The 57,250-nt window shown below is 59.1% G+C and carries 50 protein-coding genes (2 of these 50 cut by a window edge); 21 read left to right on the forward strand and 29 right to left on the reverse strand.

Annotation, left to right across the window (positions count from 1 at the left end; translation table 11 throughout):
* Positions 1–79, forward strand: partial view of a protoglobin domain-containing protein gene (locus ACYQ6M_RS05650; RefSeq protein WP_460072617.1) — the 3' portion only. Its footprint begins 1,256 nt before the window's first position; the window shows 79 of its 1,335 coding nt (coding positions 1,257–1,335); its start codon lies off the left edge, out of view; the stop codon is at positions 77–79.
* A 384-nt stretch (positions 80–463) separates the two neighbouring features.
* Here the strand turns inward: ACYQ6M_RS05650 and ACYQ6M_RS05655 are convergent, their stop codons facing one another.
* On the reverse strand, positions 464–1,603 hold the full coding sequence (locus ACYQ6M_RS05655; protein ID WP_077292417.1) for a protein phosphatase CheZ: 1,140 nt from the start codon (positions 1,601–1,603) through the stop codon (positions 464–466).
* A 120-nt stretch (positions 1,604–1,723) separates the two neighbouring features.
* On the opposite strand from ACYQ6M_RS05655, the gene ACYQ6M_RS05660 reads away from it, so the two are divergent.
* Complete coding sequence (locus tag ACYQ6M_RS05660; RefSeq protein ID WP_460072619.1) at positions 1,724–2,902, forward strand: MFS transporter; 1,179 nt, start codon at positions 1,724–1,726, stop codon at positions 2,900–2,902.
* Positions 2,903–3,038: 136 nt separating this feature from the next.
* Here ACYQ6M_RS05660 and dgcA read toward each other — a convergent pair whose 3' ends face one another.
* Positions 3,039–4,022 carry an N-acetyl-D-Glu racemase DgcA gene (dgcA, locus tag ACYQ6M_RS05665; protein ID WP_055655302.1) on the reverse strand — a complete coding sequence of 328 codons (984 nt, stop codon included), beginning with the start codon at positions 4,020–4,022 and terminating at the stop codon, positions 3,039–3,041.
* Positions 4,019–5,032 (reverse strand): N-acetyltransferase DgcN, encoded by a 1,014-nt coding sequence (dgcN, locus tag ACYQ6M_RS05670; RefSeq protein WP_055655300.1) that lies wholly within the window; start codon positions 5,030–5,032, stop codon positions 4,019–4,021. Before dgcN ends, dgcA begins: the two co-directional genes overlap by 4 nt.
* Positions 5,033–5,157: 125 nt before the next feature.
* Here dgcN and ACYQ6M_RS05675 point away from each other — a divergent pair, with 125 nt between their 5' ends.
* The 5 genes from ACYQ6M_RS05675 (at position 5,158) to ACYQ6M_RS05695 (ending at position 11,521) form a co-directional block, all read left to right on the forward strand.
* Positions 5,158–6,306 carry an ABC transporter permease gene (locus ACYQ6M_RS05675; protein ID WP_023000656.1) on the forward strand — a complete coding sequence of 383 codons (1,149 nt, stop codon included), beginning with the start codon at positions 5,158–5,160 and terminating at the stop codon, positions 6,304–6,306.
* 7 nt (positions 6,307–6,313) lie between these two features.
* Positions 6,314–7,123, forward strand: coding sequence for an ABC transporter ATP-binding protein (locus tag ACYQ6M_RS05680; protein ID WP_023000657.1), 810 nt, complete (start codon positions 6,314–6,316; stop codon positions 7,121–7,123).
* A 10-nt stretch (positions 7,124–7,133) separates the two neighbouring features.
* Positions 7,134–9,140 (forward strand): MlaD family protein, encoded by a 2,007-nt coding sequence (locus ACYQ6M_RS05685; RefSeq protein ID WP_077292419.1) that lies wholly within the window; start codon positions 7,134–7,136, stop codon positions 9,138–9,140.
* A gap of 26 nt (positions 9,141–9,166) precedes the next feature.
* On the forward strand, positions 9,167–9,772 hold the full coding sequence (locus ACYQ6M_RS05690) for an ABC-type transport auxiliary lipoprotein family protein (protein WP_460072623.1): 606 nt from the start codon (positions 9,167–9,169) through the stop codon (positions 9,770–9,772).
* Between the two features lie 225 nt (positions 9,773–9,997).
* Positions 9,998–11,521: an SH3 domain-containing protein gene (locus tag ACYQ6M_RS05695; RefSeq protein WP_460072625.1), complete on the forward strand. Its 1,524-nt coding sequence runs from the start codon at positions 9,998–10,000 to the stop codon at positions 11,519–11,521.
* Positions 11,522–11,526: 5 nt separating this feature from the next.
* On the opposite strand, the gene ACYQ6M_RS05700 is transcribed toward ACYQ6M_RS05695, so the two are convergent.
* A complete protein-coding gene (locus ACYQ6M_RS05700; protein ID WP_367020760.1) occupies positions 11,527–12,441 on the reverse strand; it encodes an AraC family transcriptional regulator in 915 nt (304 codons plus the stop codon).
* 95 nt (positions 12,442–12,536) lie between these two features.
* Between ACYQ6M_RS05700 and ACYQ6M_RS05705 the strand changes: the two genes are divergently transcribed.
* Positions 12,537–13,286: an SDR family oxidoreductase gene (locus tag ACYQ6M_RS05705; protein ID WP_460072627.1), complete on the forward strand. Its 750-nt coding sequence runs from the start codon at positions 12,537–12,539 to the stop codon at positions 13,284–13,286.
* Between the two features lie 84 nt (positions 13,287–13,370).
* Here ACYQ6M_RS05705 and ACYQ6M_RS05710 read toward each other — a convergent pair whose 3' ends face one another.
* From ACYQ6M_RS05710 to ACYQ6M_RS05720, 3 genes are read right to left on the reverse strand one after another with little or no spacing between them, the layout of a single operon-like run.
* Positions 13,371–14,678, reverse strand: a complete 1,308-nt coding sequence (locus tag ACYQ6M_RS05710; RefSeq protein WP_055655294.1) for a TRAP transporter large permease — start codon at positions 14,676–14,678, stop codon at positions 13,371–13,373.
* Between the two features lie 18 nt (positions 14,679–14,696).
* Positions 14,697–15,206 carry a TRAP transporter small permease gene (locus tag ACYQ6M_RS05715; protein WP_055655292.1) on the reverse strand — a complete coding sequence of 170 codons (510 nt, stop codon included), beginning with the start codon at positions 15,204–15,206 and terminating at the stop codon, positions 14,697–14,699.
* A 2-nt stretch (positions 15,207–15,208) separates the two neighbouring features.
* Positions 15,209–16,237, reverse strand: coding sequence for a TRAP transporter substrate-binding protein (locus ACYQ6M_RS05720; protein WP_228148033.1), 1,029 nt, complete (start codon positions 16,235–16,237; stop codon positions 15,209–15,211).
* Between the two features lie 164 nt (positions 16,238–16,401).
* On the opposite strand from ACYQ6M_RS05720, the gene ACYQ6M_RS05725 reads away from it, so the two are divergent.
* Positions 16,402–16,935, forward strand: a complete 534-nt coding sequence (locus tag ACYQ6M_RS05725; RefSeq protein ID WP_460072631.1) for a MarR family winged helix-turn-helix transcriptional regulator — start codon at positions 16,402–16,404, stop codon at positions 16,933–16,935.
* Between the two features lie 167 nt (positions 16,936–17,102).
* On the opposite strand, the gene ACYQ6M_RS05730 is transcribed toward ACYQ6M_RS05725, so the two are convergent.
* Both ACYQ6M_RS05730 and ACYQ6M_RS05735 read right to left on the reverse strand, forming a co-directional pair.
* Positions 17,103–17,381, reverse strand: coding sequence for a GIY-YIG nuclease family protein (locus ACYQ6M_RS05730; protein ID WP_267480467.1), 279 nt, complete (start codon positions 17,379–17,381; stop codon positions 17,103–17,105).
* Positions 17,382–17,774: 393 nt separating this feature from the next.
* The gene (locus ACYQ6M_RS05735; RefSeq protein WP_023000669.1) at positions 17,775–23,549 is read right to left on the reverse strand and encodes an apolipoprotein A-IV repeat region-like domain-containing protein; all 5,775 of its coding nucleotides are present in this window, start codon (positions 23,547–23,549) and stop codon (positions 17,775–17,777) included.
* A 282-nt stretch (positions 23,550–23,831) separates the two neighbouring features.
* On the opposite strand from ACYQ6M_RS05735, the gene ACYQ6M_RS05740 reads away from it, so the two are divergent.
* From ACYQ6M_RS05740 to ACYQ6M_RS05750, 3 genes are all read left to right on the forward strand, one after another.
* Entirely contained in the window at positions 23,832–24,146 is a 315-nt protein-coding gene (locus ACYQ6M_RS05740) for a hypothetical protein (protein WP_023000670.1), read from the forward strand.
* A 250-nt stretch (positions 24,147–24,396) separates the two neighbouring features.
* Positions 24,397–24,759: an Hpt domain-containing protein gene (locus ACYQ6M_RS05745; protein ID WP_208984210.1), complete on the forward strand. Its 363-nt coding sequence runs from the start codon at positions 24,397–24,399 to the stop codon at positions 24,757–24,759.
* Between the two features lie 127 nt (positions 24,760–24,886).
* The gene (locus ACYQ6M_RS05750; protein WP_023000672.1) at positions 24,887–25,207 is read left to right on the forward strand and encodes a 2Fe-2S iron-sulfur cluster-binding protein; all 321 of its coding nucleotides are present in this window, start codon (positions 24,887–24,889) and stop codon (positions 25,205–25,207) included.
* A gap of 82 nt (positions 25,208–25,289) precedes the next feature.
* Here the strand turns inward: ACYQ6M_RS05750 and ACYQ6M_RS05755 are convergent, their stop codons facing one another.
* The gene (locus ACYQ6M_RS05755) at positions 25,290–26,516 is read right to left on the reverse strand and encodes an MFS transporter (protein WP_023000673.1); all 1,227 of its coding nucleotides are present in this window, start codon (positions 26,514–26,516) and stop codon (positions 25,290–25,292) included.
* 306 nt (positions 26,517–26,822) lie between these two features.
* Here ACYQ6M_RS05755 and ACYQ6M_RS05760 point away from each other — a divergent pair, with 306 nt between their 5' ends.
* Positions 26,823–27,611: an AraC family transcriptional regulator gene (locus ACYQ6M_RS05760; RefSeq protein ID WP_460072636.1), complete on the forward strand. Its 789-nt coding sequence runs from the start codon at positions 26,823–26,825 to the stop codon at positions 27,609–27,611.
* A 69-nt stretch (positions 27,612–27,680) separates the two neighbouring features.
* Entirely contained in the window at positions 27,681–28,106 is a 426-nt protein-coding gene (locus ACYQ6M_RS05765) for a universal stress protein (RefSeq protein ID WP_023000675.1), read from the forward strand.
* A gap of 74 nt (positions 28,107–28,180) precedes the next feature.
* On the opposite strand, the gene ACYQ6M_RS05770 is transcribed toward ACYQ6M_RS05765, so the two are convergent.
* The 11 genes from ACYQ6M_RS05770 to ACYQ6M_RS05820 form a co-directional block, all read right to left on the reverse strand.
* Positions 28,181–29,308, reverse strand: coding sequence for a class I SAM-dependent methyltransferase (locus tag ACYQ6M_RS05770; protein WP_460072639.1), 1,128 nt, complete (start codon positions 29,306–29,308; stop codon positions 28,181–28,183).
* Between the two features lie 33 nt (positions 29,309–29,341).
* Positions 29,342–30,517 carry a vWA domain-containing protein gene (locus tag ACYQ6M_RS05775; protein ID WP_460072641.1) on the reverse strand — a complete coding sequence of 392 codons (1,176 nt, stop codon included), beginning with the start codon at positions 30,515–30,517 and terminating at the stop codon, positions 29,342–29,344.
* Between the two features lie 39 nt (positions 30,518–30,556).
* Positions 30,557–31,528, reverse strand: a complete 972-nt coding sequence (locus ACYQ6M_RS05780) for a glycosyltransferase family 2 protein (RefSeq protein ID WP_460072643.1) — start codon at positions 31,526–31,528, stop codon at positions 30,557–30,559.
* Positions 31,525–32,430 (reverse strand): Gfo/Idh/MocA family protein, encoded by a 906-nt coding sequence (locus ACYQ6M_RS05785; protein ID WP_460072645.1) that lies wholly within the window; start codon positions 32,428–32,430, stop codon positions 31,525–31,527. Before ACYQ6M_RS05785 ends, ACYQ6M_RS05780 begins: the two co-directional genes overlap by 4 nt.
* A gap of 47 nt (positions 32,431–32,477) precedes the next feature.
* Positions 32,478–33,014, reverse strand: coding sequence for a dTDP-4-dehydrorhamnose 3,5-epimerase family protein (locus ACYQ6M_RS05790; RefSeq protein ID WP_460072647.1), 537 nt, complete (start codon positions 33,012–33,014; stop codon positions 32,478–32,480).
* 141 nt (positions 33,015–33,155) lie between these two features.
* Positions 33,156–35,336, reverse strand: a complete 2,181-nt coding sequence (locus tag ACYQ6M_RS05795) for an autotransporter family protein (protein WP_460072649.1) — start codon at positions 35,334–35,336, stop codon at positions 33,156–33,158.
* Positions 35,337–35,519: 183 nt separating this feature from the next.
* Positions 35,520–36,566, reverse strand: coding sequence for a YcjF family protein (locus ACYQ6M_RS05800; protein WP_062488255.1), 1,047 nt, complete (start codon positions 36,564–36,566; stop codon positions 35,520–35,522).
* Positions 36,563–38,077, reverse strand: coding sequence for a YcjX family GTP-binding protein (locus ACYQ6M_RS05805; RefSeq protein WP_460072651.1), 1,515 nt, complete (start codon positions 38,075–38,077; stop codon positions 36,563–36,565). The genes ACYQ6M_RS05800 and ACYQ6M_RS05805 overlap by 4 nt, the downstream gene beginning before the upstream one ends.
* Positions 38,078–38,123: 46 nt before the next feature.
* Positions 38,124–38,648 carry a SixA phosphatase family protein gene (locus ACYQ6M_RS05810; protein ID WP_055655271.1) on the reverse strand — a complete coding sequence of 175 codons (525 nt, stop codon included), beginning with the start codon at positions 38,646–38,648 and terminating at the stop codon, positions 38,124–38,126.
* A gap of 61 nt (positions 38,649–38,709) precedes the next feature.
* The gene (locus tag ACYQ6M_RS05815) at positions 38,710–39,246 is read right to left on the reverse strand and encodes a hypothetical protein (RefSeq protein WP_460072653.1); all 537 of its coding nucleotides are present in this window, start codon (positions 39,244–39,246) and stop codon (positions 38,710–38,712) included.
* Between the two features lie 105 nt (positions 39,247–39,351).
* A complete protein-coding gene (locus ACYQ6M_RS05820; protein ID WP_055656676.1) occupies positions 39,352–40,197 on the reverse strand; it encodes an AAA family ATPase in 846 nt (281 codons plus the stop codon).
* Between the two features lie 310 nt (positions 40,198–40,507).
* On the opposite strand from ACYQ6M_RS05820, the gene ACYQ6M_RS05825 reads away from it, so the two are divergent.
* The 7 genes from ACYQ6M_RS05825 to ACYQ6M_RS05855 all read left to right on the forward strand — a co-directional run bounded on the left by ACYQ6M_RS05825 (position 40,508) and on the right by ACYQ6M_RS05855 (position 48,585).
* Entirely contained in the window at positions 40,508–41,899 is a 1,392-nt protein-coding gene (locus ACYQ6M_RS05825) for a flagellar hook protein FlgE (protein ID WP_075284272.1), read from the forward strand.
* Between the two features lie 73 nt (positions 41,900–41,972).
* Entirely contained in the window at positions 41,973–43,826 is a 1,854-nt protein-coding gene (flgK, locus tag ACYQ6M_RS05830; RefSeq protein WP_023000688.1) for a flagellar hook-associated protein FlgK, read from the forward strand.
* A gap of 13 nt (positions 43,827–43,839) precedes the next feature.
* Positions 43,840–45,375 carry a flagellar protein gene (locus tag ACYQ6M_RS05835; RefSeq protein ID WP_460072656.1) on the forward strand — a complete coding sequence of 512 codons (1,536 nt, stop codon included), beginning with the start codon at positions 43,840–43,842 and terminating at the stop codon, positions 45,373–45,375.
* Between the two features lie 270 nt (positions 45,376–45,645).
* A complete protein-coding gene (locus ACYQ6M_RS05840; protein WP_006932702.1) occupies positions 45,646–45,939 on the forward strand; it encodes a ribbon-helix-helix domain-containing protein in 294 nt (97 codons plus the stop codon).
* A 113-nt stretch (positions 45,940–46,052) separates the two neighbouring features.
* Positions 46,053–46,448 carry a VOC family protein gene (locus ACYQ6M_RS05845; RefSeq protein ID WP_031269183.1) on the forward strand — a complete coding sequence of 132 codons (396 nt, stop codon included), beginning with the start codon at positions 46,053–46,055 and terminating at the stop codon, positions 46,446–46,448.
* Between the two features lie 23 nt (positions 46,449–46,471).
* A complete protein-coding gene (locus ACYQ6M_RS05850; protein ID WP_460072659.1) occupies positions 46,472–46,996 on the forward strand; it encodes a Twin-arginine translocation pathway signal in 525 nt (174 codons plus the stop codon).
* A 17-nt stretch (positions 46,997–47,013) separates the two neighbouring features.
* Entirely contained in the window at positions 47,014–48,585 is a 1,572-nt protein-coding gene (locus ACYQ6M_RS05855) for a GMC family oxidoreductase (RefSeq protein ID WP_460072661.1), read from the forward strand.
* A gap of 289 nt (positions 48,586–48,874) precedes the next feature.
* Here the strand turns inward: ACYQ6M_RS05855 and flaF are convergent, their stop codons facing one another.
* The 8 genes from flaF to ACYQ6M_RS05895 form a co-directional block, all read right to left on the reverse strand.
* Complete coding sequence (flaF, locus tag ACYQ6M_RS05860) at positions 48,875–49,240, reverse strand: flagellar biosynthesis regulator FlaF (protein ID WP_460072663.1); 366 nt, start codon at positions 49,238–49,240, stop codon at positions 48,875–48,877.
* Positions 49,122–49,616 carry a flagellar biosynthesis repressor FlbT gene (flbT, locus tag ACYQ6M_RS05865; RefSeq protein ID WP_006932693.1) on the reverse strand — a complete coding sequence of 165 codons (495 nt, stop codon included), beginning with the start codon at positions 49,614–49,616 and terminating at the stop codon, positions 49,122–49,124. Before flbT ends, flaF begins: the two co-directional genes overlap by 119 nt.
* A 92-nt stretch (positions 49,617–49,708) precedes the next feature.
* Positions 49,709–51,202: a flagellin N-terminal helical domain-containing protein gene (locus tag ACYQ6M_RS05870; RefSeq protein WP_460072665.1), complete on the reverse strand. Its 1,494-nt coding sequence runs from the start codon at positions 51,200–51,202 to the stop codon at positions 49,709–49,711.
* A gap of 289 nt (positions 51,203–51,491) precedes the next feature.
* Entirely contained in the window at positions 51,492–52,988 is a 1,497-nt protein-coding gene (locus ACYQ6M_RS05875; protein WP_023000695.1) for a flagellin N-terminal helical domain-containing protein, read from the reverse strand.
* A gap of 678 nt (positions 52,989–53,666) precedes the next feature.
* Positions 53,667–55,163, reverse strand: a complete 1,497-nt coding sequence (locus tag ACYQ6M_RS05880; protein ID WP_228872366.1) for a flagellin N-terminal helical domain-containing protein — start codon at positions 55,161–55,163, stop codon at positions 53,667–53,669.
* 631 nt (positions 55,164–55,794) lie between these two features.
* Positions 55,795–56,190 carry a hypothetical protein gene (locus ACYQ6M_RS05885; protein WP_460072668.1) on the reverse strand — a complete coding sequence of 132 codons (396 nt, stop codon included), beginning with the start codon at positions 56,188–56,190 and terminating at the stop codon, positions 55,795–55,797.
* Positions 56,191–56,464: 274 nt separating this feature from the next.
* On the reverse strand, positions 56,465–56,959 hold the full coding sequence (locus tag ACYQ6M_RS05890; protein WP_023000699.1) for a hypothetical protein: 495 nt from the start codon (positions 56,957–56,959) through the stop codon (positions 56,465–56,467).
* On the reverse strand, positions 56,956–57,250 hold the 3' portion of the coding sequence (locus ACYQ6M_RS05895) for a rod-binding protein (protein ID WP_023000700.1). 17 nt of this gene lie beyond the right edge of the window; only the last 295 of its 312 coding nucleotides appear in the window; its start codon lies off the right edge, out of view — the gene reads right to left on this strand; its stop codon occupies positions 56,956–56,958. The genes ACYQ6M_RS05890 and ACYQ6M_RS05895 overlap by 4 nt, the downstream gene beginning before the upstream one ends.

Raw genomic sequence — 57,250 nt, forward strand, 5'->3', positions numbered from 1 at the left:
GACGGCGCTGAAAGACCAGGCCGGCCAGCTCGGCCAGCAGGCGGAACAGTTCTTCGCCAAGATCAATTCCGGCCGCTGACCGCCACCTTGCTGTCCCGGCCTTGCGCCGGGACCTCGGAGGCAAAGGGTTTTCCGCTCGCGTGGCCCGGCTCCCGGATCCCGGATCTCCGCTGCGCTACGTCCGGGATGACCGACTGAGAGGGGGGGAGTGCGAGAAGCGGAAAGAGCGCCAAACCTTAGCTTGCCCGGAAAACCAGCCTCCCCATCGTCATCCCGGCCAAGCATAGCGCGAGCCGGGACCGGAGAGCCGAGGCGCAACCTTTTTCGCGACCTTACTATTGCCGGCCTTCAGTTCACCGATCTCGGAAATCCATAGCGTTCCATCCGCAAGAATCGATAGGAGAGGCAACAAAAAAAGGCGCCGCAACGGGCGCCTTTTTCGAATTTCCTGCCGGATGCAGACCTAGTTGAAGAGGGCCTGGCGCTCGGCTTCCGACAGCTGCTTCAGCGGATCTTCACCGTCCTCTTCACTGACTTCCTCGGTAAGTTCCCATTCGGCGTCAGCCTCGGCTTCGTCTGCCGCTTCATGAGTGCCACCACCCACTTCGCTGTCGAACAGGCGTTCGATGGCAGCTTCATCCAGAGTGGCGTCCGGGTCGGCACCGGCGAATTCGTCGTCTTCTTCCTCTTCGTCGGCAGCAGGAGCGGAGGCGAACATGTCGTCGATAGCGGCTGCGTCCATCGGCTCGTCGCCGCCGGCCATGATGGCATCTACGTCGGCTTCGCTTGCCATAATGGCATCAACATCAGCTTCGCTGGCATGCTTCGGAGCTTCTGCCGGAGCTGCTTCCGCGCCGGTTTCCTTCAGTGCGGCGTCAAACACGTCGTCGCTGACGGACATCAGCTCATCAACGTTGTTCTGGGAAACGCCGCCCGCAAGCTGCGGGCCGTTCAGGAGATGTGCATCCGGACGAGTGTCGACCGGGCCAGCCGTTGCTTCGGCTTCCAGCTCCTGGATGCCCCAGATGTTGATCATCAGGTTGATGCGGCTTTCAAGATAGCGCAGTACCTGAACAACCTTGTTGGTCCGCTGGCCGGTCAGATCCTGGAAGGAACAGGCCATGAAGATTTCGGTCGCCTTGGCATCGATGTCGTCGCACACGGCATCGTCCGCACCATTCTCGCGCAGGACCCAGGCCTTCTCCTGAATCTGCTCTGCAGCTTCCAGAATGGATTGGGTCGCGCCTTCGGTCTGGGTGACGATGGCATCGAGTTCGTGAGAGGCGTCGACAAAGCGGTTGCTTTCCTCGCCTTCCGCCTTGATGTTGGCAATCTCGGCCTTGGTACGCTCGATAGCCTCGTGCATGTCGGCAATGTCGAGACGGATCTTGTCGAGATCCGGCACCTTGCGCTGCCGGGTCATCATTTTCTCTAGCCGGCCAATCGCGGTCAGGATCTCGGTGGTTTCCGGGGTCTTGTTGCGATTGAGAAACTCTTTCAGAAACCTGCGCCCGCGATCGGACTCCATCAGGGTCTGTTCGAGAGTCTGGTATTCGGCTTCGCCGATCAGCTCCGGCTGTTCCTGTGCTGCTTCCGCTTTCATGTGGACGCGAATCTCAACTTGCCTAAGGGTCGTTTATTGCCGTAACACGGACAACTTCGCCCCCAAGGTAAGGCGGAAAACGTTAACATCCTTTTAGGGCGCTACTTCGCCCGGTATCCCATGTCGCTCGACCGTTCCAGTATCAGCAGCCGTGTCTCGGCCCTGTTCGCCAGCCATTTCATTGGCGTTGGCTTGTTTCTGCCGTTTTTTCCGGTGGTGCTCGGGTTCCGCGGGCTGACTGCTGCCGAGATCGGACTTGTTCTGGGGATAGGTACGATTGCGCGTATCGGAGCAAGCCCGCTTCTGTCGAATCTCTCCGACCGCACCGGGCAGCGCAGGCTGTCGATCCTGATCTATGCCCTGGCCGCCGCGTTTTTCATCGGGCTCTACTTTCTGCCGTTAGGGCTGGTGTTCCTGTCCGTCGCGGTGATCGGCTACATGGTCATGAATGCGCCAGTGGTGCCGCTCAGCGATGCCTACGCGCTGGATGTCCAGCGCAATACGGGAGCGGATTACGCCCGCATGCGGCTATGGGGTTCAGCCGGTTTCGTGGTTGCCAGCATCTTCGGAGGTTCGTTGGCTGCGGAAGGTACGTCCTGGCTCATCGTGGTTGCCGTCGGCCTTGCGTCCCTGGCAACGGGTGCTGTTGCCATGTCGCTTCCCCGGCAAAAACGTGGTGAAACGCCTTCCGAAGCGGCTGACGGGACTTCGGACGACCACAAGGACACGCCGTTCAAAAGCGTCTGGTTCTGGCCGTTGTTGATGGTGCTTGGATTGTACCAGGCGAGCCATTCAGCCTTTTACGGCTTCGGGACGCTCTACTGGCAGGCGATGGATGTGCCTGACTTTGCGATCGGTCTCTTGTGGGCGACGGGTGTTGCGGCTGAAATCGCCCTGTTCACGGTTGCCGGAAAACTGGCGCAACGGTTTGATCCGCCGATCTTTCTGCTGGCCGCCGGGGTGGCGGCAACCTTGCGTTGGCTGCTGTTCCCCTTCGCCGACACGCTCCCCGCCATGGCTGCCTTGCAGACTTTGCACGGCCTATCTTTCGGCGCGGCCCATCTGGGGGCCGTCGCGATCCTTGCACGGGTCGTGCCGAGCCGTTGGGCGGGAACGGGGCAGGGGCTGCTTGCCACCTCCGTAGGCATCCAGATGGCGATCGGCCTCAGCATTTCCGGCGCCATTTACGAGATCAATCCGGACTGGCCCTTCTTCGTGATGTCCGTGGTTGCGGCAATCGGCACGCTCTTGACGCTGGTGATGACTCCAATGCTGCGAAATCGCATGGCGGCGGAGTGAGGTTGGGGAATTTCTCTATATATCCCGCTGAAGAGGGATTTCAGCGCCCTTCGATAGTGCAGATACGCATGCCCCCAAAAAACGCCGGCCCAATGAGAAGGAACCGGCGTTTTTCTGTTTTCCGAGGTCGAAGCGCTTACCCCCACAACTCCGGCTGAGGCGGATAGAGCGTGCTGCCTTCGAACTTCAGTCCCGGTGAGCGGTCTTCGGCCAGGAGCAGCGGTCCGTCGAGGTCGACAAAATCCGCCTTCTGGGCGATCAGGACCGCAGGCGCCATCGCGAGAGACGTGCCGAGCATGCATCCGACCATGACCTTGAGATCCTGGGCGCGTGCTTCATCGCAGAGCTTCAGCGCAGCCGTCAGACCACCTGCCTTGTCGAGCTTGATGTTGACCGCGTCATATTTTGCGCGCAGCCCATCGATGCTCTTGCCCGGATGAAGGCTTTCGTCCGCGCAGATCACTACACGCCGCTCGAGCCCTGCCAATAAACCGTCGTTCTTTGACGGCAATGGTTGTTCGATCAGGGCCACGCCCGCAGCTTCGCAGGCGGCCATGTTGATCTCAAAGCAGCTTTCGTCCCAGGCTTCGTTGGCATCGACGATCAGGGTGCTTTCAGGAGCGGCAAGGCGTACGGCGGCAATCCGCTCGTCATCACCGGGGCCGGCAAGCTTGATCTTCAAAAGCGGGCGGTGAGCTGCTGCGCGGGTCTTTTCAGCCATCTTTTCCGGCGTGTCGACGCTGATGGTGAAGGCTGTCGTGACCGGCTTCAGCGGACCGACACCGGCAATGTCCGTTGCCGGTGTTCCGGATCGTTTTGCTTCCAGGTCCCAAAGAGCGCAGTCGACGGCATTGCGGGCTGCTCCGGCGGGCATCGCCTCCAGAAGCTGTTCCCGGCTGAGGCCGTTTTTCAAGAGGGGCGCGATTTCCTCGATCTGCGTCTGAACGGTTTCGAGCGATTCGCCGTAACGCGGATAGGGAACGCTTTCGCCATGGCCGGTTGCCTTGCCGTCACTCAGGGTGACGACCACGACCTGGGCATGGGTTCGGGTCTCGCGGGAGATCCTGAAACCTCCCGCGATTTCGAAGCGTTGCGCTTCGATGCTGACCTCAAGGCTCATGGCGCACCGAATTCCGCCGAAACCTTGTCAACGATGGCTTCCATGCCGTAGCGCACCGGATCGGTTGCCGGCAGGCCGTGCTTTTCACCGACCTTTGCCAGGTAAGCGAGGGCCTCATCGTCATCGAGTGCGGTGGTGTTCACCGCAATACCGACGCAGCGGATGTCCGGATTGGTGAGTTTGCCGCAGGCAATGGTCATGTCGATGACCTGCTGGATCGTCGGCAGTGCCGCCTCGACGCCGCGCATCTTCGTGCGTGTCGGTTCATGGCAGACGATGAAACCGTCCGGCTGGGAGCCGTGCAGAAGACCAAGGGTGACGCCGGCGAAGGACGGATGGAACAGGGAACCCTGGCCTTCGATGATCTGCCAGTTATCGGGATCGGTCTCCGGAGAGATCCACTCGGCAGCTCCGGAAATGAAGTCGGCAATCACCGCGTCAAGTGCGACACCGCGGCCGGAAATGAACACGCCGGTCTGGCCGGTGGCGCAGAAGGTGCTGGAATAGCCCCGGTCGTTCATTGCCTTGTCCATGGCAAGGGCGGTGTATTTCTTGCCGACGGAACAATCGGTACCCACGGCCAGGATCCGTTTGCCGGCGCGTTTGGTGCCCTTGCCGGTGGCAAAACCCATGCTGCTGTGGCGCACGTCGTGGAGCTGGCGACCGTTCCGTTCTGCGGCTTCCTTGATCGCCGGCACGCTGGCAAGGCGCACATGGAGGCCGGAAGCGACGTCCATGCCGGCATCGAGTGCTTCGACGACAGATTCGACCCAGTGCTCCGGCAGGCGACCACCGGCATTCACAGCTCCGATGATGAACGTCTTGGCGCCAGCTTCCGCCCCCTCTGCAATCGACATGTCGGCAAGGCCTGTGTCGGCGGCGCATCCGGGCATGCGGACCTGGCCCAGGCACCAGTCCTTGCGCCAATCGACGATGCCGATCGCGGTCTTGGCGGCGAGGGCATCGGGAACATCACCGAGAAACAACAGGTAAGGACGTGCAATTTCCATGGATTAAGCTTTCAAGTGGCTGCTGGAGGGTTTACCAACTTCATGGTGAATGACGGTTGGTATTGAACTTCTCCATCAGGTATACGAGGGATGGTGAACCAGCGGCAAGAGGGCAGCCAGCCGGAATGGCATTCTTGGAAAAAAACATCGCACCGGAGATGGTTCTGGAAGCAGACGGGCCGGATCATCAATACCTTGCCCTTTCCGGCGACTGGACTGTCAGCACCATCGCCGACGCAGAAAAAGAGCTGAACAGCCTCACGATCGACAAAAAAAGCCTGACCTGCATCGATGTGTCCCAGATCGAGCATCTGGATACGAGCGGCGCCTGGCTGATCCACCGCACGCGCGGCCGACTGGAATTCGAGGGACGCAAGGTTGGCCTGACCGGTGTCTCTCCCGTTCGCCAGACCCTGTTCGAGGAAATCGAGAGCCACCATCCTCCGAGATACAAGCCTGACAGGAACGGATTTTCGATTGCCGGCTTCCTGGAAGCCACGGGTCGCCAGATGGTGGACGTCTATCACGACGCCTTGGCAATGCTGCATATTCTCGGCTCGCTCGGCCTGGTTCTGTCGACAGTTCTGCTGCAGCCCAAACGCCTGCGCAGCATATCGATCGCGGTTCAGTTCGACCGGAGCTGCATTGGAGCCGTGCCGATCGTCGCGCTGATGAGTTTTCTCATCGGTGCCATCATCTCGCAGCAGGGCGGCTTCTACCTCAGGCAATTCGGTGCCGACATCTTCGTGGTCGACCTTGCAGGCATCCTGGTCCTCAGGGAAATCGGCGTGATCCTGACCGCCATCATGGTGGCAGGGCGCTCGGGATCCGCCTTCACGGCGGAGCTTGGGGCGATGCGGATGCAGGAGGAAGTCGACGCACTGCATGTCATCGGCCTCAGTGTGACTGAAGTCCTTGTTTTGCCTAGGATTCTGGCGCTAATGATTGCTCTGCCGATCCTGACGTTCATTTCGGATCTCGCGGCGCTGCTGGGGTCTGGCATCGTGACATGGGCCTATCTGGACATTCCACCGGCCGCCTTCTTGACCCAGTTGCAGGCGGCAATCACGATCAATACGCTGGTCGTGGGGCTGGTGAAGGCGCCCTTCATGGCACTGATCGTCGGCCTGATCGCCTGTGTGGAAGGGCTGAAAGTCGAAGGCTCCTCCGAATCTCTTGGCCGTCACACCACCATGTCGGTGGTGAAAGCGATTTTTCTAGTCATCGTGGTGGATGGTTTCTTCGCCATATTCTTTGCCGCGATTGGAGTTTGACCGACCGATGACGCCAAGCCAAAGCGTGACGCCTGCAAAAGAGACCGCCGCGACGGGCGAGAAGTCGGACAATGTCCTGTCCGTGCGCGACATCACCGTTGGATTCGGTTCCAAGATCATTCTGCAGGATCTCGACCTGGATGTGCGCCGGGGCGAGGTGCTTGGTTTCGTCGGTGGATCGGGAACCGGCAAGTCGGTGCTTATGCGCACCATCCTGGGCCTGACTCCGAAGCGAACCGGGCAGATTTCGGTTTTCGGACACGACCTGTCGACCGCGAGCCCGAAGGAACGCACGGCAATCGAACGCCGCTGGGGGGTGCTTTTTCAGCAGGGCGCGCTGTTTTCCTCGCTTTCGGTCAAGCAGAACATTCAGGTGCCGATGCGGGAGCACCTGAAGCTTTCACCGCAATTGATGGACGAACTGGCGACCCTGAAACTGGAACTGGTCGGGCTGCCGCAAGATGCCGCCGACAAGCTGCCGTCGGAACTTTCGGGGGGCATGATCAAAAGGGCCAGCCTGGCTCGCGCCCTTGCACTCGACCCGGATTTGGTGTTTCTGGACGAACCGACGTCCGGACTCGATCCGATCGGGGCGGCGGCCTTTGATTCGCTTATTGCAAATCTCAGTTCGACCCTCGGACTGACCGTTTATATGGTCACCCATGATCTTGATAGTTTGCATTCTATCTGTGATCGGATTGCTGTTCTTGGGAAAAAGCGGGTTCTGGCCATCGGCACGATGGACGATATGATGAAAAATGATGATCCCTGGATTAAATCTTACTTCAGGGGTGAACGGGCCCTGCGCCGAGTATAGGTTGGACTGAATGGAAACCCGCGCGAACTATATTCTGATCGGCGCCTTCATGGTCGCAATCCTGATCGGTGCGTTCGGCTTTGTGTATTGGCTCGCCGTCACCGCGGAATCCAGGCAGAACGTTGAACTGAAAATCGTCTATCCGGGCCCTGTGACGGGGCTTCCGGTCGGGGGGCAGGTGCTTTTCAACGGCATCAAGGTCGGCGATGTGAAATCGCTGGACTTTGCACCGGGGGATCCGACCAAGGTTGTAGCCACCGTTGGCATCAAGCCCTCGACACCCTTGCGCGAAGATACCAAGGCAACGCTGAATTTTACCGGCCTGACAGGCGTCGCCTATGTCGACCTCAGTGGCGGATCATCTGAATCGCCGCTTCTGCTGAGCATGTCCGACGACCAGGACGAGGACAAAGTTCCGGTCATCTACGCCGAACGGTCCTTCTTCGATGACATCGTTGATGGCGCCCGCGATGTTCTCAAGCGTGCCGATTCGACCATGAAGACAGTCGATGACCTGCTGAAGGACAACGGCCCCGCAATCACCGAGATCGTCAACAACGCCGAGACCTTTTCCGCCGCGCTGGCCGCCAATTCCGATGGCGTGAAGGATTTCATGGCCAGCATCGGCAAGGCTTCCGATGCGTTTTCCAGCCTGTCCGGCCGGCTTGAGACGCTGGTGCAGGAAGGTGAACGCCTGCTGGCTGCCGTGCCTTCCGACAAGGTCACCGCCATTGTCGATGACCTTTCCAAGTTTTCCGCAAGTCTCGGCAAGGCCAGTAGCGACATCGATCTCCTGATGGCCGATGCCCAGAGCGCGGCCAAGGAACTGCAGACCTTCACGGTAAACCTGAATGAAGGGCTGGATCGCGTTCACAAGATTGTTGGCGCGGTTGATCCTGAAGATGTTCAGAAGGTGGTGCAAGGGGCCGCAGCCCTTGGCGAGGTGCTGCAGAAGCGCACCGGGGACATCGACAAGCTGATCAGTTCCACCAGCGAAACCATGCAGAACGTCAATGCAGTGGTGGAAAACATCCGGAACCAGGAAGGCGCGATCAAGGATATCGTGCAAGGCGGGCGTGATGTCGTGGTCAAGGTGGATGCCATCATGACGCGCGGCGTGGAAATTGCCGCTGCCATTGATCCGCTGAAGGTCGAGGAAGTGGTTGCCAATGTCAGCACCTTCACCGACAGCCTCAATGCATCGCTGGGTAAGGTCGACGAGCTTGTGGCGAGTGTCGATCCGGAGAAGGTGAGCAAGGCCGTCGACAATGTTTCCAGCATCATCGACAACTTCAACAATCAGCAGACGCAGATCAACGAGATCATCGCTTCGACCAAGTCCACCGTTCAGAACTTCGAGGCGGTTTCAGCGACGGTTCGTGGTCAGGATGACCGGATCGCGGCGCTGATAACGGATGTTCAGGCGGCTGCCGAACGTTTTGCGACGACGCTTCAGACCGCGAATGACCTGATGAAGGCCGTGGATCCGGAAAAGGTTGCGAATATCGTCGGTTCCGTCGAAACGGCGACAGCAGGTCTTGCAAATCCGGAAGACGGCATTCCGGCCATCCTGGAAAGTGCCCGCAAGGCTGCAGACAACGTTCAGCAGATGACGGACGATCTCTCCAAGCGGACACCGGACGTCGACCAGATCATCACCGATGCCAAGCAGATGACCGCGACGCTGAATTCCACCTCGGTGCGCGTCGAAAGCCTGGTCGAGAAGGTTTCCACCATGGTGGACGGCGATGGTGAAGGCTTGATCAAGGAAGCGACTTTGGCCGCGCAGGCAATCCGCAAGGTTGCGGTTGCGTTTGAAAGCCGGGCAGATTCGATCGCCGGCGGGCTTTCCAAGTTTGCGACCCAGGGCTCTGCGGATTTCGCCGCGGCGCTGGCGCAGGTTAACCGGACACTGATCTCGATCCAGCGGGCGGCGGAAAGCTTTGAACGCAGTCCGAACCGGGTGATCTTCGGCGGTGAAGATGTGCCGACATATTCCGGCGGGCGGCGCCGGTGAGACTGAATGTGCAGAGGCAGGGGCGTATGACGAAGGCAACCACTGACATGACCCGCCGGAGCGTCTTGACCGCTCTCGGGCTCGGCGTGCTTGTGTCCGGATGCGCCAGTTCCGCGCCGTCGGCCTACTACAGCATCGGTGCGGCCGACGTCGGTGGCCTTCAGGGCCGGTCCAGCCGCGTTCAGGTTCTCGTTTCCGCGCCCCGGGCGCTGAAAGCGCTCGACACCAGTTACATCGCGGTTGTCGACAAGGGGCCGGTCTACAGCTACTTCCCGGATTCTGCCTGGGCCGACACGCTGCCCAACGTGGTGCAGCTGAAACTGGTCGAAACCCTGCAAAACACCAACCGCCTGCGCGGGGTTGGCCTGCCGGGCGACGGCCTGCTGATCGATTATCAGCTCCAGACGGAAATCCGTGCCTTCGAACTGCAGGTGGCGGGTGCCAATCGAGGTGTCGTCGAAATTTCGGCCCGCATCGTCAACGACCGCAACGGTCGCACAGTTGCCAACAAGGTCTTCCGGGCGGAAACGTCTTCCGGCAGCACGACCGTCGACAAGGCGGTCGAGGCCATGAACGCTTCAGCCGACCGGGTGTTTGCAGAAATGGCTGCCTGGACGCTGCAGAACGTCTGAGGCGGGTACCCTTAACAGCCGCAATTGGAAACCTTATCCGCATGTTGCCTCCGGCTCTCATGCGGCAGAGATTGATCCTCGTTCTCCGGTGTGCGCTTGTCTGCTTGATGCAGTCTGAAATCCAGCGTCCTGAACAAATAATCGTTGCCGTCTTCCCTATCTGGGGGCAGTGAACAAGGCGGCTGCCTGCTAGTCAGGTGGCCAATGTTCAACGTGAGACGAGACATGATGAGAGTTGCGGGTGATCTCTGGTGCAAGGCTGGCGCCGTGCTTTTCATTATTCTGCTGGGGGCGTTTTCCATGCCCTTTGCAAATGCAGCCGACTTCAGGCTGCGGCCGGATCTCGAGCCGCACCTGAGAAGCCTCAAGCTTATCTATCCCCCTGAAGGACCGCACAGCGTTCTGGCGCAGCTTCCGAACTTGGAAGACGGGGAGGTTGGGCAGATCGATCAGTTTGCGCTTTATCCTGCGGAACCGGAAATGGCAACGCATGTGATCGAGCTTTCAGGCCCGATCGTAAAGGGCGATGCCGGCAAGTTGTCTGCCTTTCTGGACAGTATAAGTGGCCCGTCGATACGCTACCTCGTTTTCAACAGTCCTGGAGGCGATTTCCTCGAAGGGTTCAAGATCGCTGACAGCATCCGGTACAATCTTGAAAGTCAGGATCCGAACATCGGTGGCGTCTTCGTGCTGAAGAATACCAGCTGTGTGTCTGCCTGTGCTCTGGCATTCTCCCTGTCCGTGGACATGGTGCACCCCTTTGCCAGCGATGCCCGCTACGTTGAAAAAGGTGCGGAACTTGGCTTTCACATGGCATATCTGGCCGGAAATCAGGGCGCGCAGGTCGAGCGTATCGACAAGATCCTGGCCTTTGGCTACCAGGTGACCGAACAATACAGCAAGCTGATTGGCTTCAACATCAATCCGCCTGAGCTGATGATGGAAGCCCTGAAGCATTCCACGGCAGACAGCTTCTTCTATCTGCGCGGCGGAATTAACACCTGGAACCTCGGCTTTTCTCCCGTTTCCAACGAAGCTGAAGCAAACCTTGTCCATGTGGGAGATGGTGTCGACTACGATGCCAACGAAATCTGCAACACCGTCAACGTGGCGGGGCGATCCTTCAAGGCCTACTACGAGGTCGCCGACCTGTTTCAGTTCATGAACTCGGAGTTCTCGCTTTCGGACTTGAAAGCTTTGAAAGGCAGAACGGCAACCCTCTATACCGATACGTTCTCGTGCCAGCTGTCGATGACCCCAGAAGGGGCTCTGTCCGTTGCACTCTGGCGTGGCAAACCTCTTTGTCTGCAACAGGGCCCCGGAAACGAGGAGGTCGACGGTGGCTTGCAGGGCTGGTGTGCTTCCAGGAAAGTCGTTTCAGACCCTGTAACGCTGGGTCTGATGGGGAACGTCCTTGGGTGCTCGGACAACAGGCTTGTTTCCAAAAACAGCTGGGCAAGTGAAAACGGTGGCCCGTCCGGCAGGGTGAAAAGCAATGTGAATTTCCGCTCCAGCCCTGATGTGGGTGGGCAGGTACTGGGTATGTTGCCTGCCGGCGCCACGCTCTCCTTGACCGGTTGCATGATCCGCGCAGACAAGGTCGGCATCTGGTACCAGGGACAGTTCGAAGGGCAGACAGGTTGGGTCAGCGCCCGATACATATCGCCGAACCTTTACTACGAAGCCGGTCAGTTTCTGCCGATTACGCGCCGGGTGAAGCCATCCTGGGAGGGGTCCTCGGAACAATAGACGGTTCAGGTCGTTGCACCTGCCTTGCCGTATCTGGCGGGCGGGCAGCCAACGTGCCGGGTAAAGGCTGTGCTGAAGGCGCTGGTGGAGCCATAGCCGGTCTGGCTGGAAATCTCGCCGATGCTGTGGAGACCTGAGCGCAGCATGTGCTTGGCTAGCGTCATGCGCCAGTTGAGCAGGTAACTCATTGGCGGCAGGCCGACAATGCGGTTGAAACGGGTAAAGAACGCGGAGCGGGAGAGGCCTGCCTCGCCGGCCAGCGCCCGGATCGACCAGGCCTGTTGCGGTGCGCCGTGCATGGCACGCAGGGCAGGGGCCACCCGAGCATCCGCCAGGCCGCTGAGAAGCCCGGTGGAAGCAGTGGATTGGACGCTTGAACGGAAAGCCTCGATCAGGAGGACCTGCAGAAGGTTTTCCAGCACCACATCCCTTGCAGGGCGATCGGCCCGTGCCTCGTCGCGTACCAGGGCTGCCAGCGACGCCAGACGATCTTCGCCGCGCACAACCACCATCTCCGGCAGAAGAGAGACCAGCAGTTCGGCATCCGGACTGCCGAAGCTGCAATGGCCAACCAGCTGCTGAACTTGGGGCGGGGTTTCACGCGGGTCCAGCATGCCGACGCGCACAACACCATCTTCCCCGTAAACAGGCTGGCTGAAATAGCCTGGAGGTGGTGGAGGATCGAGACTGGTGACAGTCAGTCCGCCAACGGCGGGCAGCAGCGCAAAATCACCCGCTGACAATATCACCGGTGCTCTTCCGTCGACTTCCAGGTTGAGCCGCCCCATCAGCACCAGGCAATAGAACGCTTCGTTGACATCGTCCCGTCGCACCCGGAAGGGGCCGGAGGCTTCCCCGATTTTCGAGAAGGGGGCTCTGGGCCGCAGAAGTGTGATCACTTCGGACAGGGGATCTGCCATTTCGGACTTTCGATAAAAAGACTGAGACTTCTCATGATAGAAAGTTTTGTCCGTCGTGTCGATATGGGGAGCATCCAACAACAGGAGACTTTGTCATGAAGACCATCATGATTACTGGATGTTCCTCCGGCTTCGGGCTGGAAACGGCGCGGCATTTTCTGAACGAGGGCTGGCGGGTGGTTGCGACCATGCGCAAACCCGACGCCACCTTGCTGCCGGCCTCCGAACATTTGCGCATTCTGCCGCTGGACGTGACAGATCACATCAGCATTGCCGAGGCCGTCGCTGCCGCCGGTCCGGTTGACGTGCTGGTCAACAATGCTGGTGTTGGCTGGTTGTCGCCCTTCGAGGCAACGTCGGAAGACGTGGTGCGCAGGATATTCGACACCAACACCTTCGGGACTTTCGAGATGATCCGCGCGGTGCTGCCGCAGATGCGGGAGAAGGGCGAGGGCGTTATCGTCAACGTGTCGTCCAGTGTCACGCTGAAGTCCTTGCCGCTACTACCGGTCTATACCGCCAGCAAGGCGGCCGTGAATGCCTATACCGATTGCCTGGCTCTGGAGCTTGCGCCGCTTGGTATCCGCGTCCAGCTGGTTTTGCCGGGCCGCGCACCTTCGACCAGCTTTGGCACGAATGCACGAGCGTTGATGGCGGACGCGATGGAGGCGCCTGCGGCCTACAAGCCCTTTGTCGAGGAAGTGATGGGAGCCTTCATGGCAGATGCCGACAAGGAACCGACCCGGTCGGAAGATGTGGTCAAAGCCATCTGGCAGGCGGTAACCGATCCGTCGTGTCCTGCCCACCTTCCTGCCGGCAGCGACGCGGAAGCGCTGGCGGCCTGATGAAAGGTATGCCGGGCGGTGTGGCCACCGTCCGGCAATTTTTTGTAGTTCGGTTTTCCTGGCCATGCACCGGCCGGTAAAGCCTCAGATGAGCGCCAGTGACAGCAGCGGCACAGCAATCAACAGCGCCAGTCGCAGGATGTCGGCCAGCCAGAACGGCAGAATGCCGGCGAACATCGTCCTCAACGGTACGTCCGTCAGCACAGAGCGGAGCACGAAGACGTTGAGGCCAATCGGCGGCGAGATGAGGCTGATTTCGGTGACCACCACCACGATGATGCCGAACCAGATCAGCACCATTTCCGGATCTGCCAGCAAACCGCCACCAAAATCGAGCGAGCTGACCAGCGGGAAGAAGACCGGGACCGTCAGCAGGATCATCGACAGGCTTTCCAGCACTGCCCCCAGCACCACGTAGATCAGTACCAGAACCAGAATGACGACATAGGCGTTGACGTCGAGCGACTGAACGAAGGTCAAAAGCGCGTCAGGCACACCGGCATAGCTGATGAAGTTGGAAAAGACTTCCGCACCAATGATGATCGCGAAGATCATCGCCGTGGTACGCGCACAGTTGAGCGCGGCGGTGTAGAGCTTTTCAAACGTCAGACCACCGGACACGAGCGCGATCACGAAGGCGGCGGCAGCACCGATGCCGGCTGCTTCTGTCGGCGTGAAGAAGCCGCCGTAGATGCCGATCATGATCACGGCAAATAGCCCGACAACTGCCAGAACACCCCAGACGTCACGCTTTTCGAGCTTCATGTCTTCGGACGCGGTTGGCGCAAGCTCGGGTTTCAGCAGAACCGTGACGTAAATGGCACCGAGATAGAACAGTACGCCCAGCAGGCCCGGGATGATGCCGGCAATGAACAACTTGCCGATGTCGGCCTCGGTCAGCAGGCCGTAGATGATCAGGATGACGGAAGGCGGGATCAGGATGCCAAGCGTGCCACCGGCAGCGATGGAGCCGGTTGCCAGACTGTCGGCATAGCCTGCCTTGCGCATGGAAGGCATGGCCACCTTGGACATGGTGGCAGCCGTTGCCAGAGACGAGCCGCAAACTGCCGAAAAGCCGCCACAGGCGACAATGGCCGCCATGGCAAGGCCACCACGCATGCGGTGAAGCATGTGGTGGGCGGTCGAGAACAGTGACTGGCTGACACCGGAAATGGTCAGGAGGTTGCCCATCAGAATGAACAACGGGATCACCGAAAGGGTGAACGAAAGGCCGGTTTCGAAGGCCGCATTTCCGAGCAGGTTCAGCGCGGCATTCCAGTTGCGCAGGGCCGCGAACCCGGCAGTGCCGACAATGATCATTGCAATTGCAATGGGCACGCGCAGCAGCACGAGCGCGAAGAGCGCAACGAAACCGATCAGAGCTTCAAGCATATTCAATACTCACTGGTATCAAGCTTTTTCGCGGAACCGCCTGGCCGCGAAGACTATGGCGGCGATGGCGGAGAGCGCGAAGGAGGCAGCTCCCAGCCAACCGATCAGCGAGAGCGGGATCTGAAGGGAATCCGTCACCTGTCCGCGACGGTCCATCTTCTCGGCATGCTCGAACAGCTTGAACGCGATCAGGGCCAGGACACCGACCGTGCAAACAGCGGCAACCAATGTGCCGAGCCGTTTGAGAAGGGCGCTCTTGAGCCCGTCGAGCAGCTCCACCTCGATATGTTCGCCGGCAGCGGTCGTCAGTGGCAGGGCCAGGAAGATCAGCGTGGCCAGCAGCAGCTCCGTCAGCTCATAAGCACCGTTCACGGGGCTGTTGAAGGCATAGCGTGCGACGACGTCGACACAGGTTAGCCCGATCAGGGCGGCCAGCACACATAAACAGGCCAGCCCGAGCAGGAAACCGGCCCCTCGCCGGATCGTATCGATCCGGCGAGGGGCCTGGCCGTTGGATTCGGCAGACATGCTTAGTGCTTGATGCCGGTCTTGTCGCGGAACTCGGCCAGAGCGGCGGTGCCGTCAAAGCCGGTTTCGGCAACGGCAGCCGCCCAGGTAGCTTCATGCTTGGCTGCAAGTTCCTTGACCGCCTCCAGAACCGGGGCCGGTGCGTCGTAGACCTCAATGTCCTTGTCGGCAATGTAGGAAGCCGCACGGGCATCCGCGCCATCCCAGACGCCGCCGGCCATTTCGGCAAGGGCTTCACCGGAAATCTTGTCGATGGCCGCCTGGTCTTCTTCCGAAAGGCCGTCCCAGACATCTTCATTCATGACCATGAACCAGGAGGTGTTGTAGAAGCCGCCCGGCAGGCTCATGGAGTATTTGGTGTAGTCGGTCAGATTGAAGGCCTGCAACGCTTCCATGGGGAAGGTGACACCATCGATGACACCGCGGGACAGCTTCTCGTAGACTTCGCCCGGGCCCATGAACTGGGTGATGATGTCAAGTTCCTGAGACAGGTCCGCAACATAACCGCCCGGAGTGCGGATCTTCAGACCGGCAAAATCTTCAGGTTTTTCGATCTTGCGCTGGTTGTTGTGGAACATGCCGGGGCCGTGAACCCAAAGGCCGAGCAGCTTGGTGCCCTTGTGTTCGCCTTGCGCGTCGAGGGTACCGCCATAGACGTCCCAATAGGCCTTGGAGCCTTCTGTTGCGGTGTTTGCGATGAAGGAGAACTGGCCAATGCGCGAACGCAGGAAACGGTCGTCGCGCGTGAAGGAGTGCAGGCCGTAGGTGATGTCGACGATGCCTTCGGCGGCAAGGTCGAAATGCTCGGGCGGCGAGCCGACCGGCTTGGGCAGAATGCGCACGGTTACGCGGCCATCGGTAGCCTTGGCAACTTCTGCTGCCCAGGGCTCCATCACGTCGGTAACGAGCGGGTGTTTCGGCGGCAGCCAGGACGACAGAACCAGTTCGTCGGCGGATGCGCTGGCGATGAAACCGGTTAATGCGGACGCTGCCACACCTGCGAGAATGGAAAGACACTTCAACTGTTTCACGATTTTCTCCTCCCCTTCATTTCATGAAGGCCGTTCTTGCCGGTATGATCCCGGACTTGAAACGTGATGCCAAACATAGTTACATATGCAACAAAATAGTTACACATGAAACCAAGTCAATCGTAAAATCGTGCAGACGACCTAACCAATACTGTTGAGCGCCGATGACCAAGCTGACCAATCCGGAGACCGAGACCCAAGAAGCCATTGGGATTGCGAGTGAAACGCCGGAGAAGCCATTGCCCGACTTCGAGCTGGAAACTTTTTTTCCCTACCGGGTGCGTGTCTTTTATTCCGACGTCACACGGGCTCTTTCAGCGGTTTACCAGCGCGATTACGGCATGATGCCCGCCGAATGGCGTACCATGGCCATTCTTGGCTCGGCCTCTGGCGGACTGCAGGCAAGCGAGATCGTTGCCCGCTCCAGCATGGACAAGGTGGTCGTGAGCCGGGCCGTGAAACGTATGGAAGAGCGTGGCTTTCTGACCCGCGAAAGCAACGAGGCCGACGGCCGCAGTTTTCTTTTGCAGCTTTCAGAGGAAGGACGTGCGGCTTTCGAGGATCTTGCTCCCAAGCTGAAAGCCGTCGAACAGAAAATGCTCAGCGGCCTCTCACCCGCGGAAATCGAGGGGTTTCTCGCGGTTACCCGTCGGATCCGGGAGAACCTCTCGGACGAGTTGGACGGGGTGAGTGATTGAGAGGCGGTGGTCATTCGACTTCCCGCGGCCGGGCGATGCCCTAAGACGGCATTGCATGCCGGATATTGCGTCCGACTTGAAAGAGGCATCGCCTCATCCAACTCTCATACGCTCTGCAAACGAGTAGGCCCCGGGTCTCGCGCTGCTCGCCCGGGGTGACACCGGGGTTAGGGTGCCATTAAATCATGCCACTCGGGATTGGACTTCTCGATTAGTTGAACTTTCCAGGATCTGCGCCATTTCTTGAGGCGTTTCTCCATGGCGATGGCTTCGCTGACATCGTCGAACGCTTCTGCAAATACCAAATTGCCGATGCCGTGCTTGCGGGTGAAATCGCCGCCTGCCCCACCGCGATGCTCCTCAACGCGCCGGGCAAGATCGTTTGTCACCCCGATGTAGAGCGTGCCGTTCATCCGGCTTGCCAGGATGTAAACGTAATAGGTCAAGCTTCACCTCTGAAGTGAATTGCATTTGACGGTACAACCGTTTTGCATCTTCAAGTCATGCGGCGTCGGTCGCTTTGCGTCCCTGGATCAATCCAGGCAGGGCGTCACCCCGGGCGAACGAAGTGAGATCCGGGGCCTACTCGTTTGCAGAGCGTTGGTGGGTCGGTGCGGGCGTTACTTTGGAATGCCCGCAGTCCCATCCAAGTGGAAATGCGGGTGTCCCCCGACGCTCCGCTTCGCTTGGGAGGATATTGATGCCGTTTTGAGCTCATGCAGGTAATTGGCCTTGAACGGGTTGCTTGCGTACAGCGATGAAGTCGGCGGCCGTTTTTTGCCCCTGCAAATAAAAAAGGCGGCCAGTGGCCGCCTTTTTCGTGTCTGACTGTCCGTCTCTTAGTCGAGCCGGCCGCTGGCGTGGGCCAGCATGGTGTAGACCTTGCCGGTGTCCGACGTCAGGTACGTCTGGCCGAGCATGTTGTCGCGGTCGTTGCGCGATACCTGGGCCAGGAGCTGCTCGAAGTCTGCCACATACCGTTCGACGGCAGTGCGGAATTCCGGATCGCGAGAGTACTTCTGACGGATTTCGTCGAAGGTCTGCTGACCCTGCAGCGTGTAGAGGCGGCGGGTGAACACGTGGCGTTCGCCATTGCGGTAGCGGTTCCACAGATCGACGAAGGTTTCGTGATCGATGGCGCGGGCAATGTCGACCGACAGCGAGTTGAGGCTTTCAACCGTGTGCAGCGGCGTGCGGCTCATGTCCGTGTCCGAACCGGCATCGTCGTCGCGCGAGGCGCGGCGCAGCAGGTCGGCAACCCAACCCTTGCCACCGGAACTGGTGGTTTCGGCAGGGGCCGGCTGTTGCCGGCGAGTGGTGACCGGTGCCGGACGCGGTTCGCTTGCCGGAGCGCTCTGCTGACGGGCAGGGGCTGCCGGAGCATAGTTCACCGGAGCCTGCTGCTGCGGGGCAGGAGCAGGAGCGGCGCTTGCCACTGCTGCCTGGGCCTGCGGCCGGGAGATGTCGAGCGCGTTGGACTGCTTGGCGACAATCTCGGAGAGTTCCGTCAGAGCGCGGATCTGCTCGTTGACCACCTTGCGCAGCGCTGCGGAAGATTCTTCCGCTTCTTCCGGCAGGTTCAGGACACCCTGTTTCAGTTCGCTGCGGGTTGCTTCCAGCTCGCGGTGAACGTCGCGGGCAACATCGCGCATCCGGGCGGCCGCATCGTTGAAGCGATCGGACGCTTCGGTAACGGTGCGGGTCATCTCGGCGATGATGTCGTCCTGTGCGGAGCGGATAGCTTCGCGGGCCTTCTGTCCTTCCATGCCTGCCGTGAGGCGCATGGATTCGAACTGCTCGGACACCTGCTTGGATGCTGCTTCAGCCGCCGCGGACAGCATGTTGGCTGCATCGCGTGCCTTGTCGTCTGCCGTTTCCAGCGTTTCGGACAGGGTCTTGGTGAAGGAGCGCATGAGCGTGTCGACGGCTTCGGTCTTCGCCAGAAGCGTGTCCGCAACGTCCTCGATTGCGGTCCGGCGCTCGGAGACACGGCTCTCGACGGAGCGGTTGGTGTCTTCCAGGTGACGGGCTGCCTTGGTCAGTTCCTCCGACTGGTCGCCGAAGCGGCCGGTGAGGTTCTTGATGTCCGCCAGCGTGGTGTCCGTCACATCGCGCAGGTTTGCAACCTGTTCGGTGATGAGGGCCGTGGTGGAGTTGGTTTCCGAAACCGCCCGGTCGACGGCAGAGCGGAACTCGCCGGCGCGGCGGGCCAGGTTGCCCTCCACCTCGTTGAGGTTCTCGCCCGCAGTCGCGACGATACCCTGCAGGTTGCTGTTGGACGTCTCGATCTTGTTGAGGATCTCGGTAACGTCCGCTTCCAGCCGACGCTTGGTGTCGGTGAGCAGGGTGGTTGCCTGTTCGCTGCGCTCGTTGATGCTGGCGACGATACGGTCGCCGGCTTCCACCAGCGAGCGGGTCGCGTCGAGGCCGGTATGGGCGAATGTATCGGTGACATCGCGGCCCTTGACCGTGATGGCTTCCAGGATCGCCGTGTGGACCTCGGACAGGCGTCCGGTAAGGTCGTTGGCACGCAGTTCGATGGCGCTGATGAGTTCGTTGCCGTCGGTGCCGACGATCTTCGCCAGCTCGCCGGAACGGGCGCCGAAGGCTTCGTTGAGCGCGGTTGCCTTGTCCAGCAGTTCGTTGGCGACCTCGTTGCCGCGGCCGACCAGAAGATCTGCTGCTTCGGTAACGGCGCTGTTGACGCGGGCACGAACCATGCCGGCTTCGCTCGACATCTGGCCGCGGATTTCCTCCAGCGTTTTCGCCAGTGTCATGCGGGCCTGCTCGCTTTCGGCGGACAGGTTGCCGGAGATTTCGGCAATCAGGCCGGACAGTTCGTTGCGGACCTTGTCGCTTTCGCCGGTCAGAGACCCGGAGAACTCGGCCAGGGTGCCAGCGTAGAGTGTACGGGCCTTTTCGCTTTCAGCAGCCATGGCGCGGGCGGCATCGCCAACCGCGCTGAGCACCAGCTCGCGGATCTTGCCGCTTTCACCGGACATTGCGCCGGTAGCCTGGCTCATTGCAGAGGTAACCGCATCGGCTGCCTTCTGGCTTTCGCCAACCAGGACGCCGCGAGCTTCGCCGACGGAGCCCAGGACGATCTGGCGCATGCGATCGCCTTCACCGGAGAGCTTCTCCGTCGCCTGGCTGAGAGCACTGTCGACGATTTCGACCGTACGATTGCGTTCGTCGGAGAGGGTCTGGACAGCGGCGGTGACCGCTTCCTGAACCACATCACGCAGACGCGTGCTTTCGGTGGAGAGCGTTGCTCCGGCTTCGGAGATAACGGCCGTGAGAATGTCACGGGCACGCTCGCTCTCGCCGGTGAGGGTGCCGGAAATGCTTTCCAGACGCTCATTCAGCAGTGTTTCCAGCTGGGTGGCGCGGCTGTCGAGGGTTTCAGCAACCTCGAACACCTTGGCACCCAGGGAGACGTTGATCTCGGCGATCCGCTCGGACAGGGATTCCGTCAGCTGCTCGCTCTGCTTGCCCAGCACGCTGCCGGCTTCCGCCAGACGGTTGTCGAGGGCAGAGGTCATTTCGTCCTGACCGTCGACAAAGGCCTTGGCGATTTCCTTTGTGCGGGAAATCAGGGTTTCGGAGATCTGCCGGGCACGCGCATCGAGGGTCTCGTCGATCCGGTCGGTACCGCTGGTCATGGAGGCGGAGATCAGCTCGGCCTTGTCAGCCATTGCAGACGTTGCTGTATCAACTCGCTGCGATAGGGACTGGCCGATTTCCTCGGCGCGCTCGGCAAGGGTGTTGCCGGCCGCTTCGATGCGCTGACCAAGCTGCAGCGTGATGGCGTCGGAACGGTCCGCAAGTACATCGGTGATGTTGCGGGTCTTTTCCTCCAGCGCATCGCTGATGCCGGTGGTGCGGTTCTCGATGGCATCGGACAGGATCTGCGTACGGGCTTCCAGGGTTGCCTCGAAGGCCGCGGTCCGCTGATCGAGCGTCAGGTCCAGGGTGTTGATGTGGCTGCCGAGAGAGGAGTCCATCGTGGAGATCCGCTCGCTGAGCGAGCTGTCCATCGACGAGAGGCGATGCTCAAGCGAATTGTCCAGCGTGCTGATGCGATCGGTGAGGGTGGCGTCCATCAGGGCGTAGCGCTGTTCCAGCGAAGCGTCCATGGTGCCGATCCGCTCGCCAAGGCCCGCATCCATGGTGGTGAAGCGGTGCTCCAGAGAGCTGTCCATGGTGGCGATACGGTCGGTCAAGGTCGTGTCGATGGCGGTGTAACGCTGTTCGAGGGTCGCATCCATGGTGGCGATACGATCGGTCAGGGTCGTGTCGATGGCGGTGTAACGCTGCTCGAGGGTCGCATCCATGGCCGCGATACGGTCGGTCAGGGTTGCATCGATTGCCGAATAGCGCTGGTCGAGCGATGCATCCATTGTCGCGATGCGATCGCCCAGAGAGGCGTCCATGGAGTCGATACGGGTGGCGAACGTCGTATCCAGCGTGGACAGGCGTGAATCCAGCGCTTCGGACAACAGCAGGGTCTTGGTGTCGAAAGCGTCGATCAGCTGGCCGCCGCGATCGGTGACGATGGTTTCCAGCTCGGTGAGGCGGCTCGACAGGCCGTCCTGCAGCGCCTGGCCACGTACTTCCAGAGTTTCGGCGATCTTGCCACTGATCTGGTTGATGTCGCCGGCGACACGGTCGCCGCGGCTGCCGATGAGTTCGGCAAGCTGGGTTCCGGTTTCCGCCAGTTTCTGGGTAAGTGCACCGGTCTGGTCGCCGAGGCTCGCGGAGAATTCGCCAGAGACGCTTTCCAGGGTCTCCCGGAAGCCAATGGTCTGCTGTTCCAGGATGGTGGCCATCTCGTTGCTGCGGGCAGCCAGACGTTCGTCCAGTTCGCTGCCGTTGATGGAGATGGCGGTGTAGATACGTTCGGAGATATTGTCGAGTTTCTCGGCCAGCTCACCACCGCGAACGGAGATGGTCTGGGTGAGGGACCCTGCGGTTTCGTCGAGCTTGGAGGCGATTTCACCGCCGCGCAGCGACAGATCGACCACAATGCTCTCGCCGGTACCACGCAGGATTTCCGCAACTTCCGTAGACCGGCTGGACAGGGTCTCGACGATTTCCGCACCCCGGATCGAGATGGTGTCGGTAACTGCCTGGCCTTTTTCGGAAATGCTCTCGACCACACGGTTGCCGGTCTCGGCAAGGGACTCGTCCAGCGTGGTGACGCGGTTGTCGACGGTTGCCACCAGTTCCTCGGTGCGCGAGGTGATGGTGTCGATGAGACGGCCGGAGGTGAGCGACAGGTTGGCGTTGATTTCCTCGCCGCGCGCCGTGATCACTTCGCCAACGTTGTTGCCGGTCGTTTCCAGGGTGAGCCGGAACTCGTCCGCCTTTTCGCTCAAGGTGTTGATCACCGAGTTGCTGGAAGTTGCCAGGGTCTCGTTGATCGTCGTGCTGCGAGCGGACAGGGTTTCCACGAAGGTGTTCGCGGTGTCTGCGAAGCGTTCGTTGACCTCGTTGCCACGTGCCGTGAGCGTTTCCCACATGGTGGAACCGGTTTCCGCCAGGCTGTCGACCAGATCGTTGCCGGTAGACGAGAGGCGGGCAACATAGTCTTCCGCGCGGACCGTGAGGCTGTCGACCAGTTCATTGCCGGAGGCGTTCAGCGTTGCACCGAGAGACTCGATGCGGCTGTCGACGGTGGATGTGAGTTCTTCAACACGGCTGTTGACCGCATCGATCATGCGCTGGGTAGCATGGTCCACGGTGCTGCCGAGTTCACCGGAGGTGCTGGAGAGCTGTGAGGCGAAGCTCTCATGGGCACCGGCGATGGTTTCGCGCACGCGCTCGGCGTTCATGACGATGGACTCGCGCTGGCTGATCAGTTCGTCGATCAGGGCGCGGATCTTCAGTTCGTTGTCATTATAGGAGCGTTCCAGCGAAGACACTTCATTATGGACAAGGACTTCCAGCTCGCTTGCGCGCGCGATCGCGCGTTCGATGCCGTCGCCCATGGCGGCGACTTCGCGGCGGATGGCCTGGCCAACGCTGAGGATGCTTTCCTTGGCCATGTCTTCCGGTTCGGCAAGACGCAGGGCCACTTCGGTCATGCCACGGGCGACAATGCGCATCTCCTGCGCGCGCCAGATCATCATGGCCATGACGAAGAAGAAGATGATCGGAACGACGATGCCGACGACGGCCAGGATCATTTCAGGAGAGCTGAGCAGCGTCTGGGGATCGGTCAGCGATCCGACCTTGTCGGGGAACGCTGTCATGAAGAGGCTGCTGCCAAGCGCGGCCCAAAGGGCGCTGAGGGCGAGGGCGCCCCAGAACGGCGCTGAAGACGGACGGCGCTGCAAGGAGTAGATCAGGTTGCCGATGTTCCGGCGATCGTCGTTGGCTGCCGGCGGGCGTCCGCCGCGGCCACGGCGTCTTGACTGACGCTGCTCTTCGCGCTGGGACTGGCCTCGCGTTTCCCCCTGGGACCGGCGTGCCGGTTCCGCCTGGGCAGGGCTAGCCTCTGCCGCGGAGGTTGTTTCTGTGGTATCCGGGCCGCCGAAATCAAGTTTCAGGGCTTCTTCAACTGCTGAGAGAGCCGCTTCTGCCGGATCTTTCGCCTTTGTCGGATTTGCCATTTAGGGTCGCCTCACATCCGTACTCATTACACACCGGTAATCGTGCAGAGCCGCTGGCGCAGCTCCTTACAGTTATCTACCGGATGCGTCCTCGTTGCGAGCGTTGCCCAGCTGTGGCAACGCCGCAAAACCTGTTCGTGCGAGAGGGCCGCCGCTGACCGACCGTGAACTTTCCGTTCGACGGTACACTCCCCACCTTGCCGCATCAGTAACTGTAATGGCACAATCTCTCCTAACGAACAAGAAACGGCAATAGCGTGAGTCACTTAGGGGGCGGATTGGATGCCGGATTCAAAGCAGGTTGACGCATCGGCAGATGCTGAAAATACGGTTCTGGAAGTTACTCTCAAAGCGGGAAAGTTGACGGCTGCGCAAAAGCGGTGGTTGCAAAAAGGGCTCGGGCAGGCGGGGGGCAAGCTGCCTCTGTTCGATGACAACGGCCGGGAAATTCCGGCGCGCACAATCCGCGCCTGTATCGATGCAGGTTGGGCAGAGCCTTGGTTTTCCAACCCAATCAAGCCCGACTGGCTGGTCTGCAAGCTCACGCCCGCCGCCATCGAAGCACTTTCTGCAAGTCAAAAAGTCAAAAAAAGTTAACGGCGAATCAGATCATTAAAATTTTAGCGATTCAGGAAATCGGCGGAAACGCAAGGACTTTTTTAATCCTGTTTCGTAACCTGCGTTAAAACGCATTAACCATGAAATCAATTTTTTGGGGACATGGGCCGAAAGGGACGGTTTGAGCAACCGGTTTAACCGGGTGTTTGGGCTTGGGGCGCATTGTTGTGGCTCTACAGCTTGCGGCGGGGTGCCGTCAGGCAGGTATCGAGTAATGTGGAGCACCCTTATGGCCCCTTCTTCCATGGCCCGCGTCGCCGGACGCGCCGGTCCGGAGGCACCGATTGATCTGGTGCAACTGGCAACCAATACGCTGGGTAACCGGGATCTAGAAGTGCAGGTCCTGCATCTGTTCAAGTCACAGTCCATCTCGACGCTTGAGCGGTTGAAACAGGAAACCGACAATTCCGTTCGCCTCGACCTCGTGCATACCCTGAAAGGGTCTGCCCGGGCCATCGGCGCGGAGCGGGTCGCGATCGTTTGCGAAAATCTGGAAGGCAAGATGCGCTCCAGCACCGATACGGCCACCGAAGGCCTGATTGCGGCGGTCGATGAGGCGAACCGATACATCCGGGACCTTCTGGAAGGTTGAAGGTCAGACCCCGCCCAGGTCGGGGAGAGGCAGATTGCCGCGTGGAAATGGCACGGTCCTTGACCTTTTGCCGTAAATCTTTATGTCGTGCTTCGAAGACCCGCAAATTCAGGCTTGGACGCGACATATGCCGAAAATCACATTTGTAACCGCCGATGGAACCCGGACCGACGTTGACGCCGCTGAAGGCTCTACGGTGATGGAAAACGCCATCAAGAACATGGTCCAGGGCATCGAAGCGGAATGCGGCGGTGCATGCGCCTGCGCTACCTGCCACGTTTATGTAGATGATGCCTGGAGCGGCAAGACCGGATCTCCGGAACCGATGGAAGAGGACATGCTCGACTTTGCCTACGACGTGAAGCCGACCTCGCGCCTGTCCTGCCAGATCAAGGTGACGTCCGATCTCGACGGCCTTGTGGTGCATGTGCCTGAGCGGCAGGCCTGATCAGGTCAGTTCAGACAAGATTTCAAACAAAACGCCCGCCGGATCACTCCGGCGGGCGTTTTGGTTTGTCCAGGTACAGAGTTTACTCTGCAGGTTGGGCAGAAGGCTTGCGGTACCAGAAGTCGACTTCATGGCCTTCTTCCGGATTGCTCGGGATCAGGGTTGCCAGCACAAGGCTGACCAGGGCCATGGCAGCGCCGGCCAGGAAGACCGCAGCCGGGGACACCAGCCAGATGAAGCCGAATACCACCGGAATGAACACCGCGGCGATGTGGTTGATCGTGAAGGCGACACCGGCGGTGGGGGCGATATCGGCAGGATCGGCGATCTTCTGGAAGTAGGTCTTGATGGCTATGGCGATCGCGAAGAAAGCGTGATCGATCACATAAAGGCTGGCCGCCAGTGTCGCGTTGGTGACGAAGGCATAGCAGATGAACACCAGGACCAGGCCGACATACTCCAGAACCAGCGCCTTGCGCTCGCCGAAGCGAACAATCAGTTTTCCGATCTTGGGTGCCAGCACCATGTTGAAGGCGCCGTTCAGGAGGAACAGGCCCGCAACTTCGTGAACGTCATAGCCGAAGCGTTCGACCATCAGGAAGCCGGCGAATACCGTGAAGATCTGCCGCCGCGCACCAGCCATGAAGGTGAGGGCATAATAGAGCCAGTAGCGTTTTCTCAGGATCAGCTTCTTGTGCTGTGGCACGCCTTCACGGAAATGCGGATAGGCGAAGATCAGGAAAACAAGAACGACCAGTGTCAGCCCACCGGCAATGGCGAAAACCACCGTGAAGGACAGTTCGAACATCTTCCACGCCAGGAAGATGACACCATAGGCGATCAACTGGGCGAAGGCGCCAACGGCCAGGATCTTGCCCATGCTTGCAGCGGCCGTTGCCTTGGGCAGCCATTGCAGCGACAGCGACTGCGCCATCGTCTCGTAGTAATGGAAGCCGATCGACATGATCAGCGTCGTTACATAAAAGCCGATCGCGGTCGGAAAATAGCCTGTGACGGCAACGCCGACGCCCAGGAGCAGCAGCGACACATAGGCGAGCGTCTGCTCGCGCATCATCAACAAGAGATAGACCGCAAGGAAGCTCAGGAAGCCCGGGATTTCCCGGATCGATTGCTGAATGCCGATCTCCCGGCCGGTGAAATCCAGCTCCTGGACGGCGAAGTTGTTCATCAGGTTCCACCAGGCAGCAAAGGAGAGCTGCATGGCACCTGCCATGATCATCAGGAGAACCACAGGAGACCGCCAGCCGGTCGCCTCGTTCGGGTGCGCATTCTGGGTGAAGTAAGACATTGTGTGGCCGTGGAAAAAGAAAACGTTCGGCAGTGTTGCGAGCCGTTTCTAACGCCAATTGCGGTTTGCGTGTTAGCGCTGTTTTGTCATGAGATGTTTCCGACACGCCAAATTCTGGCTGGTGCGGCGCTAGGCATCCGGCAAAAACGCGAATTGATCCTTGTTAATCATGGCTTGGCGCAAGGAAAGCATTTCACCTTGCCGGCAGGACCTGGGCATAGTTGCCGCGATTATGCTGCGTTGCCGGGTCCTCCGGTGCTATTGGCCCTCTGTGCAATATCGGGGTGAAGGTATACGATCCGGCGCATGAGCATTCATCCCGAACTTGCCGAGTTTCCGAAAGAGGCTGTCGCCGCACCGATTATCGGATACGCGCGGACCCAGTTGCAGGGCCGGAACAATGGCTGGCATTCGCATGATGCAGCGCAGCTCTTCCATGTGATCAGGGGATCGATTGCCATCGACACGGAGATGGGCACCTATTTCGTGCCACCCGAGCGGGCGGTCTGGCTACCGCCCAGGGTCAGTCACCAGACCCGGTATCTGACCGACACGGAGCTGCGTTACATCTATGTCCAGTATGATTACACGAGGGATCTGCCGCAAACACCGCAGGTGATGCAGGTGACGACCCTGCTCAGGGCACTCATTCTCGAGTTCATGTCCTATCCGCGCTCCGAGACGGACAAGGGGCCGGCGGCACGGATCGCTGCGGTTATCCTGGATCAGTTGAAGATGCTGCCGGTTGCCCCCCTGCAGCTGCCGATGCCGCAGGATGCCCGGCTGCGCGACCTGTGCGAAGGCGTCGTCCGCTGTCCGGCACATATTCCCTCGCTCAGCGAGGCCGCTAACCGGTGTGCGACTTCCGTGCGTTCTTTCGAGCGGCGCATAAAAGCGGAGACGGGGCTCAGCTACCGTACCTGGTGCCGCCAGGTGAAACTGTTCCGGGCTCTGGAGTTGCTGGCGTCCGGGCGAAGCGTTTCCGACGTCTCCCACAAGCTCGGTTACGAGGGGCCGAGTTCCTTCGTCTCGACCTTCAAGAAGGCCTTCGGCGTGACACCCGGCCGATACTTTGACGGTGTCGAAGCCGATTGATCCTTGTCATGGCGGTGCATGTGTTCCGGGCGCACAAAAAGTCGACCTGATTTTTTGGGGAGACAAGACATGTTCAAGAAAATCCTCGTTCCCGTTGACCCGGCCGAAAGCGGCTTTGCCACGGAGGCGCTTGCCAAAGCCTCGCAGTTTGCTCGCGACTATGGCTCCAAGATCCACCTGATGGCGGTTTGCCCGGAAGTTCAAAGCTTCGTGGCGAGTCAGCTTCCGGAAGGCTGGCAAAAGCGGGAATTCGAGGAAACCGCGAAAATCCTCGACAAGATCGCATCTGATCTGGACGTTCCCGAAGGCACTGTCGATGTGACCGTGCGTATGGGGTCGGTGTATCATGAAGTGATCGAGGAAGCCGAAAAGGCGAATTGTGACCTAGTGCTGATGACATCGCACAAGCCCGGCCTGTCGACCTACTTCATCGGCTCGAATGCCGCCCACATTGTCCGCCATGCACCGTGCTCGGTCATGGTGCTGCGCAGCTAGAGCGACAAGCAGCGATCAGGCCGTTCGATGCTGTCGGGCCTAGAAAAGGTCGATCGGCTCGTGAACCCCAGCCGTCAGCCATTGCGCGTCAGCAGCATGGCGACGGCTGCATAGCGGAAGGGGTAGAGGCTGGTGTCCGCCTTCAGGAGGTCTTCAGCCCTTGCAAAGATCCGGTTTATCAGATCCTCTCGCGATGGGCTTTCAGGCAGGGCTGCACGCAAAACGGCTTCGGTGAAGGCGCGGAAGAAATTGACATAGTCGCGGGCATAGCGGTCAAGATCGCCGTCCTGCTTGAAGCGGTCGACGAACGGGACCGCAATTTCGTACTCCATTGACCGGTCGAGTGAATAGAGACCGGCAGCTCCATACGTATCGTTGGTGACCGGGTCTGCAAGTTCTTGCAGGTCTCGCATGTACACCGGCTGGTAATAGCGGTCGTAGACGTCCCTGCTGATGTCTCCGGACTCCACGAAGTCCAGAACCGCGTCGTTCAGAAGATCATAAAGGCCGTCACAGGTTCGAGCCTGTCCCTTGGAGCCAAACACCTGAACCAGCAGCTTGCCACCTGGAACCAGTTCCCTTGCGCGGACGGTAAGGAAGCGGGCGATATCGTTCTTCGCCTGTTCGGCAAAGGCATGCCGGTCTTCTTCGGAAACATAACCGTTTGCCCGTGCCACACTTGGGCCGTTGGGCAGGATATAGCCGGGCAACGTGTCGACAGGGCGGCAGGAGAGAAAGCCGATGGCGTTGAAGGTGGTGGCAAGATGCAAGCTTTGCGGCGGGCAGAGCTGATCGTACATCGAGCCACCGATCGCGGCCGAGTAAATCCTGTCAGATCCAAAGACCGAGCCGCCATCCGGTCTGAGGCTGCGGAAAAGTTCAGAAAAGTCGTTTGTGGGAAGGTCTGAATGGATGGTCTGGATCGGCCGTTCGGTGCGTGCAAGCAACGCCGGGAGGGCGTGTTTCATGACGGCAACAGAATTGCGGCCTTCCGAGCAGCCGTAGTCGGCAATGCCAACGGGACCGCTACCCTCAACCGGCAGGGTCGCAATCGCCTCTTCAAGCAGTGGCAATATCTTTTCGATGGCAGACCATTGGGCAGCCGAGTTGGCGTTGTAAAATCCCCCGCCGGACATGCCGGTGGTGGTTGCGTGGGAAACAGGTTGCGCGAAAGGGTGATCGGGTTTTGGGGGCGGTTCCATGTGTTCCCTTTCTGCGCCTTTTGTGCGGAAAATCTACCTGGCCAGTTCCTTCATGGCGTCCGTCAGGCCTTCGACGGTCATGGGAAACATGCGGCCTTCTATGAGTTCGTTCAACATCTGGATGGAATGCGTGTAGTGCCAGTGTTCCTGCCGAACCGGGTTCAGCCAGACCGCGCTCTTGTAAAGCCCGGTGATCCGCTGCATCCAGTCGGCTCCGGCTTCCTCGTTCCAGTGCTCAACCGAGCCACCAGGGTAGGCAATCTCGTAGGGGCTCATGGACGCATCGCCGACAAAGATGATCTTGTAGTCGGCAGGGTATTTGTGCAGCACGTCCATCGTCGGCATGCGCTCGGTATGGCGGCGACGGTTTTCCTTCCAGACATACTCGTAAAGGCAGTTGTGGAAGTAGAAGTGTTCCATCACCTTGAATTCGGAACGTGCGGCTGAAAACAGCTCCTCACAGACCCGGATATGATCGTCCATCGACCCGCCGATATCGAAGAACAACAACACCTTGACCGCGTTGTGGCGTTCCGGCCGCATCTTGATGTCCAGAAGGCCCTTGTGGGCTGTTGCGCGGATGGTGTCGTCGAGGTCCAGTTCTTCAGCAGCGCCCGTTCGTGCGAAGTTGCGCAGTCGCTTCAGGGCGACCTGGATGTTGCGGGTGCCTAGCAACTGGGTGTCGTCGAGATCCTTGAATTCGCGCTTGTCCCAGACCTTGACCGCACGACGGTGCCGGCTTTCGTGCTGGCCGATGCGCACACCTTCCGGATTGTAGCCATAGGCACCGAACGGCGACGTGCCGGCTGTGCCGATCCATTTGTTGCCGCCCTGGTGCCGCTTTTGCTGCTCCTTGAGGCGTTCGCGCAGGGTCTCCATCAGCTTTTCAAAGCCGCCGAGTGCTTCGATCTGGGCCTTTTCCTCTTCACTGAGATGCTTTTCCGCCAGGCGGCGCAGCCACTCCTCCGGTATCTCGGTGGTGGCAACCTCGCTCATGAGGTCGAGCCCCTTGAAGACGTGGCCGAAGACGCGGTCGAACTTGTCCAGGTTGCTCTCGTCCTTCACCAGCGTGAGCCGGGCGAGATAGTAGAAATCCTCGACGCTCTTTTCCGCCAGATCCTTATCCAACGCTTCCATCAGCGTCAGATATTCGCGGAGCGAGACCGGAATGCCGGCCGATTTCAGTTCGGTGAAGAAGGTAATGAACATGTGTGAAAGGTAAGTTCCCGGCAGTTGCCTGTCGAGGGGTCAAAAAGGTCGCTTCGACAGGAGTTTGCGAAGCAGCTTGCCACTTTTGCGAAAGGGCGCCGTCATCTTCCAGGAAGACGAGGCGAGGATTGCGTCGTAACGGCGTTTCTGCAGGTCGAGTTCGGCCTGCAATTCTCGGATCTTCCCCTGCTGGGCGGAAACCGTTTGCGTCTGCCGGGCCGCGTTGTCCGCATGCTGCCGGCTTTCGGACCTGAGGTGGCTGATCAGCATTTCAATGCAGCTGGTCTGGAAATCCTGCCTTTCCGCCGGATCGGCAAACCTTTGCATCAGCGCCATCATTTCACCCTGCCTCTCGGCAAGCGACATGTCCTGACGGTGCACGGCGGAAGGCTTGATGCATTGAACCGTGGGCCGTGTTGCAAAGGTGAAGTCCGGGCGTGCCAGAAACTTCCGCCACATGAAGAGGTCGGTCCAGAAGTCAGGTGGTGCCGGGCTCCAGCCGACATCCAGAGACCGATAGGCCTCAAGGGAATAGCCAACCGTCGACGGGCCGAAGAAGTTCCAACGCGTCTCCAGCATCTTGCGGCGCGTGTCCGCGTCCGACAGATCTCCGATATGAACCTTGAAGGTCCCGTCAGGCAGAATTTCAGCCTGAAGCAGATTACCGAAGTCGCAGGTTTGCAGGAGGCGTCCCAGTTCCGACAGATGTTCGGGAAACCAGATGTCGTCATCGCCGATCTGGGCAACAAATTTGCCATTTGCCTGCTTGAGAGCCGTGTCCCGATGAGCTTCGCCGTGCCGTTCTCCCTTGGGGAAGGAAAAAACGCGGATCCTCTCGTCACGCCCTGCCAGTTTCTCCGCTTCCTGCACGGTCTCTTGGGGGGCGCCGTCACAAACGATGAACAGTTCGAAATCTTGCAGGGACTGTCCCAGAACACTTTCGACGGCGAATGGCAGAAGCGCGGGTGGTCTGTTGACCGGCAGCAGGACGGTGAAGCGCGGATGGGTCACGGCAATCCTGCGAGCGCTCTGAGTTCGGCAATGCGCCTGACGATCAATGCGCCTTCTGCAGCCGAGGACTTTGGAGCAGGCCCCCCTTCCAGATGCGCGACGAATGCTTCCAGTTCGGCCAGAAGAGGCATTTTCGTGCCAACCTCGATTTGCTGAGGCTTCTGGCCATGATCTCTCGGAGCAAGGAGAATGCGATCGTCATAGGACGAGGCCAGTTGGGCTACCGCCTTGCTGCCGATCACGATGGCGGAGCGTTTGGGGGCCGGATGGAGGGATGAGGTCTCCATGGTGACGGTCAGCGGTTCTCCATCGTTTTGAAGACGGGCAATCAGGTCTTCACCGCCCAGGCCCGGGATCTGGGCGATTGCCGATTGGGCCTTGGGCAATGTTCCCAGGATTTCGAGCGCAATCGAAAGATCATGCGGCATCAGGATCCAGAGGCTGTCGACATCCTTGTGAGGATTGCCCCAGCCGAGCCGATAGGTGCGCACCGCTTCGATCTGACCCAGAGCGCCGGATTTTGCCAGTTCCGCAAGTTTCAAAATGCCGGGATGATAGCGCCACTTGTCCATGACGAAGAGACGTTCCTGCAGCGTATCGGCAAGTCTTTGCGCTGCCTGTGCGTCGTTGGTGACCGGTTTCTCGCAGAAGATCGGCCGGTTCCGCGGTGCAAGTGCGTCGATGCAGGCCGCATGAAGCACGGTTGGTGGCGCAACGACATATCCCGCGCAGTCAGGAAGGTTGGCAGCGCTATCGCACACCGAAGCGGCTCCGGCCTCCCGGGCTGCGTTCTGGCTGTCCGAACCGGGCACCGCCACGTGCACGTTTACACCCAAGCTGCGCAGATCGCGAAAGATGAGCTTTCCCCACCGGCCAAAGCCAACCAGACCGATATCAGTCATGGCTGTGTCCAACAGCGGGTGATGCGAAATTGCAGGTGACTGCGTAATCAGGCATTGGCGTCCGCATAGAATTTCTCAAGCATCTGCGAATAGTTGTCGGCTGTTCTGTCTCTATCGGAAAGGATGGGGTCCTTCGTTGGCCAAGACAGGTTCAGTTCCGGACAATCGAACTTGCAGCCTAAATCGTCCGCCGGGTCGAAGTAGGTGGAAACGGAATAAAGATGCGTCGCGGCTTGCGGAAAATAAAACCCGTGGCAAACACCCGGCGGAATTGAAACAGCTCGTCTGTTTTCCGCTGAAAGATCGAGAAACTGCGATGTTCCAATGGTCGGGCTGTCGCGGCGTATGTCATGCAGACCAAGCAGCATCTTTCCGGACAGGACCATCAGATAATCGTAGTGATCCTTGTGCACGTGAACACCGCGCAATGTGTCTTCTTTCGAAGTGACGATGTTCCACTGGATCGACTTGAAACCGGTGAGCCAGGTCTCCCGGTAGATTTCGGTGAAACTGCCGCGGTCATCGATGTGCGAAACCAGGTCATGGACAATCACGCCTTCAATTGACGTTTCTTCGGTTTTCATCGGATTGCCTGACCCCAACGACCGTTTTTCTCGCGCAAGCTTCGCGGCCCATCCGGACCCAAGGACAGACTAACAGGTTTCACGAGGATGTGGAGGCTAGCATCGGAACAGCGATTGAGGGAAGGCGCCTTTCCCAAGTCCTCAGAAACTGATCTTGGCACCCAGGCGAACCGATGCGGATAGTGTATCGGCGCTGTCGTAACCGCCTTCAATTCCGGCGAGAAATTTCGTGCCGTCATTGACCTGCCACACGGCATCGGTTGCCGCAAAACCGCGGAGCACCGCGTCGTCGTCGTCGACGGACAGGTTCAAGGCGGCTCCCTGCAGGGTGCCGTCGACACTGTCGTTTAGCGTGAAGATGCCGTCGATACCCGCATTCGCACTGAGATAGAGCGTGCCGCCATTCTGGACGATGGGGGCATGATCGTAGGTCGCCTGCGCGCGCAGTTCCAGAACGTGCAGCGACCGGCCGGAAACCGAAAGGCCGGTTGCGCTTTCATCGGCGTCGCCCGTTTGCCAGAGACCCGAGTAGCGCACTCGAGCGCTGGGTGTCAGCGTACCCTCACTCAGGGCGAAGGCATGGCCGAGACGCGCGGAGGGCGTGACGTATACATAGTCGTAGTCGATGGAAAGGTCCTGCAGGCCACCGACAACCATGTTGTTGAGGATGGTGACGTCTTCATCGCTCTTCAGGTAGCCGCCGAGAAGGCTGAATTGAGCAAAGGTCGCCTGCCAGGAGCGGCTGAGATAGCCACCGGCGTGGATGCTGTAGCTGGAGGCCGAGTGAATGTCGCCGTCGCTGGTCGTCCTGCCGATGGTAAAGCCACCGGCAACACCGGCGGCAAGCCCTTCGGCGAATGTCTTCTCAGCCCCGGCAGTGATGCCGCCGAATGTATGGTCGAACCCGTCGCTGCCTTGCCTGGAAAGAACACCGCCAAGAGGCGTGACCCAAAGCGCGGTGGCGTTATGCCCTTCCGGAGCCGGACCGTTGGTTGCGACGAAGGACGTGCCGCCCAGTCGATTGAGGTCCATCTGCTGTTCAAGGCTGCCGGTGACAGCGCGCGTCATGGTGTTGAAGGTCTGGGCAACCGTGTCCAGCCGGAAGTCGTCCGGATTGAGGATGGTGATCGTGTTGCCGTTGGTCGCTGAAGTGAGGCCTGCCGTCGTCAGCGTTCCCGGGATGCCGCTGAAGGTCAGGATCGCCGTTCGCCCGGCCGCGTAGTTCAGGGTTGCGGTGGTCGGATCGGAAAAGGTCAGAACACCCTGAAGTATGGTGCCATTGTTCAGGGTAACGGTTGCATCAGAACCATCGACATAGATTGAGGACCCGTTGCTGCTGTAGATCTCGCCGGAGTTGGTGATCGTGACATTGTCGCCGTCAACGGCAATGCCATGTCCGACATCGTCGTGATCTCCGGAAATCGTGCCAGTGTTACGTAGCGTGCCGCTGTTGGAAATGGTGACATCGTCGCCATTGGATTCGATCGGGTTGGCGTCTTCTCCCGAAACGGTGATGGTGCCCGAGTTGGTGATCGCGGCGCGGTCGCCGTCGTTGTCGATGCCGTCTGCCAGCGTACCGGACATGGTCATCACACCGGTATTGATCAGGATGACATCGTCGCCGTCGCTGTCAAAGCCGTCTGCGTCCTCTCCAGTCGTTGTAATCGTTCCGGTGTTGGTTATCTTCGCGTCGTCTTCATCGGTGTCGATGGCATAGGCGTCGTCACCTGTCGTGGTGATCGTGCCTGAGTTCAAGACGGTCGGACGGTCGCCCTCGGCATTGATGCCATAGGCAGCTTCACCGGTCGTGGAAATCGTGCCGGAGTTGGTGATGTCCGTGTCCGCACCAAGCGACAAGATTGCATCGGATTCCTTGCCCGTTGTGGTGACGGTACCCGAGTTGGTGACCGTGAAGTCGTCCCCGTCACCGGCAATGCCGAAGGCACGGCTGCCGGTAGTGGTTATGGACCCGTTGTTGTGAACCGTGGCGTCGTCTTCGTTCGACCCAATACCGGCAAAATTAGGTGTGCCAATGGTTGTCTTGGTGACTGTAATGGTGCCGTTGTTGGTTGCTGTCTGGTCGTCGTTGTCCAGAACGAGGCCATCCTGATCGGTAACCTCGATGGTGCCGCCGCTCTCGACTGTTCCGGTGTCGCCAACGTCCGTCAGTGTCTGTGTTGTGGTGACCGTGGTGCCCGTGCCGATGGTAATGTCACCTGCAAGGCCTTTTTCCGGACCAAGCAAAACCAGGGCGCAACTGCAAAGCAGAAAAGCCTTGAGTTGGCGGCGATGCTGAAGGGCGGATTTCGTCTTGATTGGCAACGGTCTGTCGCTACACAAGTTAACGTCTCACCTGGCTATTATTGTTGTATTCCGAGGAAGACGCCACTGCTCGTCCGCAGAAACCTTAATGAATGAAACGTTTATGTGTCATTGGTAGAAATAGCAATCGATTTGGTTACGTTGCGCGTGTAACCATGCCGTGTATTATTTGAAATCTAAACTTTAAGACTTGTCGGCCGGGTCTTCTTTTTTGGCAAACGAGACAAGCTCACCCATGAAGTCCGAGATGGTCGGTCCAGTGCCGGCCACGAACGGTGCCGGCCTGCAGACTGCAATTGCTGCAATGCCGATGCGGGCAGTGAGCAGTCCATTGACCACGCCTTCGCCCAGGCGGGCGGAAAGTCGAGCCGCCAGACCGTGACCCAGCACCTGCGAGGCAAGGCTGTCGCCTGCTGCCATGCCGCCGGTCACTGCCAGGTGTGCCATGACGTGTTTTGCGAGGCGCAGAAAGCCAAGTGTGCCGGGTCTCCCACCGTAAAGGGCGGACAGGCGCCGGATCGTGCGCAGGTTCTCGAACAGGACCGCCAGCAGATCGACCAGTGCCCGTGGGCTGACGGCCGTGACGATGGAAACGCGCTTTGCACTGTTCATCACGATACGCCGGGCTTCCAGGTCGAGCGGGCTGAGCAGATCGCGTTCGGCCAGTTTCACCAGATCCCGGCCGTCGATGACTTCCCGCATATGCCCTGCCAGCGCCTTGCGGCCCTGGGCCGTTTCGGGACGGTCCTTGTAGAGTGTGAGCAGTTCCTTCAGGCCGACTGATGCCGCCTTCGCGTCATCTGCTTCGGCCGCGCTCTGCAGCCGATCCCGCAGGTGGTCTATTCGGCCGAGGCGCATGAGGCCCGCGATCTCGCGAATGACCAGGCCGAGCAGACCAAGCGCCGCCAGAACGGCAAGAGCCACACCCAGCCATCCCAGCCAGTCGGTCCGGGCAAAGAGATCCCGTATCAGGCTGTCGACCGCAAGGCCGACTGCCAGCGAGACGAGGCCGGACAGGCCGATCATCAGCCACTTGCCGAACCGAAATCCGGATCTGGGAGTGCTGGCGGCGCGGGGAAGGCGAGGTTCCTCGTCATCAATGAAGGCTTGGGTGACCAGGGCTTCACCGGCCGAGGGCATCCTTGTTTCGTCATCGGTCATCCGCACCTTGGAATCATCGAGACGGAAGGCGGTCGGTTTGCGATTGGACGGGGGCTGGGAACCGGTCATGCCAGGCGATCTCCGATCAGGAATTCCAGGGCGCGGTCAAGCCGGATATGCGGCAGAGACAAAGTCAGGCCTTCTGCGGTCTTGTCGAGTTCCGGCGGCCGGAACCTCAGGAACTGAAGGTCTGCCTGAGCGGTTTGAAAGCTTGCTCGAAGTGCTTCAGAAACTGAGTCAGCTTGTCCAAAAAGTGATTCAGGGTCGTCCGGCAAGTCACCGGGAAACATGGCGATTTCGGTTTTTCCGTCGTAGGTGTCACCGTTCAGCCGTTCGCCCGGCAACGGTGTTCCAAGGATCGCAGGCAGAGCTTCGCCGCGATGTTTGACCGTTGCCTCACGCGTCGCACGGACCGCAGCCATGGCCAGCACTTCGACCTCCGCACCCTTGAATGTTGCCTTCTCTTCTGCTCGGGCAACCAGTCTCTTCAGGATCAGCTCCAGTCGGTCGTGATCCGATCTGTGCAGGTGGTCTGCCTTGGTCGCCGCGAACAGGATGCGGTCGATCCGTCGCGACAGGATGGAGGACAGCCAGCTGCGTTTGCCCGGACGGAAAGCTCCGAGAACTTCGGTGAGGGCGGTTTCTAGATCGGCAATCGCGTGCGGTCCTGCGTTCAGGGCATGAAGGACATCGACCAGCACAATCTGGCGGTCGAGGCGCGCGAAGTGATTGCGGAAGAACGGACGCACAACGTGGGTCTTGTAGGCCTCGTATCGCCGCTCCATCATCGCCCGCAACGTGCCTGTCCTTGCCGGGGCGGCGTCTGCCGGAATGTCCAGCGGCGCGAAGGTCAGGGCCGGGGAGCCGTCGAGATCCCCGGGCATCAGGAAGCGTCCCGGGGGAAGCATGGACAGGGCGTGGGCGTCGGCTCTGCAGGCAGCCAGATAAGTTTTGAAATTTGCCGCCAGCTCTTGTGCCGCCGGTTCGCTTTCCTCCGCGTTCGCATCCGTGGCGACCAGGATTTTCAGAAACGGCGCGGCGATCTCCGCCCGGTTTTCCGCCCGGGCGCGCCGCATTGCCTCGGCGGAAAAGGTGGCATAGTCCTTGCCGAGAAGCGGCAGATCCAGCAACCACTCGCCGGGATAATCGATCAGGTCGAGATGAAGGCGGCCGGGACCAAGCTTGCGGTGGAAGTAGGAGGCGCTCTCATAGTCGATGGTCAGGCGCAGCTCGGAGACCTGACGGGTCGAATCCGGCCAGATACGCTCACTCACCAGGGCACGCACGTGCGCTTCATAGTCGAAGCGCGGCACGGCGTCGTCAGGTTGCGGCTGTAGCCTCGCGCCGGTCATCCTGTGCCCGGAAGCGGCGCTGAAGAGCGGCAGGCGGCCACCATGAACGAGGTTATGCACGAGGGCGGTCAGAAAGACGGTCTTGCCTGCGCGTGCAAGTCCGGTCACGCCCAGCCGGACGCTCGGCACTGCCAGATCGGTTGCCGCATCGGCAAGATTGGCCAGTGTCAGCCGGGTTTCTTCTGCAAGTGTCGTCAATGGGTTCACAAGGGCCTCCAGCGCGTTCATGTAGGCGCAGGCGGGAACAAGTACAATCCGGGACTCGGCTGATGCTCTAGTCGAGGTCTTCCTTCAGGTCCCGTGGTTTGACGAAACGTTCCAGATGGCCGGTCTTCGGCTGCAGCTCCGACCAGTCGGCAATGTCGAAATCGATCACGGCAAGAGCGCCAGTCGGAAACTTTTCCTGAATGTCTGCAATCGCGTCGCTGGATGCCGTGCCGCTGAGGCTCAACGCCGTGTCCTCGGTAGCCGGGTTATGGCCAATGACCATGAGGTTCTGGGCGCGGCCACCATAGCGGCGGATCAGCCCGACATAGTCGTCTTCGCTTTGCTGGTAGAGGTCGGACACCAGGTGGATCTGTGTTTCCTGTGTGAGGGTAGGCAGAAGGCGGGCCAGGGTTTCCCGGGTCCTCTGTGCAGTAGAGCACAGGATCTGGTTGGGCTGCAGGCCCTGTTCCTTCATGTAACGGGCCATCTTGACGGAGGCGGCCTTGCCGCGGCTGTTCAGAGGCCGGTCGATGTCGGCCAGATTCGCGTCGCCCCAGTCTGATTTGGCGTGTCTGAACAAAAGGAGCCGCATTGTCTTTCCTGGTTCCTTGAAAGTGGAAACTGTGCCGGCGGGTCAAAAGCCGGACTGCCGGTCAGTTCTGGTTGGCAAGCGCCATGGTGAAGGCGGTTACTGCCGGTCCGATCTCCACTTCCTGAGTCGGCAGCGTGTAGGACAGCCACAATGTATAGTCCGATGTGGCACCGGAAAAGTACCACATCGTTTCGCACAGGCTTGTCGGCGTCCAGTTGCGGGTCCGGAACGAGATGCCGGAGGCGGCAGCGCCCGTCAGCTTGATCGGTTCGAACCCGGCTGCCTTGTAATTGCGGGAAAATGTCAGCGCTTCGCGACGGCCGGTGCCCTGCAGGTGCTTGCGCAGGACAGCGGTAATGCCGTCGCGGCCGGTGTAGATGCATCCCGCCTGGCTGACGGCATCACCCTCCATCACCTTGATGCGGTAGTAATCGCCGATCATGTCGGGGCAGCGCAGGCCGGTGAAATGGCGCAATCCGCCGACATCGCTTTGCCAGCCTGCGTCCTTTTCGGGAGGCACTTGTGCAAGAACAGGCCCGCTCGCCGCTATCGGCAGCGTGAGCATCGCCAGCACCAGAAGAGCGGTGGTCTGTTTCACCAAGTCAGTCTCCTTGTCACCCCGACCCGAAGATCGCGTTTTGCCCGGTCCGCCGCCCGGGCGCTCAGCCTCGACCAGCTTTCACGTTGAGGCAGGCCCGGGTCTTCAGGACCGTTCCCGCCGCGCCATGAATGCCAGGCGTTCGAACAGGTGCACGTCCTGTTCGTTCTTCAACAGCGCGCCATGCAGCGGCGGTATCAGTTTGGAGCTATCTTGTTGACGAAGGGTTTCAGGATCGATGTCTTCGTTCAGCAGCAGCTTGATCCAGTCGATCAGCTCCGAGGTCGAGGGCTTCTTCTTCAGTCCGGGGACGTCGCGTACGTCATAGAAGAGGCGCAGCGCCTCCGACAGGAGCCGTTGCTTGATGCCGGGAAAATGCACTTCAACGATTTCCGCCATGGTATCGGCGTCGGGGAACTTGATGAAATGGAAGAAGCACCGGCGCAGGAAGGCGTCGGGCAGGTCCTTCTCGTTGTTTGATGTGATGATGACCACCGGGCGCTGCTTTGCACGGACGGTTTCACCGGTCTCGTAGACGTGGAACTCCATGCGGTCGAGTTCCAGGAGAAGATCGTTCGGAAACTCGATATCGGCCTTGTCGACTTCGTCAATCAGCAGAACCGGCCGTTCTTCAGCGTCGAATGCTTCCCAGAGCTTGCCCTTGCGGATGTAGTTGTTGATGTCCTTGACGCGCTCGTCACCGAGCTGGCTGTCGCGCAAGCGCGAAACGGCGTCATATTCATACAGGCCCTGCTGAGCCTTGGTGGTGGATTTGACATGCCATTCGATCAGCGGGGCTTTCAGGGCGACCGCAACCTGTTCGGCGAGCACGGTCTTGCCGGTGCCGGGTTCACCCTTGATCAGCAACGGCCTCTCCAGGGCGACTGCGGCGTTGACCGCGACCCTCAGGTCTTCCGTGGCAATATAGCTTTCAGTTCCTTCAAAGCGCATTTGGCCGTCCGTTTTTCCTAGGTTGGCCGCAAGGTGGCAGGCCGCGCGCGGCTGTGCAAGCCCGTAAAAGGCAGGAGTGCCGGCGCACGGCAATTTTGAACATCTGCCACCGGCCAGAGCGGAAGTTTTTGCCTGTCGGGTCATGACCTGCCGGGTTCTTTTTTCCGCTTCTGGAAAAGGAAAATTTCCTAAGCCTATGAAACAAAAAGATAAATTATGTCCTCGTCAAACTGGCACGGCCTTTGCGGAGGAAGGCCGATTATGGGCGTAAGCCCGCGTCGCAGTGCCCGATCTATAAAGAGGACCGCAAATGGGTATTTATGGGGCTATCAACTCGGCTGTCTCCGGACTGGCTGCGCAGGCTACGGCTCTGGAGAATATTTCCGGTAACGTCGCAAACTCGCAGACGACCGGTTACAAACGGCTCGACACGACCTTTTCGGATCTGGTTTCCGGGGGTGGGGCCAAGCAGGCCCAGCAGGTTTCTGGAACCACCTTCGCCACATCCCGCGCCACCAACACCGTGCAGGGTGATATCACGTCGGTCGACGTCGATACCTACATGGCCATCAACGGCGCTGGCTATTTCGTCGTGACCAAGGCGTCCGACGTGGTCGACGGCTCGACCACCTTCGCAGATGAGACCTACTACACCCGCGCCGGTGACTTCGAGCGCGACAAGGAAGGTTATCTGATCAACAGTTCCGGCTATTACCTGCAGGGCTTCCCGCTGGACCCGAACACCGGAAATGCGATCGGCGACAACCCGGCCGTCATCCAGATCGAGAACCAGCCGCTGGCAGCATCCGCAACCACGACTGTGGACTACCAGGCCAACCTGCCACGGGTTCCCGCGACTACCGACTATGATGGCACGGATGAAACCACTGCCCTCCTGAACGCTTCGGTCGGTGCCGGTAACGTTGCCGTTGCAGATGAAACCGACTTCCTGAACAGCTCCATTTCCGGCGGATCCACAACGATCTACAATCAGAACGGTACGGCGATGAACGTCGAAATCCGTTATGCCAAGACCGCGAACTACGATGCTGGCCCGCCCATCGTTGAGGACGCCTGGTCGATGTATATCGGTACTGGCGGCGATGCGACCGATGCCTGGTATGATGTTGGTACCGTCCAATTCGACGATACCGGCGAGATGACGACCCTGACCGCCGGTGCCATGGCCGGTTCCGCAGTGAACGGTACGGGCGACGGCTTTACAATCTCCTCGCTGACCATCGGCGGCACGACGGCAACGGACGTCGAGTTCTCCTTTGCCGACGGCTCCCTGACCCAGTATTCCGACAAGGACGGCAGGGCCAGCTCCGTGTCGCTGGATCCGGATGGCTATCCTGCAGGTGAGCTGATCGGGGTGGCTGTAGACGCTTCCGGCCGTGTCATTGCCAGCTATTCCAACAACCAGCAGCGTCCGGTTTACCAGATCCCACTTGCGACGTTCGAAGCCGAGCAGGACCTGCAGCGCGTTGACGGTGCCGCGTTTGCGGCAACTGCCGGATCGGGAGACGCGGATCTTTCCGGTGGCGGGCAGATCCTGGCCAAGAAGCTGGAACTCTCCAACGCCGATATCGCGGACGAGTTTTCCAAACTGATCATCACCCAGCAGGCCTATTCGGCAAACTCGAGGATCGTCACCTCAGCAGACGAAATGCTCGACGATGCCTTGAATATGGTCCGGTAACACCGCCTAGGCCGGCGGGGCACTGACCCGCCGGCCACCTTGCCTGGTCGCGTATAAGGAAGGAGAAGCCGCCATGGGTCTTACAAGTGCCCTGAATACCGCGGTTTTCGGAATCACCTACAATCAGCGTCAGCTGGACGTCACCGCGTCCAACATTGCGAACGCGGATACGGCCGGCTATTCGAAAAAAATAATTTCGGCGAATGTCTATTTCGACGGCAACGGCAACGTCGCCGGAATGAATGCGACGGAAGTGCGCCGGATTGTCAACGAGCAGATCCAGTCCGACTATTTCAACTCTCTCGCCGACACCAGCTACTCCCGGCAGATTGCGGATTTTACCGACCGTCTGGACGATATCTTCGGCACGATCGACGACAAGAGTTCGTTGTCGTCCCTTGCAGGCAATCTTTCTGCAGCACTTGCCGGCCTGGTAAACGATCCGGGCAACTATGCCGTTCAAAAGGACGTGGTTTCGGCCGCAGAAGCTTTTGCGCGCGAAATCAACTCATCCTATGAGCAGATCGCGGACCTGCGCCAGGAAGCGGACAACGCTCTTGCTTCCCAGACAGATAGCGTGAACGGCCTGCTCTCAAGCATCGAAGACATTGACGAGGCGATCCAGAACGCGACGCAGTCCGGTGTTTCGACCGCCGACATGGAAGACGAGCGCGACCGGCTGATTGAGCAGTTGTCCGGTTATATCGATATCGACGTCACCAAGAACGACAACAATTCAATTTCCATCCGCACCGCCAGCGGCGACCAGCTTTACGCAGACGGCCAGGCATCGACGCTGACCTTCGATGCCACGCATCTGCTGCAGCCGGGCCAGGCAGGCAACTCGGTGATGGTGAGAACGCCAGGCGGCACCCAGTTCGATCTCATCGCGTCGTCGAAATCAGGTTCGATGCAGGCAACTGCTGAACTGCGCGATGATATCCTGGTCGAGGCGCAGACACAGCTCGACACGATCGCTGCCGAACTGTCACTTGCCTTTTCCAATGTGAATGTTGAAAGCACAGCAGCGACCGTCGGTCTGGACAGCGGTTTCGATCTCGATGTGTCAGCGCTTCAGCCGGGCAACACGATCACGCTGGATTACACCGACAGCAGCGGCAATCCGCAGACAGTCACTCTCGTGGCCGTGGACGATCCCGCACTGCTGCCGCTGGACAACTCCGCTACGGCAAATCCGGGCGACACGGTCTTCGGTATCGACATTTCCAGCGGTGTTCCGGCAACCTATATCACCAACATCACCGCAGCACTTGCCGGTACAGGTCTTCTGGTCAGCAATGACGGGTCGGACAACCTTCGGGTTCTCGGCGACAACACGGCGCCGACCAGCGTTGAAAGCCTGAGTGCGAATGTCACCGTGACGGCGAATTCCGATCAGGGGTTGGGACTTGCGATCTTCGTTGACCAGCGGGCTGGGACGGACCTCTTCACCGATGCGCTTGAAGGCAGTGGCCAGCGGCTCGGCTATGCCTCCGGAATCAGCGTTAATCCGGATCTTCTGGCCGATAGCGCGCTTCTGGTGAACTATCAGACCACGCCGACACCGAATACGACCAACGATCCTGCGCGTGCGCAGTTCCTGTCGGATGCTCTCAGCGTCGGCACGAAACACTATGACCCGGGCTCGGGTATCGGCAGCGCGTCGACACCGTTCCAGGGAACGCTGCTGGGTTTTGTCAACCAGACCGTCGCGTTTCAGGGCAACCAGGCGGAAGACGCAGCCACATATGCGGATTCCAAGGAAGCGCTGACCATGAACCTCGCCATTCGTTACGAGCAGAGCTACTCGGTCGATCTCGACGCCGAACTGGCCTTCATGGTTCAGCTGGAAAACGCCTATGCGGCCAATGCCCGCGTCATGCAGACCATCAAGGAACTCTTCGAAGAGCTCCTGAACATCGTTTAAGGTTGGGTGCGTTATGGCAGTTTCGAATATCACCACCTCCCGGACTTACCTGACCCGCCAGCTCGGCGAGCTCAACGATCTGCTGGCAAGCAAGACAACCCAGCTCGCCAGAGGCAAGGTCGGTACCACATACGGCGAAGTAGGCGACCGCCGGCTTCTGGACATTCAGCTGACCCAGAAAGTCAGCATGATCGAGAGCTACCAGGACACCATCACCATCGCCAACTTGCACCTGCAGACCTCGACCATGTCGCTGGAGCGTCTGGAGGACATCCGGCAGGACGCGAAATCCGCGCTCGATACCAACGATTTCGTGCTGCAGGACGACGGGCAGACGCAGACCCAGTCCCGCGCCAAACTGCTGTTGAACGAAGCGCTCAACATCCTGAACACGGAAGTCGCCGGATTTTACGTCTTTGGCGGCACAGATGCCGTTCAGGACCCGGTTGCCAAGATCGATGCCATTCTGGAAGGGGCGAACGGCCGGGACGGGCTGAAAACCGTCATGAGCGAGTATTCCCAGGCAAATCTGGGTGCGGGCAACAATGGCCGCACATCGACCTCCGCACTGACAACCAACTACGCCGGCCCCGTGCCGACGGATTCCACCTTCACCATTGCCGAAGATGGAGCACATGATTTCGGTTTCGACATCGCATCGGTTGCCTCGACCCTGACCAACGTCGCGATCACCGGGCCTTCGGGCACTGATCCGGACAGCTTCGACGTTCAGTTCACCGGTCAGCCGGAACTTGGCGAGACCATCACTGTGGAATTCTCCCTGCCGCCTGATCACAGCGAGACGATCTCCATCGAGCTGACGGCAGCAAACAGCACGGCTGAAGACGGAACCTTCGCGATCGGCGCCGATCTTGAGGAAACGGCGCAAAACCTGCGCGATGTCCTGGAAGCGGAGATCGAGCACCAGGCTCAGACAACCCTTCGCGCCGTGTCGGACGAATGGGCAGCAGAAGAGTTCTTCAGGACGTTCGGCGGCGAAGAGCCGCAGCGGGTCGACGGACCTCCCTTCGACAGCGCAACCGCGCTGATCGGTGGCGGCTCGACGACTGTCGCCTGGTATACGGGCCGCAACACGGCCACGGACGATCCGCGCACGGACAAGAACGCGGTGATCGACAGCAATTTGACGGTGAGCTACGGCGTCCGGGCCAATGAAACACCGCTGCAGGAACTGGTCCAGTCGCTTGCGGCTTTCATTGCCGCGGATTTTTCGGGCGGCTCGACGATCGACGAAGAGTATTACAATACCCTGTCGACCAACCTGCGCACGACCTTGCAGCCGCCAGGTGTCGATCAGTCCGGGATCACCGATATTGCCACGGATATTGCCATCACGCATCGGACGGTGTCGCTGACCGATGACCGGCATGTGCAAATGAAGAGCAGCTACGAAGGCACGATCGCGGATATCGAGGGAATCGACCAGGATCAGGTCGCCGCCGAGATCCTGCAATTGCAGACCAATATCGAGGTTTCCTACAGGGCCTCGTCGATCGTGTTCAATCTGACCCTGTCCGATTACCTCTAGGATTGCCCGGAACTTTCGGCTTTTCGGTGGGCGGTCTTCGCTCACTGCTGCCTGGACTGCCGGTCAAGGTCGGGAAAGGCCTTGAAATATTCCCCCTTTGGGGAAACACTCTCCTGGTTGCCTGTCTTCCCGACGGATATCTTCTGGTGTCCAGTTCCAACCGGTTTGCCGCCGGGGCCTTTGGCAACGGCGCGTTCTTTTCATTATCCCTTTTCAAAAAACAGATCGCGGCATACCGCGTAAAGATCGACACCATGGGAGGGAGAGCCGATGTGTCACGTATTTGCCGGACAGGATCCGGAACGCTATGCCAGCCAGACCCGGCGGTTGCGGCTCAATGGACAGAGCACCAGCATCCGACTGGAAAATTCCTTCTGGGCAATTCTGGATCAGATTGCCGCGTCGGAAGGGGTGACGACACCGCATTTCATCTCGACGCTGCATTCAGAAGTGATCGAACTGCGCGGTGAACCGAAGAATTTCACATCGCTGTTGCGTTGCGCCTGTCTGAAGTTCCTCGAGATTTCGTCGAACCAGCACGCGGCTTCGATTGCCGCTGAATGACATTTTGCGCTGCAGCGCAAGTTTTACCGCTCGCAGTATAAGCATACTACCCGGGCGATAGTTGCCACGCGCTACGCTTCCGTCATGCAAATACAAGCAGAGCGGAGTAACGCGTGGCGAAAGCAATACATTCTATGATCCGTGTTCTGGAAGAGCACAGGTCTCTTTCCTTTTATGAAAAAGCATTCGGGCTGACCGTAGCGGATCGTCTGGATTTTCCCGATTTTACCCTGATCTACCTGCGCAACAGCGACTCCGGCTTCGAGCTGGAACTGACCGTCAACAAGGGGCGGACAGAACCCTATGACCTTGGCGATGGCTATGGGCATCTTGCGTTCAGTGTCGATGACCTCGACAGCGAACACGCACGCTTCGAAGCAGCAGGTCTCAATCCAAGAAAACTGGTCGATTTCGCACCGGCGGGAGACGTCATAGCGCGCTTCTTCTTCGTTGCGGATCCCGATGGCTATCAGATCGAGGTGCTTCAGCGCGGCGGTCGATACGAATGAATTGAATTGAACGGGAGGAGAGCATGAAAACCGAAAACAGTCCGAAAGGTCTGACCAGACGACAGCTTCTGGCCCGGGCGACGGCGGCAGGCGCTGCCTTCGTCACCGGGACCAGGTTTCTGGCAGCAAGGGACGGCGCCTGGGCGACGGAGCTGACGGCACTCAAGCCGGACAGTTTCGCGACGCTGGTGCAGATGGCGCGGGACATCTACCCGCACGACCATGTCGGCGACGAATACTATGTCATTGCCGTCAAGGGATATGACACGCCCGACCACGCCGAGGATATCGAGGCCGGTATCGAGGCCCTGAACGGAGCAGCCCAGGGGAGAGGGCATGCTTCCTATCTTGCGATCGGCTGGGAACGTGACAGGGCGGACCTGCTGCGGTCCATGGAGGACAGCCCGTTCTTTCAAAGGGTCAGGGGCGGATTGGTAACGGGTCTCTACAATCAGAAAGCAGTCTGGCCGCTGTTTGGATACGAGGGAGCTTCCTACGAACTGGGCGGCTACATCGACCGGGGCTTCAACGACATCAACTGGCTTTGAGCCTTAGGGAGGAAACCATGGCTGCACCATTTGACCTGAATGACGACACGGTTGTCGTCGTGATCGGAACGGGCGCCGGTGGCGGTGTGCTTGCCAACGAGCTGGCGCAGAAGGGCGTAAGTGTCGTGGCTCTGGAGGCGGGCGGACGCTATCTTCCGGATGATTATGTCAACGACGAGTGGGAAAGCTTCGGGCAGCTTGCCTGGGTCGACCCCAGAACCACGTCTGGCGACTGGCGGGTTGCAAAGGACTTTTCCGGCCTGCCGGCCTGGATCGTCAAGGCCGTCGGGGGGACCACCGTTCACTGGGCCGGGGCGTCGATCCGCTTCCAGCCACATGAGTGGAAGGCGAAAACGTCCTACGGCAACGTCCAGGGAGCCAATCTGCTCGATTGGCCGCTGGATGCGGAGGAAATGGACCCCTGGTACACGCTTGCCGAAACAAAACTGGGCGTGACGCGCACAGGGGGGCGGGCAGGACTGCCGGGCAACAACAACTACCTTGTGTTCGAAAAGGGCGCCAAGGCGCTCGGCTACAAGGAAGTCCATACAGGCCGGATGGCCATCAACTCGGACGACTACGACGAGCGTATCGCGTGCCAGCAGACCGGGTTCTGTTTTCAGGGCTGCAAATGGGGAGCGAAGTGGTCCGCCGCCTACACGGATATTCCGCGGGGCGAGGCAACCGGAAATCTGGAAGTTCGCGACCAGGCCCATGTCGCACGAATCCTGCACGACGATGCAGGCAAGGTGACCGGGGTCGAATATTTCGACAAGGACGGCAATCTGCAGCTTCAGAAAGCCCGTGTCGTCTGCGTTGCCGGCAATTCCTTCGAAAGCCCGAGGCTGTTGCTGAATTCAGCGTCTTCCATGTTCCCGGACGGTCTTGCCAACAGCTCCGGCCAGGTCGGTCGCAATTACATGCGCCATACCACAGGCTCGGTCTATGCCATTTTCGACCTGCCGGTGAAGATGTGGCGTGGAACAACGATGGCGGGGATCATTCAGGACGAAGCCCGTCACGACCCGTCCCGCGGCTTTGTCGGCGGATATGAACTTGAAACCCTGGCTCTTGGACTGCCGTTCATGGCGGCGTTCCTTGATCCGGGGGCGTGGGGCCGGGAATTCACAAGTGCGCTCGACGGTTACGAGAACATGGCGGGCATGTGGATCGTCGGTGAGGACATGCCCCAGGAAACCAACCGCGTCACGCTCAATCATGATGTGAAGGACAGCTTTGGCCTGCCGGTGGCGAACGTCCATTTCGATGATCATCCCAACGACGTCGCAATGCGCAATCATGCCTACAAGCAGGGGATGGCCATCTACGATGCCGTCGGGGCGACCCGGACCTTCCCGACGCCGCCTTACCCGTCTACCCACAATCTGGGTACCAACCGGATGTCGGAAAATCCGCGGGACGGGGTGGTCAACCGCTGGGGGCAAACCCACGACATTGCCAATCTGTTCGTGTCGGACGGGTCCCAGTTCACCACGGGCGCTGCCGAAAACCCGACCCTGACGATCGTGGCACTAGCCATCCGTCAGGCCGATCATATCGCCCGGGAAATGAGTGCCGGCAATCTGTAGTCCCGTGAGGGCCGGCTTCCGGAAGGCTGGGCTTTCAAAGCCCGGCAAACGCGGAGGTTCTGATTGGATTGCCGGGCTCGCACGGGGCCGGTGCTGAATATCTCATGGCTGCAAATCCTGCCCGCAGCTTGAGGACCCGCTGATCTCCGGTGGAGGCTTCCTCCGTTTCTGCCGGAGGAGGGCAGGTGAACGTTGCAGTCAAGAGAAAGGCCGCCGAGGTTACCCTGGCGGCCTTTCTTGATCATCTATTGTGTTTTCCGAGGCTGTTCTTGAACCGGTCGCGCCGGGATCAGGACCTCAGACCCTCGGCAATCGAACGATTGATGCTGATGAGGGTATCGAGCTTGTTTTCATCGTCAGTCGTCATGACTGACATGGTCTGCTTGAACACGAACACGCCCAGCGAGGCGATGTTGTTCTTGATGTCCTGAGGCAGTTCGCTTTCAGGACTGGTCGCGGACGTCACGAGAATTGTCCAGAGCTTGCGGTTGTACACCAGGGCGTCATCTTTTTCCGCAAGCGAGGAATTTGCCCATTCATCCTTGATCAACTGAAGCCGGGCTGCGGCCTTCATCAGCAGATTCGCTTCCAGCTCCCTCGGTGACATCGCCACCTGGCTTGTTTTCTGGTAAGCCTGCGCTGCCTGTTTGTACATGACTGATCAGCGTCCCTTCGTACTCGATGAGCTTACGTGCTTCTTTCAGTGCTTTATAGAAGGCGCCGGTTAGTATGGCGTTACTAATCCTGGTGACAAAAGGGATCGTACTCGGCGCGGCTTTCACTATGTCATTGACGAGGCTGAAGTAACTCTCCTGTATCTTCTCCAAGTCAGTTGACAGATACATCAGCTGAACAGCCAGGTAGACCCGTTTGGCTGGTGTATCCGCAGTGGCCGGCGTGAGAATATCCTTTTCTCGCAGAATGGGAGCCTGGCCTTCGATAAAGAGGCGAGTGCGTTGATTGTCATTGGTGATAACGCTTTCCCCAATGATAATTCGCTCGCCCGGTTTCAGCTCGACCTTGAGCGCCATTCCGTGACCTCCACGCAGAAGTATCGCTGTGAAACGTTAACGAAATCGTTAACGATTTGCCCCCGATACCTTAATGATAACTGCCGCCGGTGTTAACCGAACAGGCTCAAGACGCTCTGATCTGCCTGGTTGGCCAGAGACAGAGCGGTCGAAGAAAGCTGCTGACGGGTTTGCAGCGCCAGCATGTTAGCACCTTCTTCGTTCATGTCCGCAATAGTTAGGTGGCCAGCGCCAACCTCCAGCGTGTTGATCAGATTTTGGGTGAAATCGGTCCGGATTTCCACAGTCGAAAGAGCCGTACCCATCGAACGGGCCGCATTGCGAAGCTCGTCGAGCGCCGCGTTGATGGCCTGAAGCGTTCGATCGATATCCGTATCCGACTTGAATTCGGACGGCGCTGCCGTCAGTGACACGGTTCCTGACGTCGATCCGAGCGTCGTTCGGTTGAAGTCGCTGTTGCTGCTGGAAATGTCGAAAGAGACTTCGCCAATAAGGCTGATGCTGCCGCCCGAGAAGGTGGCATCCAGGCCCTTTACGTTGTTGATGAAGGTCACGAGATCGCTGACCGTGGTTTCTTCATCGATCTCCAGAGAGGCCGGCTCGAAGCCGTTGCCGTCGGTGATCGTGATCGTGTCGCCGGCCTGGAAGCCGCCGGAGGAGACCAGCGTTGCCGTGGAACTGAGAGGAGACACCGTCATCGTGGTCGTTGTGCCGCCGGTGTCGCCACCGTCCGTCGCTGCGCCACCACCGGTGTTGTCCTTGGAAATATAGAGAGGGTTGTCGAGACCGGACGTGATGGTGATGGAGTCCGTGGCTTCGTCAAAAGTGGCGTGAACGCCGTTCAGATCGTTCAATGCGTCCACGTAGTCCTGCACCGTGGTGATGTCGGTACCGACCGTCAGGTTGGTGGTGCCGGAGGAATCCGTGATGCTGACAACGTTGCCGGTTGCCCAGTCGGCGAGGTCCGTCAGATTCGAGGACGCCTGCAGGCCTGACAGGGAAATGGAGGTGGTGCCGCTGAAGAGGTTGAAGGACGACGTACCGGTGCCTCCGGCATCCAGGTCATCCAGATTGAGACCGTCATCGAGTGAAGTGTCAGTAAAATCTACCGGATTAACGGTCAGATTCGAGGTGCTGTCCTCGTTGAAGATAACTTCCAGCTCGTTGCCGGCACCGGCAAGAAGGTTCTTGCCCTTGTAGCTGGAGTCCCGTGCCATATCCTCGATCTGCTCGAGCAGATCGTTGTACTGGCTGGTGAACAGCTTGCGTTCGTATTCACTGGAGGTCTGCAAGGCCTGGTTCGCGATGGCCTTGGCCGATTCCACCAGTTTGGTGATCGACGTGATGCCCTTGTCCGCTGCCCGGATCGTCTGAACCGCCTGGCCCATGTTGTCCAAGAGGTTGGACAGATCACTCGCGCGGTCGTTCAGGGATTGTGCCGTGAAATAGGAGTTCGGGTTGTCGAGCGCCGTGTTGACCTTCAGGCCCGTTGCCAGGCGCGTTTGCGTGATCGACTGCAAATCCGCCGTCTGTTTCAGCGACAGGAGATTGTCCCGGACAGCACTGGAGAGAACAATATCAGGCATCAGACTTCACCGCTTTCCCTATTCAGGTCTCGCCAAAGGCAACATGCGGGTAATCCAAGTCGAGCATGCACCTTTGCCGTAAATCTAAATGGAAAGTTAATCACTGATGCACGTATTAACGTCCCGTAAATAAAAGTTACCAAAAGGTTTCTTTTAAGGTGTTGATTCTCAATGATAAAAAATTTCGGGTTCAGACAGTAATTCACGGCGTAAACGAAAAAGGCGGACCAGTGGCCCGCCGTTTCTGATGCTTGTCTGTGAGTCGTGCGTCCGACTGATTCTCTTTGAATTAGAAGAGGGATAGCACGGTCTGGTCCGCCTGGGAGGCGAAGGACAGAGAGGTGGAAGCAAGCTGCTGACGGGTCTGAAGGGCCAGCAGGTTTGCACCTTCCTCGTTGGTGTCGGCCAGGGTCAAAAGACCTGCACCTTCCTGCAGAGTATTGATCAAGGTCTTCGTGAAGTCTTGGCGGATCTCAACAGTCGAGAGGTTGGTACCGAATTCGGAAGCCTGGGACCGCAGGTTTGACAGACTGGTGTTCAACCGGTCTATGACGCGGTTGATGTTCGTATCCGTTGCGAACCCACTGTCGGAGATCGCTTCGATCACGATGCCATCCGTGTCCGCGGTAAAGCCGGAGCTGTTGAAGTCCGTGTTGTCACTGGTCAGCGACAGGTCGGTTTCCGACGTGATGGTGATACGACCGGAGCCGTCATCGAACTTGGCCGAGACGCCGTTGAAGTCGTTGATGAAGTTTTCCAGGTCATCAACGGTGCTGTCTGCTTCAACTTCGAAGGTGCCGAGCTCGTAGCCGTTACCGTCCGTCAGCGTCAGAGTATCGCCAACCGCGAAGGAACCGGAGTCGATCAGGGCATCCGTGGTCGAGGAGAACGCGGTTGCGTCGACGAGGGTGCCTGCAAAGCTCGTGGTCGCAGAACCGTTACCACCGATGTAGAAGTCTTCATCGGAGTAGATGGTCAGTTCGCCCGTGCCGTTGTCGAATTCTGCACGAACACCGGCAATGGCGTTGAGGCCATCAACCAGATCCTGAACGGAAGCCGTCGAGGAAACACCACCGGAGAGCACGGCCGGGTTGGTGGCAGTGTCGTTGACGAAGGACAGGCTCTGGGTCGTGGAGATCAGAGTGGAGTCCGACAGGGTGGAGGAAGTGTTCAGGGCAGAACCGCCTGCATCCTGCAGGGTGATGACGGTCTTGCCGCCCTGCAGCTGCAGGGAAGAGGTTGCACCTTCGCCTTCTGCCAGATCGGAAAGGTTCAGACCGGTGGACAGTGCGGTGTCGGTGTAGTCAACCGCTTCAATTGTCAGCTTTGAGGTCGCATCTTCGTTGAAGATGGTGGTCAGGTCGTTGCCGTCACCTGCAAGCAGGTTCTTGCCTTTGTACGAGCTGTCTTTGGCGACGTCTTCGATCTGTTCCAGCAGGGCGTTGTACTGTGCTGCGTAGGTTTTACGCTCGTACTGGCTCTGTGTCTGCAGGGCCTGGTTGGCTTTCGCCTTCGCGGTTTCAACCAGATCCGTGATGGTCTGAATGCCTTTGTCCGCGGCTTTGATGGTCTGCAGGGACTGGCCCATATCGTCCAGCAGGGTGCTGAGATCGCCTGCGCGGGAGTTCAGTCCGGATGCCGTGAAGAAGCTGTTCGGATTGTCCAGCGCGGAGTTCACCTTCATGCCGGTTGCCAGCTTGTTCTGGACGCCCGACATCAGGTCTGCAGTGGATTGAAGTGTGAGGAGGTTTTGCCGCACGGCGGCTGACAGCGTAATGTCACGCATCGAATTATCCCTTTCCTGGGTCAAATTTCAACTGCTCTTCCTGAGCAGGTTGGGACCGATCATCGAGCGTTAACCTTAATCAATGGTTAAGCGCTTGAAAAATAGGGTTATCAGGAGGTTAACGCCGTTTTGCGCCCTGTCTGAACTGTCAGGAGGATTGCCTTCTAGTGCCGATGCAGGGTTCCCAAAAGTGACAGTGTGTTTACTGCGAGGGCAGGGTGCCTGGTTACGGCGACAGGTGTGCAAAGCCCGGAGTCCGGCGGGTTTTGTCCTCGTCGGGTTCCGGAGAGACAAGCGTTCTCAAAAAAAATCAATGCGAGGCGTCATGGAGGCCGATGCCGGCCTTGCATGTTTGCTCTGGCGTCGAGAGAGGGCCCGAGCAGCCATGGCAATTTGAATGAATGGGCGCAGGCTGCGAGCTGCGTTTATATCCACCGGAACCAGAATCTTAACGATTGGGATCAGGCAAGGCTTTGAAACCGATGTTCGGGAAGAGGGTAGGTTTCGGGCTGGAGGCGTGTCTTGGGAGTGAGCTTGGGGAGTGGGGCCGAATATAGATGCGCTTAAAGTTTTCCGCGGGCGCGAACGGCTGGATCGGGAAACGCGCTTGAGGATCCGGAAACAAGAAAAGCGGGCCGTGGCCCGCTTTCCAATGTCGTTCTAACCGAAATGTCTGGCTTAGAAGAGACGCAGAACGTTCTGGTCTGCCTGTGCTGCGAAGGACAGCGAGGTAGAAGCCAGGCTCTGGCGAGTCTGCAGGGCCAGCAGGTTTGCACCTTCTTCGTTGGTATCGGCCAGTGTCAGCTTGCCTGCACCTTCTTCCAGCGTGTTGATCAGGTTCTTAGTGAAGTCCTGACGGTTTTCAACGATGGAGAGGTTGGTACCGAAGGAGGAAGCCTGCGTTCTCAGGTTCGACAGTGCAGTGTTCAACCGGTCAACTGTACGGTTGATGTCCGTATCCGTCGCAAAGCCACTGTCGGAGATCGCCGAGATGCCGATACCGGTGGAGTTTGCGGTGAAGCCGGAGCTTGCAAAGTCGTCGTTGTCACTGGTCAGCGACAAGTCGGTTTCCGAAGTGATGGTGATGCGGCCAGAGCCAGTGTCGAAGTCAGCGGAGACGCCGTTGAAGTCGTTGATGAAGTTTTCCAGATCATCAACCGTGCTGTCTTCTTCAACTTCGAAGGAGCCGAGCTCGTAGCCGTTGCCGTCCGTCAGCGTCAGAGTGTCGCCAACAGAGAAGGAGCCGGAGTTGATCAGAGCATCCGTGGTCGAAGAGAACGCAGTCGCGTCAACGAGGGTGCCTGCAAAGCTCGTGGTCGCAGAACCGTTACCACCGATGTAGAAGTCTTCATCGGAGTAGATGGTCAGTTCGCCCGTGCCGTTGTCGAATTCTGCACGAACACCGGCAATGGCGTTGAGGCCATCAACCAGATCCTGAACGGAAGCCGTCGAGGAAACACCACCGGAGAGCACGGCCGGGTTGGTGGCAGTGTCGTTGACGAAGGACAGGCTCTGGGTCGTGGAGATCAGAGTGGAGTCCGACAGGGTGGAGGAAGTGTTCAGGGCAGAACCGCCAGAATCCTGCAGGGTGATGACGGTCTTGCCGCCCTGCAGCTGCAGGGATGCGGAAGCGCCTTCGCCTTCTGCCAGGTCGGAAAGGTTCAGACCGGTGGACAGTGAGGTGTCCGTGTAGTCAACAGCTTCAATGTCAAGCTTCGAAGTGGAGTCTTCGTTGAAGATGGTTCTCAGGTCGTTGCCTTCACCTGCGAGCAGGTTCTTGCCTTTATAACCGGAGTCCTTCGCCAGGTCTTCGATCTGCGTCAGCAGGTCGTTGTACTGAGCAGCAAACTGCTTGCGCTCGTACTGGCTCTGGGTCTGCAGGGCCTGGTTGGCCTTTGCTTTTGCAGATTCAACGAGCTTGGTGATGCTCGAAATACCCTGGTCGGCTGCCTTCAGGGTCTGCGTGGACTGGCCCATGTCGTCCAGAAGAGTGGACAGGTCGTTTGCACGGGAGGTCAGGCCGGAAGCCGTGAAGAAGCTGTTCGGATTGTCCAGAGCGGAGTTCACTTTTTTACCGGTCGCCAGTTTGTTCTGGACGTCCGACATGAACTGTGCGGTGGACTGAAGGGTGTTGAGGTTCGCGCGAACCGCGCTCGACAGAGTAATGTCGGCCATTTTGTGTCCTTTCTAGGAGTACAAGATACGAGGACCCTTCCTGGGTCCGAGGGACATCTATCGGCGCTTTCTTGTAAGAAGTTCTAAACAAAGATGGTTAGCGTAAATTAACCTTAACAGCCCCCTAAGCCGAGCACATAAAATCATTGCCAGAAAAAGTTGAGTATATTGTTTTGAAAGACAAATTTTTGCTCAGTAAAGATCTTAACGAGGGCCAGCGAAAGCTTGAAGAATGCCTCTTGCCAGGTGCTCGGGCAGCGCAAATTTCCCCTAAAGGCAGTCGGCTTGTCTGAAACCTGACGGATTTGTTAACCCGCATGCGGAGCGAGACCGGTGAAGGTGCCGAAATCGAGGACGATAGACAGATGCGCCGGCAAGACGCGCCGGGCCGATTGCACGTGGGGTTAGCCAGAAAGCTTTGATAGAGCAAGCGTCAGGGAACGCGCGTGAGGAGGCTGCAAGCGATCAGTTGAAAGACCGTGTGGGTTTGAGGCTGAAGGCGTCGCTGGAGGAGGGCAGCAACCCTGCGGGAGAGGATTGGGGAAAGTCGAGCAGACAGGGGATTGCCAAGGTCACAGCAAAGCCGGGCGCCGTTAGGAAACGGGCAGGATATATGGATGGCTGCGCCTGATCAGATAACGCGTTCAACCGGTTCTGCCTGGGGCTGGGTCTGCCGGGTTTCTATCGACTCGTTGTACGCCCTCAGACGAAGCAATGTCTCTGCAGGTATCTGCCGGACGACCTGACCGGTTTCGGTGTTGGTCGCGACATAGACCAGGGCGTCGTATTCCGGGTCGATGATGTTCTGACGTTCGACCGTGGAAGAAAACCGTTCGCCAAACGAACGCTGGTCGCGCTCGTTGTTCGCACTGCGCTGTGCGTTTTGCGTCTCGGTAGAAGGTCTTACGGTCTCTTCGACCGGAAGGTCCGTCTCAACTGAAGGAGCATTGCGCTCCGGAGCCCGCGCTACCGGCGTAATCGCCGTATATGTCGGCGATGGCGGCCGGGCCAATCCCGTGTCCAACATCTTTTCCTCCGGGTGACTAACAACTTTTACCCGATCAATCTGGAAAGATAACGTAAGGGAATGAATCGTCTGTTAACGGAATGATTAGACTTTTAAGGGTTGCGATCTATCCGGTTGCGCCTGTTCCTGATTCGCTCTCGCAGTCCCGTCCTGCCGTTTGGGGAAACCTCTGGGCAGGTTTCGCGAGGGGGATAAATACACGAAAAGCTCCCGGCAGGGAGCTTTTCATCGTTTCAGGATACTCGGCGTGGTTCTTGCTAGCTGTCAGCAATCATCAGAGCGACTGATTGACAGCGATGCCCCGAGCGGATTGCGGTCCGGTTGGCGCAGAACCGTTTCGTCCGTAGGTGGTCGGTGCATTGGCATTCTTGGCACCGGCAACCTTGGCCACGGTTGCGACGATGTTATTGGCAACGTCTCTTGCCGTTGAAAGCACTGCCAGGTTGATGCGCAAAACCGGCTGGAATTCGCTGTGCTGGCGACGCAGCGACTGGGTGGATGCCGGGGAAAGATTGCCCAGGGCGACCGCGTGTTCCTTCGCTGTCATCATGCCGCGGGTGTATTCGTGGATCAGCCGGGCCTTGTCGGGCTGCAGTTCGCCGGCTTCCCGGAGTTTACCGGCCCTGACCAGATCGGTTTCCATTTCGATCACCGACAGGAGGGCTTCCATGGTGCCGGACAAGGCAGAGCAGAACTGCTCGGCTTCCTGCTGGCTGGTCGGCCGCTCAAGGGAAAACGGAAAGGTGGATGCGTTGGGTTGTGCGGTCATCTTGACCCCTCCTGCAATGCGAGCAGTTCACGTTCCACGCTGTCGGCAAGGCCGATGCCGCCTGTTTGGGCGATGTTGCGTGCATATTCGTCGACCAGAAGGCTCTGCCAGGCATCCGCCCCGTGGCCTTTGCCCCAGGTGCCGCCGTTTTCAAGGCCGGTGAACATGTTCTGGAGCATGGTGTTCAGGAAAACCGCCTCAAACTCTTCGGCAGCTTCGCGAACCCGCGTCTTGTTGGTCCGGTCGACGCCGCGCAGCGTGTCCAGCGGGCTTTGTTGAAAGGATGTCGGT

Source organism: Roseibium sp. ROS1 (assembly GCF_054658215.1).

Coding starts and splice junctions, on each gene's coding strand:
- ACYQ6M_RS05655 (WP_077292417.1), bottom strand. CDS start 1,603: ATGAAAGCGGAAGCAGCACAGGAACAGCCGGAGCTGATCGGCGAAGCC.
- ACYQ6M_RS05660 (WP_460072619.1), top strand. CDS start 1,724: ATGTCGCTCGACCGTTCCAGTATCAGCAGCCGTGTCTCGGCCCTGTTC.
- dgcA (WP_055655302.1), bottom strand. CDS start 4,022: ATGAGCCTTGAGGTCAGCATCGAAGCGCAACGCTTCGAAATCGCGGGA.
- dgcN (WP_055655300.1), bottom strand. CDS start 5,032: ATGGAAATTGCACGTCCTTACCTGTTGTTTCTCGGTGATGTTCCCGAT.
- ACYQ6M_RS05675 (WP_023000656.1), top strand. CDS start 5,158: ATGGCATTCTTGGAAAAAAACATCGCACCGGAGATGGTTCTGGAAGCA.
- ACYQ6M_RS05680 (WP_023000657.1), top strand. CDS start 6,314: ATGACGCCAAGCCAAAGCGTGACGCCTGCAAAAGAGACCGCCGCGACG.
- ACYQ6M_RS05685 (WP_077292419.1), top strand. CDS start 7,134: ATGGAAACCCGCGCGAACTATATTCTGATCGGCGCCTTCATGGTCGCA.
- ACYQ6M_RS05690 (WP_460072623.1), top strand. CDS start 9,167: ATGACGAAGGCAACCACTGACATGACCCGCCGGAGCGTCTTGACCGCT.
- ACYQ6M_RS05695 (WP_460072625.1), top strand. CDS start 9,998: ATGATGAGAGTTGCGGGTGATCTCTGGTGCAAGGCTGGCGCCGTGCTT.
- ACYQ6M_RS05700 (WP_367020760.1), bottom strand. CDS start 12,441: ATGGCAGATCCCCTGTCCGAAGTGATCACACTTCTGCGGCCCAGAGCC.
- ACYQ6M_RS05705 (WP_460072627.1), top strand. CDS start 12,537: ATGAAGACCATCATGATTACTGGATGTTCCTCCGGCTTCGGGCTGGAA.
- ACYQ6M_RS05710 (WP_055655294.1), bottom strand. CDS start 14,678: ATGCTTGAAGCTCTGATCGGTTTCGTTGCGCTCTTCGCGCTCGTGCTG.
- ACYQ6M_RS05715 (WP_055655292.1), bottom strand. CDS start 15,206: ATGTCTGCCGAATCCAACGGCCAGGCCCCTCGCCGGATCGATACGATC.
- ACYQ6M_RS05725 (WP_460072631.1), top strand. CDS start 16,402: ATGACCAAGCTGACCAATCCGGAGACCGAGACCCAAGAAGCCATTGGG.
- ACYQ6M_RS05735 (WP_023000669.1), bottom strand. CDS start 23,549: ATGGCAAATCCGACAAAGGCGAAAGATCCGGCAGAAGCGGCTCTCTCA.
- ACYQ6M_RS05740 (WP_023000670.1), top strand. CDS start 23,832: ATGCCGGATTCAAAGCAGGTTGACGCATCGGCAGATGCTGAAAATACG.
- ACYQ6M_RS05745 (WP_208984210.1), top strand. CDS start 24,397: ATGGCCCCTTCTTCCATGGCCCGCGTCGCCGGACGCGCCGGTCCGGAG.
- ACYQ6M_RS05750 (WP_023000672.1), top strand. CDS start 24,887: ATGCCGAAAATCACATTTGTAACCGCCGATGGAACCCGGACCGACGTT.
- ACYQ6M_RS05755 (WP_023000673.1), bottom strand. CDS start 26,516: ATGTCTTACTTCACCCAGAATGCGCACCCGAACGAGGCGACCGGCTGG.
- ACYQ6M_RS05760 (WP_460072636.1), top strand. CDS start 26,823: ATGAGCATTCATCCCGAACTTGCCGAGTTTCCGAAAGAGGCTGTCGCC.
- ACYQ6M_RS05765 (WP_023000675.1), top strand. CDS start 27,681: ATGTTCAAGAAAATCCTCGTTCCCGTTGACCCGGCCGAAAGCGGCTTT.
- ACYQ6M_RS05770 (WP_460072639.1), bottom strand. CDS start 29,308: ATGGAACCGCCCCCAAAACCCGATCACCCTTTCGCGCAACCTGTTTCC.
- ACYQ6M_RS05775 (WP_460072641.1), bottom strand. CDS start 30,517: ATGTTCATTACCTTCTTCACCGAACTGAAATCGGCCGGCATTCCGGTC.
- ACYQ6M_RS05785 (WP_460072645.1), bottom strand. CDS start 32,430: ATGACTGATATCGGTCTGGTTGGCTTTGGCCGGTGGGGAAAGCTCATC.
- ACYQ6M_RS05790 (WP_460072647.1), bottom strand. CDS start 33,014: ATGAAAACCGAAGAAACGTCAATTGAAGGCGTGATTGTCCATGACCTG.
- ACYQ6M_RS05800 (WP_062488255.1), bottom strand. CDS start 36,566: ATGACCGGTTCCCAGCCCCCGTCCAATCGCAAACCGACCGCCTTCCGT.
- ACYQ6M_RS05805 (WP_460072651.1), bottom strand. CDS start 38,077: ATGAACGCGCTGGAGGCCCTTGTGAACCCATTGACGACACTTGCAGAA.
- ACYQ6M_RS05810 (WP_055655271.1), bottom strand. CDS start 38,648: ATGCGGCTCCTTTTGTTCAGACACGCCAAATCAGACTGGGGCGACGCG.
- ACYQ6M_RS05820 (WP_055656676.1), bottom strand. CDS start 40,197: ATGCGCTTTGAAGGAACTGAAAGCTATATTGCCACGGAAGACCTGAGG.
- ACYQ6M_RS05825 (WP_075284272.1), top strand. CDS start 40,508: ATGGGTATTTATGGGGCTATCAACTCGGCTGTCTCCGGACTGGCTGCG.
- flgK (WP_023000688.1), top strand. CDS start 41,973: ATGGGTCTTACAAGTGCCCTGAATACCGCGGTTTTCGGAATCACCTAC.
- ACYQ6M_RS05835 (WP_460072656.1), top strand. CDS start 43,840: ATGGCAGTTTCGAATATCACCACCTCCCGGACTTACCTGACCCGCCAG.
- ACYQ6M_RS05840 (WP_006932702.1), top strand. CDS start 45,646: ATGTGTCACGTATTTGCCGGACAGGATCCGGAACGCTATGCCAGCCAG.
- ACYQ6M_RS05850 (WP_460072659.1), top strand. CDS start 46,472: ATGAAAACCGAAAACAGTCCGAAAGGTCTGACCAGACGACAGCTTCTG.
- ACYQ6M_RS05855 (WP_460072661.1), top strand. CDS start 47,014: ATGGCTGCACCATTTGACCTGAATGACGACACGGTTGTCGTCGTGATC.
- flaF (WP_460072663.1), bottom strand. CDS start 49,240: ATGTACAAACAGGCAGCGCAGGCTTACCAGAAAACAAGCCAGGTGGCG.
- flbT (WP_006932693.1), bottom strand. CDS start 49,616: ATGGCGCTCAAGGTCGAGCTGAAACCGGGCGAGCGAATTATCATTGGG.
- ACYQ6M_RS05870 (WP_460072665.1), bottom strand. CDS start 51,202: ATGCCTGATATTGTTCTCTCCAGTGCTGTCCGGGACAATCTCCTGTCG.
- ACYQ6M_RS05875 (WP_023000695.1), bottom strand. CDS start 52,988: ATGCGTGACATTACGCTGTCAGCCGCCGTGCGGCAAAACCTCCTCACA.
- ACYQ6M_RS05880 (WP_228872366.1), bottom strand. CDS start 55,163: ATGGCCGACATTACTCTGTCGAGCGCGGTTCGCGCGAACCTCAACACC.
- ACYQ6M_RS05885 (WP_460072668.1), bottom strand. CDS start 56,190: ATGTTGGACACGGGATTGGCCCGGCCGCCATCGCCGACATATACGGCG.
- ACYQ6M_RS05890 (WP_023000699.1), bottom strand. CDS start 56,959: ATGACCGCACAACCCAACGCATCCACCTTTCCGTTTTCCCTTGAGCGG.